Origin of the sequence: Sphingomonas sp. Leaf28, assembly GCF_001421685.1 — a bacterium.
Lineage (GTDB): Bacteria > Pseudomonadota > Alphaproteobacteria > Sphingomonadales > Sphingomonadaceae > Sphingomonas > Sphingomonas aurantiaca.
Map to the genome: position 1 here is coordinate 302,843 of NZ_LMKX01000007.1, position 57,671 is coordinate 360,513.

The following is a 57,671-nucleotide window of genomic DNA, read 5'->3' on the forward strand; positions in this document are numbered from 1 at the left end:
CGGCAGCGCGGACCGAGCAGGAGGCGGCGGAGCGGGTTGCGACCGAAGCGGCGGCGCGTCTCGCGGCGCTCGAACAGGGGTTTGCCGATCTGGAGGCGGCGCGAGCCCGGCTGAAGCTGCTGGACCGCGATCTCGCCGATACGACGGATGCGGAGCGGCGAAAGGCGCTGGTCGGCCAGATCGACGTGGCACGCTCCGCAGCGCAGTTGCGCGATACCAGGCGGGCCGAGCAAGGTCGCCTCGCCGATCAGGTCAAGGGGTTGCAGGATCTCACCGTGCGTCTCGCGGACGCCAGGAAGGCGGTCAGCGACACGGCCGCAGCGCTTGCGACCGCGCGGGACACGCGATCCGGCCTCGAACAGGAATTGGCGGGCACGCGGGAGCGGGCTGGTACGGCACGGGATCGGCTCGCGATGGCCCGTGACACGCGTCGCGCGGCGCATGTCGCGCTCGATGCTGCCACCAAGCTGGTTGCCGCCCGAGCGCGCGAGGCCGAGATCGCCCGCGCCCGCCAGCGGCATGCCGAGTTGCTGCCGCTCGAAGCCGAACTCGCCGCAGCGCGTGCGCTTGGTGCGACCGTGATCGCCGCGAGCGTCATCAAAGCGCTGGAAGACCGCGAACGCGCCGTCGACAACGCGCGCGCGGCGGTCGAGGCCGGGGCGACGCGGGTCGAGTTCGCGGGCGACGTCAGCGGCGTCGAGATCGACGGGATCCTGGCCACGCCGGGCGACCGGACGCTCTCGCGCGAGACGCGGATCCGGCTTGGCGCGGCCGAGGTGATCATCCGTCCGCCAGCCGGGCTCCAAAGCGCCGAGACGACGCTCGCCAACGCCCGCGATGATCTTGCCGCGGCGCTGGCGGACCACGGCGTGGCGAGTGTCGCGGACGCCCGCGCGCGCAACGAGGCGGCTCGCGATGCGGTCGCGCATGGTCGCACAATCGAGGCGCGGATCTTCGCGGTCACGCCAGCCGTGCCGTCGCTCGGGATCGCCGCGGGGGCGTCGGCACTGAAATCCTTCGTCGCAGGGTTGTCGGAACGCGCGGAAGCAGAGGCCGGTCAGGAGATGCCCGACCTCGCCGCCTTGACCGTAACGGCGGCGGACACGGATTCCGCGCTCGCGAGGGCGGAAGGAACCGATGAGACAGCGGCGGCACAGTTGCGCGAACTGGAAGCCCGCAATGCGCCGCTGATGGTTCAGGCAGCGGGTGCCGAGCGCGATGCCGTCAACGCGGTAGCGCAGCTCGCGGCGCTGGAAGCCAAGCCCGAGGTCGCGCGGCTGGACGAGGCGCTGTCGGCGGCACGGCAGCGGGAAGCCGAGGCGTTGGTCAGTTTGCAGGATGCCGAACGGGCCGCGACCGCACATGATGTGGCGGCGATCGAACGGCAGATCGGCGTGTTGGACAAACGTACCGACGTCGCGCGGACGCAGCGCATCGATCTCGAAAAGGCGATTGCCGGGCTCGAGGCGCGGATCGAGGCGGAAGGCGGCAAGGGGCTCGCGGACCGCGCGGCCGTCGCGCGCGAAGAAGCGGACGCCGCCGCCGCCAACCTCGCGCGCGTGACGCAGGAGGCGGACACGCTGAAGCTGCTGCGCTATACGCTGGAAAGCGCGCGTGCGGAGACATCTCGGACCTTCGTCGGGCCGGTTGCGCGCCGCGCGCGCCGCTACATCGAGCGTCTCCTGCCCGGTGCCGATCCCAATTTCGGGGATGACTTGGGGCTGACGTCGATCGCACGGGGCGGTCCCGGCGAGAATTGCGTTGACCTTTCCAAGGGCACCCAGGAGCAGCTCGCGGTCCTGACCCGGCTCGCCTTCGCGGACATGCTGCTCGAACAGGGCCTGCCGGTGTCGCTGATCCTCGACGATCCATTGGTCTATTCGGACGATACCCGGCTCGACCAAATGACCGAGATCCTGACCGATGCGGCGACGCGGATGCAGGTGATCCTGCTGACCTGTCGAGATCGCGCGTTCCGGCATCTCGGCAACCGCATCACGCTGACGGGCGCCCTGTAACGGTACAAGGCGGAGGGCCCTCTGACTGCCGGAAAGCGCTTCGCCCAATAGTCCGCAAAGATGACAAAAGCGTTAGATTGATAGTGACTCGCAAAAGCGATTGGCATACATGACACCCGACAACGGGGGTTCAGTATGAGTTTTTCGAGTATTTTGCTGGCGAGTGCAGCGCTGGCCGGAGCGCCGCTTCCGGCGAACGGCGAAGAACCGGGCGCCGTCGGATCGGACGAGGCGCAGAAGTCCGACGAGATCATGGTGATCGGCAAGAGCTATGGTCGCGAGGTCGGCAAGACCGTGACGCCGCTCAAGGACACGCCGAACACCATCACCGTCATCGATCGCGAGCAGATCGAGGCGCAGAACCTGTTCACGCTAGAGGACGCGCTGACCGCGACCAACGGGATCACCGTCAACGGCGTCGGCAGCGAGGATCCGTCGTTCTTCTCGCGCGGGTTCGCGATAACCAACTATCTGATCGACGGCGTACCGACGTTCGCGTTTAACTTCCCGTCCGCCGTCCCGGACCTGTTCTTCTACGACCGGCTCGAGGTATTGCGCGGCCCGGCGGGGCTGTTCAGCGGATCGGGCAACCCGGCGGGCAGCATCAACATGGTGCGAAAGCGACCGCTCGATGCGTTCAGGATGCAGGCGAGCGCCGGATATGGCAGCTATGACAATGCGCGGTTCGAGCTCGACGTTTCGACACCGATCGGCCCGCGCGCGGGTCTGCGCGTCGGCGCGATGGCGCAGGACCAGAACCAGTTTTTCGACACCGCACATCGCAATCGCATCGGCGGGTTCGCGGTCGCATCGCTCGAGATCGGCGCGCGCACCACGCTGACCATCGGCGGCTATTACGATCGTTTCCGTCCGGCGGTGCAGACTGGTCTGCCGGGTATCATCGGCGGCGCGGACGGCAGCGACGGGCGGTTGCTCGACGTAAAGCGATCGACCTATCTCGGCGCCGACTGGAACCGGTTCAACGCCGAGACCTGGACCGGATTTGCCGAACTGGCGCACAAGATCAGCGACCGGTGGACGTTGCGCGCGACCGGGCTGTTCACCGACGTCGATCGCGTCGACATCTATAGCTATATCGGCAACCAGCCGGTCACCGCGACCAACGGCGCAACGAACCACATCGCCTATCGCGGGGATAGCAAGCAGCAGACGCGCGCGTTCGATTTCAACGGCATCGGCAGCTTCCCGCTGTTCGGGCGCGACCAGACACTGATCCTCGGCACCGATTATCAGGCGAGTTCGGGCACGTCCTACGCCACCAGGCTGTCCAACTATGCGCGGATCGACGTGTACAACCCGGTGTCGCCGTTCGAGCCGCCGCTGAACCCCTACGGCGCGTCTCCTTATTATCCCGTACAGGGCAGCGGCGCGACCTGTCCCGCCACTAGCACCGCGATCACGCCCGCCCCCGCCAATTGCGTCCTGCAAGTCTATGGCGGCACCGCGACCGACGTCGAACAATATGGCATTTACGGACAGATGCGGCTCAGCCCGGTCGCCGGCCTGACGCTGATCGGCGGCGGTCGCGTGACATGGTGGGATACCACGACGACGACGCTTTTGACGCCGAGCCGCATCCTTCCGCCGTCAGCGCGCTATGGCGTCGACAACCGCTTCACCCCCTATGCCGGGATCGTCTGGGACGTGACGTCGCGGCTCAATCTCTATGCGAGCTACGCGGACAGCTTCACCCCACAGGCGGCACCCGTCGGACGGGCCCGTCTCGACAGCCAGCCGATCGAGCCGCTGATAGGCGCGCAATATGAGGCGGGGACCAAGCTCTCGCTGATGAACGATCGGCTGCTGCTGTCGGCGGCGGTGTATCAGATCACGCAGACCAACCGCCTGTTCAACGATCCCGACATCCAGACCGTCGTGCTCCAGACCGGCAAGGTCCGCTCCCGCGGGATCGAGGCGGAGGCGAGCGGCGAGATACTCCCCGGGTGGCGGATCAATGGCGGCTACACCTACACGAAGACCAAGTATCTGGAGGACCAAACCGCTGCGTTCGAAGGGTTGCCGCTGGTGCCGATCGTGCCCAGGCACATGATCAAGGCGTTCACCAACTATGCACCGGTCGACGGACCGCTGGCAGGCGCGAGCCTCGGCGGCAGCGTGACGTGGTTCAGCTCGACCTTCGGCGGCAATGCGGCGGTGTTCAACGCCGACGGGACGCCGCGCACGCGCTCCACGATCGTCCGCCAGCCGAGCTATGCGGTGCTCGACCTGCGCGCGGGGTACAGGTTCAGCGAGCGGGCCAGTGTCTCGTTCAATATCGCCAACGTGCTCGACAAAAGCTATTACGCCCGCATCGCCGCCACCGGTCGCGGCAACTTTTACGGCAGCCCGCGCACCGCGTTCGCGTCGCTCCGGTACAGCTTCGAATGACCGCGGGCGACGGGCATGCCCGCGCACGCTGGGCGCGTCGCGGCGACATAGTGCTGCGCGTCGTCGCTGCGGTGCCGCTCGGCTATACGACGGCGAGCCTGTGGGCGATGGCGATCGCGCGGCTGCTGCCCGGCGACCGCGCCGAGGCAAGCGTCACCGCCTCGCTGGTCGCGCTCGCATTGTGCGCGATCGCCGCGATCTGGGCCTTTGCCGCGCGCAGCGGCTGGCGGGCGATCTGGATGCTCGCCTTGGCCGCCGGACTCGCGGCTGCGATCGCATGGATCTCGATCGCCGCGACGGGGCGGGTATGAGCAAGGGCTTCCGCCAGTCGCAGGCATTTCTGCACACCTGGTCCGGGCTGCTGCTCGGCTGGATCCTGTTCCTCGTCTTCGTCGCGGGCACGATCGCGTTCTGGCGCGAGGGGCTCAATCGCTGGATGCGGCCCGAGATCGCGCGCGTCGAACAGCCGATGCGTGTGCTCGCTGGCGCGCAGGCGTATCTCGCCAGGAAAGCGCCCGACGCCAAGAGCTGGATCATCCCGGTGGCGACCGAACGGTCACCCGGCGTGCAGCTGTTCTGGGTGCCGCAGCCAAAGCCGGGCGAAGAGCGAGGACATGGACGCCGTCGAGGACGTCGCGACACGCAGGCACTGATCGGTGCCGACGGGCAGGTCGCGCAGGCGCGCGAGACGCGGGGCGGGGAATTCTTCTACCGGTTCCATTTCGATCTTCACTACATGCCGGTGATCTGGGCGCGCTGGCTGGTCGGGTTCGCGACGATGATGATGTTGGTCGCGATCATCAGCGGGATCGTCACGCACAAGAAGATCTTCAAGGACTTCTTCACGCTGCGCCGCGCCAGGGGCCAGCGATCATGGCTCGATGGCCATAACGCGACCGCAGTGCTGGCGCTGCCGTTCCACCTGATGATCACCTATACGGGGCTGGTCACGTTGATGACGCTGCTGATGCCTTGGGCGGTCGTCGCGAACTATACCGACCAGAAAGCCGTGTTCGCCGCGCTCTTCCCGACCGCCGCAGCCGTCGAGCGGACCGGACGTCCCGCGCCGCTGATCGACGTGCGACGGATAGCGACTGATGCGCAACGCCGGCTCGGCGCGCCCGCCAGCTTTATCGAGGTCAGCGATCCCGGCGACGCCGCCGCACGCGTGACGGTCAGCCAGAGCGCCAATTCGATGCTGTCGTCGCGGACGCCGCAACTGACCTATGACGGCGTTACGGGCCGCCTCGTCTGGCGTTCACCGCCACCGGGCGCCGCTGCCGAGACCGCGGGTGCGATGGTCGGGCTCCACGCCGGACGGTTCGCGGGGAACGGCGGACGCTGGCTATATTTCCTCTGCGGGATCGCGGGCACGCTGATGGTCGCAAGCGGCCTCGTGCTGTGGACCGTCAAGCGTCGCGAACGCCTGCCTGATCCGACCCGACCGCATGTCGGATTCCGCGTGGTCGAGCGGCTCAATGTCGCGGTGATCGGTGGCTTTCCGCTGGGGATCGCATGCTTCTTCTGCGCGAACCGCCTGCTGCCGGTCACGCTGCATGCACGCGCCGATTGGGAGGTGCATATGCTGTTCATCGCCTGGGCCTTGGCTGCCGCGATAGCGTTTGTCGCCAGGCCGGCGCGAGTCTGGCCTTCGCTGTTCGCGGCGACCGGCGTGCTGCTCATTGCATTGCCGGTGTACGACGTCGTCGCGACCGATCGCGGGCTGTTCGCCATGCTGGCGATCGGAGACCTGATGATCGCGGGCATCGACGCGACGATGGCGCTATTCGGCATCGCCTTCCTGCTGCTCGCCCGCCGCGTCGCGCGCCATCGTCCAGCCGCAAGGCGCGTACGCAGCGCCCGCACCGCCCCGGCCGCCATGCTGGAGCCCGCCGAATGAACATCGTTTCACTTCTTCTGACGACCGCCGCGTTCGGGCTGCTGGGGCTCGCCACCGATGCGCATCATCGACGCCGCTTCGGGCACTGCCCCCAAGCGGCGCAGCGCAGGCTGCTGCGCAACGGCGGTTGGCTAGCGCTGGTCGGGAGCGTCGTCCCCGCGATACTTTCGCGCGGATGGATCTTCGGCCCGATCCTGTGGGCGGGCGTGGTCATGGCAGGCGCGGGGATCGCCTTCCTAGCGCTCAACGTCATTCCAGCGCGCGGCGACACCCGGTCTTGAAGCGAGGCGAGCCTAGTATGGGTCCCGGCTCGCAATCTCCGTCTGTCCCTCGAATACCGGCACGCCACCCCGACCGATCCGCGCGCGCTCGAGCCACCAGAGCAGCCCGGCGACCAGCAGCCAGCCGATGAACCACGGCCAGGATGGTCCGCGATTGTCTTCGACCGTCCCCACGCTTGTACGCCCGCCGGATCCCACCAAACGGAGCGTCCCGTCGCGACGATCCACCGCACGAAGGCCTTGCAGCGCGTCGGCCGGATAGACGTAAAAGGGCCGGGCTGCCGGGCCAGACACATGGTGCCAGCCGGCAACATCGGGCCAATAGCCCGCACATCCGGCAGCCCCGGTCGCGGGATCGACGAGCGCGCGACCTCCGCGTCCTCCGGGATCGGTAACGCTGAGGGACCCAGCGCCGCAGATCGCCATGCGCTGGCCTGCAAATGCCGGAGCCTCGATCTGCACAGCCGGACCCGCCTGGCGACGCGCGACGGCGGACACGAGTTCGCTCCATAGCTGGGCATGGACGTCGCCATGCCCGCTGGTGACGAGTGCGAAGCTGTCCTGCAGGCTGACCAGCGCGACCCTGCCGCGTCCGCTGCCCCGCGATGCCGCAAGGACGGTGCCGCGAATGTCGCGAAGGACTGGCATGCCCCCGGCGATGGTCACCGCCTGCCGCGTGAGCTCCGGCACGGTGTCGCGCGCGCCGGCGATCGAGGCGGGGGCGTCGCGCGTCCCCGGACCGCGCCGTGCGGCCAGCGCATCGTCGCTGGGCGCGTCGGCGCGCAACGTCACGGGCGCGACGTCGGCCGTGCCGCGGGCGCTGAGACCAAGGACCTGCCAGCCGCGTGGCACCGGCGCGGTGATCCGCACGACGAGGCCCATGCCGCCCCGTACCGCCGCCGCGAGCGCCTGCCGCCCGCCCGTGCCGAGCCCGTCCCAGGCGCGATCGTCGAGGATCACCGCGTCGACCTTTGCAAGCGCGGCCATGGTGAGGGCGGGCGGCGTATCCGCGAGCGACGCGCCGCCGCCGACGCCGAGGCGGACCTGCGGCGCCACCCCCGCATCGGTCGCCCAGCGGCGAAGATATTTCACTTCGGGGCCCGGTGCCCCGGCAAGGATCACCACGCGAGCGGATGGCGAGGCCGGGACCCAGACCGGCACCGCTGCCTGCTCGACCCGCGCACGCGATCCGTCGCGCAGACGCAAGGTGAACAGCGTCGTTCCCGCGGCGCGGACGGTGCCGGACAGCGCAATCTCGCCGGTCGACCCGATCGGTTGCGTATCGACGATCCGCGACGCGGGGTCGAGCAACTCCGCCGATCCGTCCGCGAGATCTCCGGCGCGCGCCGTCACCGCGAACCGCGCGCCCGCAGCGATCGGTCCAGGCGGTTGCAGCGCGATCAGGCCGCTCGGCGCGCGTGCCGGTTCGAAGCGCACCGCCAGTCCCGCGTTCGCCTCCTGATCGCGTGGCTCGAGACCCGAACCGACGATCCGCAACGCGCCGGCATCGGGATACCGCCGGACCGCCGTGCCGAGATCGGGCAGGTGCTCGGCGCCGACCACGCCCGACGCTTCGGGTAGAGCGATCAGCCGCTCGCCCGCTCCCGTCGTGACGAAACGGGGTGCCCCGGCCGTCGCGATGACAAGCGTGCCCGTCGCCTTTCCGGCGCTCGCGGGCGGGAACAGCGTAGAGAAGAGCAACAGGCCGGCGATCGGTTGCAACGCCAGCAACGCGGCCAGTCGCCAGCCCCGTGTGCGCGACGAGGCCGGGGCACGCCGCTGCCATAATAAGAGTCGCACCCAGCCGAGCACGACTGAAAACGCCAGGATTGCGGCAACGCTTTGCGCGACGGTCATGGCAGTGCGTCCAGATACCTGCGACCGACCGCGTCCCCCGCCGGGCGTCGGGTCAGCCCCGGTGTCGGCCGTGGCAGCGCGCTCCAGAGCGTACCGCGCAGCTTCGCACGGCAGGCAGCGCATGTCGGATCGCGGCGCACCGTATCGATCGCTGCGGACAGCGCGAGCGGATCGGGCACGCGCGCCTCGTTCGCGCGGAGCCAGCGTGCCAGTGCGTCCAGCCCAGCCGCGTCGCTGCGTGTCTCCAGCGCAGCCCAGATCGCCGACGGCGTCGCATCGACCGGGTTTGCAACCGTCGCGCCGAGCGTGCGCGCGGCCATATCAGAACGGTCACCCGTCAGCCTACGTGCGAGATCGACCGGAGGCAGTTGCGATCCGGTACGCGCCAGGAAGATGCGCGTCGCTTGCTGGACCTGTTTGATGAAGCGCAGCGCCTTGTACGCGAACGGCAGCGCGCGCCTGGGATCGCCCAAGCGGAACGCGGTCTCGGACTGGCGCATATTGTCGAGCGCCTGTCGCAACGTCGCGCGCGTGCCGGGATCGAGCAACGTCGCGGCTTCGGATTCGTCGTGCGTATGGCCGTACGTCTCGACGATCGCGCTCTCCTGCCCGAATTGCGGCGGCGCGGTGGGAGGTTCGCCCGCACGCTCGTCTGCCGGCGGCGCGGTGCCTTCCTCCACGTCGCTGGTCGGCATCGCGTTGGTCGCGCCACCGCCGACTTCCTCCCCCATGAACTGGCCATAGCGCATGCGCAAAAGCCGCTGGTCGTCGGCGATCGAGATCGAGCGCGCGAGAAAGCGGTCGGGCGCGGGGCGGGGCCGCTCGGCAAGCAACGCTTCGGCGTCGATGATGACCTGGCGCTGGCTACTGAAATAGGCCGGCATCGTGCGGCGTGTCATCGCCTCCAGTCCGCTCTCGGCACCGCTTGAGGGCGGACGGCGAAGGATGACGCCCGGGCCGATCACGCGGTGCGGCGCCGGCGTGCGCGCGTCGGCGACGGTGAGCTGCGCGACGAGGTCACCGGGCTCGGTAAAACCGGTTCCCGCGAGCGCGATGGTCGTCGCGAAGATGCGGCGGCGAGAATTACCGGTGCCACGGACCGCCATGGCCCGCTCGCTGAAGCGGACATTCTCGCCTTCGCCCTGCGCGACGACAAGGCGCAGCGATGCCACGGCCTGCACGCCGTAATCGTCGGTCGCCTCGAACGACAGCGACCAGCTGCGCTGGCCGGGGGACATCTGGATCAGCGTCGCGCTGGGCGAGACGAGGCGGATGCGCGGGGGCTGGTCGACGACCACGTCGATACGGTGGAGCGGCGGCGCGGGTTGGCCGCTTGCCGCGACGACGCGGTAGAGGAGCGATCGGTCTGCGGTCCGCGTTGCCGTCCAGGTCGCGCCGGACCTGGCAAGCGCGGTGCGGCTTGCGTCGAGGACGGCGATCGCGGCGGCGGCAGGATCCGGCGTGAAGGCGAGCGTCCATTCGAGCCGCGAGCCCGCTGGAACACGTGCGTCGAGAGTGCCGAGCGCGCGCGAGGGCAGGCCGGTATAAGCGGGCGGGACGACCGTCAGCCGCTGCGCCGTCAGCGTGGGGATACCCGGCCGCGCGACGCCCTCATGCGCCGGTGACAGCAGTCCACCGGACCCGGCTTGGTCGGGCCGGAGCGCGATCGCGGCAAGGGAGGCGGCTGCGACCAGCCACAGCGCGACCGTCGTTCGGTGCGATCGCGCGTGATACAGCTCGGGCACCGGTTCGGCGGCCAGTCGCGCCTCGACCCGGGCACGTTGCAAGCGTTGCAGCGGAGTCAGCGTTGCCGGATCGGCAAAGAGGAGGTCGCTACTGTCCTCCGCGTCGCTTCGCGCGGCATCGATCGCCGCGATCAACCAGCGGCGGTCGTAACGGCGCGCGCGGTTGCGTGCGATCAGCACGGTCGCAATGGCGCCGAGCAATGCCAATACTACGCCAGTTGCCGGGTTCGCCAGGCGCCAGCCCAATGCCGCAACGACGATCACGATCGGCGTCGCCAGCAGCACGTCGTCGCGCATCGATCGCGTTCGCGCGTGCCTCGCCCAATCGGCGATCGGCGTTTCCACGCTCATGGCGCGATCGCCCGTTTGGCGCGCGTCGCGAGCGAGCGCTCGACCAGCCAGGCCACCGCGATGGCAAGCGCGAACCAAGGCCGAAGATCGCGCGACTGGCTTGCCGGGGGCAGGCCGCCGGGGAGCGGTCGGTACACACTCGCCTCTACCCGCATTGGCGGTGGCGCCGGTGCGAGAAGCTCTGCTAGAGCCTTCGGGAACGCAGGCTCCACCAGCGCCGGCATCGCCATCGGGTCGAACGGTTGCAGCAGCCGCGCAACGCGCCCCTTGCCCTGCGCGCGCGTTTCGACGAGCGGCCGGCCGGTCTCGTCATGCCATGTCGGGACGGTGGCGCCAGCCTCGACCACCGTATCGCTGGCCACGAGCGCCGTGCCGCCCTGTTCGATCCAGCGAGTGACGGCGGCGGGCAGGGGACCACCCGCCAACCAGATCAATGCCGTCGTCGTCTTCGGTACAGCGTGTGCGGGATCACCGCTATCGATCGGGAGCTCAAGCGCGGCGGCTGCAGCCCGAATATAGCGTGCGCCGGTCGCATGGGCGGTGTCGGTGCGAAGCGCGAGGCGGAGCGGCGACGGGGTGGTCTTGCTTGTCGCCACGGCGCCGGGAATGATATGCCAGCGCACGCGGTGCGACACGCGCGGGCGTTCGGCATCCGCGCCGTCGAGCGTGGCGGGGACGATGAATGTCAGTGGCGCCGTTGCAGCGGTCTGCGTGTCGAGCTGGCGGATCAGGCTGCCGATCGGCACCGCGCCCGGCGGGGCGGGCGTTTCGATCGGGGGGAAGCCGGGGGSGAGCCATATCGCGCGAGCCTTTGCATCCCGGGCCACGGTTGCGGGGTCGATACCCGGGGCGAAGGCGATCACGGGCGTCGCATCCTGCGTGTTCAGCAGCGCAGGTCCGGCCAGGAAGACCGCCAACAGCGCGAGCAACATGATCCGGGTCGCCAGCAACAGGAGTTCGTCGAATTTGGGCCGATGGCGCGGGCGCGGTTTCTGACGAAGCCAGCGTAGCGCGGCGAAGTCGGTCGGGCGCTGCTCGGTCCGCCGCGCGAGGTGGAGGACGAGGAGGACGAGGATCGCACCGAGCGCAGCCAGGCCGAGCGGCAGCAGCAGCGTCGGCGTCATTCGCCGCCAGCCCGGTTGCCGGCGCGGCCGAACAGTCGCTGCAACGGCGTGTCGAGTGGTTGATCGAGGACGAGTTCGGCGTGGCGGACGCCCGCGGCATCGAGCGCCGCGTGGAGGCTCGCCTGCGCTATGCCGAACCGCCCAAGATATTCGGCGCGCAGCGCGGCACCGTCGCCGAGCAGCTCCTCGCCGGTCTCGGGTTCGCGAAAGCGGTAGCCGCCGTCATAGTCGAAATCGCGTTCGCCGATCGTCAGGATCTGTATCCCGAGCACTTCGCGCCCCGCCGCCGACAGCCGACGCGCGAGCTCGAGGCAGGCGGGGTCGAACCAGTCCGACACGATGACGATCAGGTCGCGCTGGCCGATGCGTTCCCACAGCGGCGCCAAGGCGGTCTCCTCGGGGAAACCGCCCGCCGCCGTCAGGCCGTGGAGGTCGAGGTGGAGGCGGTCGCGGTGCCGCGTGCCACTCGCCGGACGGGTGAGGGCGAGATCCGTGTCGCGCAACGCGGCGAACGCGAACCGGTCGCCTTGCGCCAACGCCAGTTCGGCCAGTGCTGCGACCAGGCCCTTGCCAGCATCCAGCCGCGAAAAACCGGCGCGGCGCGCGTCTACCTGCGCCATCGACGCGCTCGCATCGAGCAGGATCCAGAGCGCGACGGGGCTTTCCCGCTCGGCCTCGCGGACGAAGAAACGATCCGAGCGCGCGTAGAGCTTCCAGTCGATCTGGCGCGGCTCGTCGCCAAACTCGTACGGACGATATTGCGCGAATTCGAGCCCCGTGCCGCGGCTGTGGCTCGCATGCAACCCGATGCCGCGATCCCCCACCGCACGGCGGGCGACTAGGGACAGTCCCTTCAACCTGTGCCGGACGTCAGCCGGTATCAGTGTATCAGGCACCCGGTCCTCTCACCGCGCCGACGAGCCGGGCGACGACCTGGTCCGGGCTGACGCCCTCCGCCTCCGCGGCGAACGACAGGATCAGGCGGTGGCGCAACACCGGCGCGGCCAGCGCGAGGATGTCGTCGCGGGTCGCGGCAAGCCGCCCCTGGAGCAGCGCGCGCGCCTTGGCGGCGAGCACCAGCGATTGCCCGGCGCGGGGCCCCGCACCCCAGCGGACGTAGGTGCGGATCGCGTCGGGCATCCCGTCGCCGGGCCGGCTCGCGCGGACGATCCGCGTGATCCAGTCGAGCAGGTCTTCGCCGAGATGCACGTCGCGCACCCAGCGGCGCAATACCAGCACATCGTCCGCGCCGAGCACGCGCGGCACCGTCGCGGTGCGGCTGCCGGTGGTCTGCGCGATGATCGCGCGCTCCTCCGCCTCGCTCGGATAATCGACGCGGACATGGAGCAGGAAGCGGTCGAGCTGCGCCTCGGGCAGCGGATAGGTGCCCGCCTGCTCGATCGGGTTCTGCGTCGCCAGCACGAAGAACGGGTCGGGCAGCGCATAGGTGGTGCCGCCATAGCTGACAGTGCGCTCCTGCATCGCCTCGAGCAGCGCGGCCTGCGTCTTGGGCGGCGTGCGGTTGAGTTCGTCCGCCAGCAACAAATTGGTGAAGATCGGGCCCTGCTGGAAGCGGAAATGGCGCTTGCCGGTGCCGTGATCCTCTTCGAGCAATTCGGTGCCGAGAATGTCGCTCGGCATCAGATCGGGCGTGAACTGGACACGGCGGAAATCGAGCGCCAGCGCCGCGCCGAGCGACCGCACCAGCAGCGTCTTGCCGAGTCCGGGAACGCCCTCCATCAGGCAATGGCCGCCGGCGATCAGCGCGATCAGCAATTGCTCGACCACCGCCTCCTGCCCGACGATCGCCCGGCCGATCGCGGCGCGAAGTTCGCCGAGCTTGGCCAGTTGCGCGGCGATCTCGGTCTCGGTGACGTCGGTTTTGGTCATGTCGGTCCTAAGCATACTCGGGCGGGTCTGGTCAGACGGTCAGCGCGTACATGACGATGTTGACGCCGAACTTGGTATTGTCCTGCGCGAGAAAGCGCTTGTTGCGCCAGTCATAGTCCCACTCGCACCCGTAATCTTTGTTGCTGTACAACAGCCCCAGCCGACCATCGATCGTGACACCCTTGAGATAGTCATGGACGAGGTCGTCGCCCCAGCCATTCAGCTCGAACGTCGTCGCTGGCGGCCCCGTAAATTTGAAGAAGCTCGTGTAAATCGGATGCTTGGGCGGCAACTTCTGCAGGGCGCGGGGACCGAATATCTTGGTCATCTGGCGTTCGAAGGACTGCGCGAACAGGCCGTCAATGTCGTGGTTGCAATCGTCGACCAGCACGAACCCGCCGCTTCGCACATAGCGTTCGAAGTTGCGCCGTTCGTCGGCTGAAAACTCGACCAGCTTGTGCCCGGCCATGTAGCAGAAGGGCGCGGTCAGCATCTTCGGATCGGCGAGCGCGACGACACGCTCCTTCGGGTCGACGCGCAAATTGGTATAATCGATCAGCGACGTGATGATGTTCGACGGCATCCGCTGGTCGACGTCCCAGTCGCCGGATTGATAGCGCAGCCGCGTGAACCAGAAGTCATACGCCCCCGCGGCGGTGGCCGCACGCGGGAGTAGCGAAGCGGCGAGTCCCGCGCCCATCAGCTTGAGGAAGTCGTGGCGCGTCATCATTCCGCGTGGCGTCCCCGCGTCAAGCTACCACCCCGGCGGAAGCCGGGGTGGTGTCGGTGGGGGACCGGCAAGATCAGACCGCGTCCGACAGCGAGGTGAAGGTGAAGTCGCGCAGTTTCATCGGCGGGATCATCATCACCAGCGAACTCTCGTCGCCCGCCACGCGCACCGGCTTGCCGAGTTCGTCGATGTTGTTGAGCATGATGACCGGGCTCTCGTTGAAGCGGAAATTCTTCACCGGATATTTGATCTCGCCATTCTCGATGTAGAACGTCCCGTCGCGAGTGAGGCCCGTCAGCAGCACGGTCTGCGGATCGACCATACGGATGTACCAGGTGCGCGAGACAAGGATCCCGCGCTCGGTGCCGCGGATCAGGTCGGCGGTCGATTTGGTGCCGCCCGCCATCAGCAGGTTGCCCGGCGATCCGACCGCGCGCTTGCCCTGCTTCTGCGCCCAGTACCGCGAGTAGTTGAGGTTCACGATCTTGCCGTCCTTGATGATCGGCATCGCCTCGCGCGGCAGGCCCTCTTCGTCCCACGGCATCACTGCGGCGCCGGGTGCCCAGGGGTCGGCGGTGAAGTTGACGCGCGGATCATATACTTGCTCGCCGACCTTGTTGCCGCCGCCCTTCTTCGACAGGAAGCTGCGTCCTTCGTCCGCCTGGCGCGCATCGAAGAAGTTCATCATGAAGCTGATGAGCCCCGCCGCCGCCGCGGGTTCGAGGATGACGGTGTATTTGCCGGGTTCCAGCGCGCGCGCGTCGACCGAGGCGGACGCCTTGCGGATGCCGGTGCGGATGTCGGTCGAGGCGCTGAATGCGGACGAATCCTGCAGGCTGCGGCCGACCCAACCCGATCCGCGACCGTCTTCGGACCGGACCGTGCAGGTGTAATCCATCGAAGATGCGCGCTGATACCCGAAATTGCTCTTGGAATTGGCGAACGCGACATAACTCTGGCCGTCCTGCAGGAAGCCCGCGGCGATCAGCTTCTCCGCCTTGCACGCGGTGATCGAATCCCCGGCGACCTTGGCGCGATATTCCGGATCGATCGCCGCGGTCGCGGCGCTGAACGTCGGCGACGGCTTGTAGACCTGCTTGGCGACCGCGGGCACGAATTCGGGGTTTTCGGGTGCCAGCCGGGCAAGGTCTTCGGCGCGGCGCACGGCGCGTTCGAGCGAGGCGTCGTCGAACTGGTTGATCGTCGCGGTGCCGACCCGCTTGCCGAACGCGACCTGCACGGCAAGATCCGAATTGGTGATCACGCCGCTGGTCGAGATGTTGTTCAGCGCGAACCGGATGTTGCCGTCGATCGACCCCGTCAGCTGCGCGGTGCATTCGTCGGCCTTCGACAGCGCGACGACCTTGGTGAGGATGGCGCGCGCCTGCTCTTCGGTGAGGATGCTCATGACCTGTGTCTCCCTATCAGCCGAGCGAGCGGGCGGTGTTGATGACGTTGATGCCGTTGAAGCGCGCGGTCGAGGAGCCGTGGCTGACCGTCGACACCTGGCTCGGCTGGCCCTTGCCGTCGAAGAACGAGCCTCCCATCCGGTAGTCGCTGGCGTCGCATACGCCGACGCACGCGTTCCAGAATTCGGGGGTGCGGATCTGGTAGGCGACGTCCTCGATCTGCTGGGTGATCTTGCCGTTCTTGATCTCGTAGAACAGCTGCCCGCCGAACTGCGCGTTGTAGCGCTGCTGGTCGATCGAGAAGCTGCCGTCGCCGATGATGTAGATGCCGTTCTCGACGCCTGCGATCATGTCGGCGACGCTCTGCTTCTTCTTGCCCGCTTCCAGGCTGACATTGGGCATGCGCTGGAACTGCACATTGGCCCAGTTGTCGGCATAGCAGCACCCGTCGGATGCGGATTTGCCGATGATGTGCGCCTGGTCGCGGATCGCCTCCAGATCGACCAGCTTGCCGTCGCGGATCAGGTCCCATTTCTTGGTCTTGACGCCCTCGTCGTCGTACCCGACCGCGCCGAGACTGCCATATTGCGTCTTATCGGCGACGATCGAGACCTCGGGGCTGCCATACTGGAAACGCTGCTTGACCTTGTCGAGCGTCACGAACGAGGTGCCCGCATAATTGGCTTCATAGCCGAGCACGCGGTCGAGCTCGAGCGGATGGCCGACCGATTCATGGATCGTCAGCCAGGTATGCGACGGATCGAGGACCAGATCATATTTGCCGGGCTTGACGGTCGGTGCCTTGAGCTTCGCCTGCGCCTGTTTGGCGGCAGCGATCGCGTCCTCCTTCATGTCGTAGGACAGGCCGTAGTTCACGACGCCGTTGGGCGAGACGAACTTGCCCGAGGCGGCGCCGTCGAGATATTCGAACCCCATTCCCATCGGCGCGGAAAGGCCTTCGCGGGTGCGGAACTTGCCCGTCGCCTTGTCGATCGCGGTGACTGTCAGCGGCGCCCAGATGCGATGCACGTCCTGGTCGATGTACGATCCGTCGCTTGAGGCGAAGTATTTCTGCTCGTTGACGAGGAACAGGATCGAATTGACGAAGCTCGCGCCGGCATCGGTGGCGGCGGCATTGACACCGAGCAGCAGGTCGACCTTTTCCTTGAGCGGCACCGCCATCGCGTTCTTCTTGACGGGGGTGCGCCACGACACCTCGCCGACGCCGGGCGTCGGCGCGAGCTGGACCGGCGCGGTCTGCGACTTGGCGTTGGCCTTGGCGATCGCGGTGGCGAGCTTGGCGGCGTTGGCGACCGCGTCGACGGTCATCTCGTTCGAGGCGGAGAAGCCCCAGGCGCCATCGGCGATGACGCGGACGCCGACACCAGTCGATTCCGTGCTGACGACGTTCTCGACATTCTTCTCGCGCGTGATCACGAACTGGCGAAGGTACCGGCCGACGCGGACGTCGCAATAGCTGGCGCCGGCACTCTTGGCGGCGTTCAGCGCGGCGTCGGCGAGGCGCTTCTTCACGGCGACGTCGATGGTGGAAACAAGCTCCTCGGCGGCGATCGCGCGCCCGAGAAAGGTCGGCAAAACGCCGCTGCCCAATGCCAGGCCGCTTGCGGCCAGGAAGTCCCGTCTGTGCAACGCCGTTCCCCTAATATCGCCCGCGAGTATCCCCTGCGTGGCACGGTCCCTGATCCCGGCGACTATGACCGATGTTCGATCATACCCAGTCCGATAGCGGGATCATCGCGCGCGTTTCGGCAAACGTCAACACGGTGTTTTACAAGACTGCTACAGCTAGCCGGGTGGCGCGTATGCCGGCGGATATAAGCGCGGCCTCGACACCAGACCGCTTGGTCAAAAGCCTCTTTCTGCAAGCCTTTAGCAGATCAGGCGCGGGAGGTCCGGCCAACCATATGCGACCTCATGCAAGCTTCTATCGCCGTCCGCCGCTGCCTTTTCAGTGATGATTGCGCCGCCCAACCGCTCGTAGAAGCCGCGCGCACCCAGATTCTCCCGCAGGACCCAGAGGCTCGCGCCAGATACCGGCCGCGCCATCAGATCACGTGCCAGCAGATTCATGAGGGCGCGACCCACGCCCCCAGCGTGGTGCGACTGAAGGACGTAGATCGCCCCGATCTCACCGACGAACCCACGTTCGCGCATCGCATCGTCACGCTGACCGCCACACGCCCCGAAGGCGATGATCTCGCCTGCGCTCTCCGCGACATATACCCGTGTCGCGATCGGGCTGGCTGGGACTTCGAGAACCGCAGCCCACATTGCCGACCGGCGGTCGGCCGACAAACCGTCCAGCATGTCTCGGGGGAGTAGCCCGGCATAGGTCTCATGCCATGACATGACGTGCACCGCGCCGATCGCCGACGCATCTCCGGTCGTTGCGAGGCGATAATCGACCACAGGACCTGATACCTCTTTCCGAAGGACGACTAGCATGACGACGGCCGACGCAGCGATCAAGGCGTCTTTCCCTTCGGTCCGATCGTCTTGCAACGCGGCGTCGACCCCGGACCAACGCTCGACGGTCAGCCGCGGACACGCATGCCGCTTATGGGCCGAACCGAAGGCAAGAACGGTCAGGCCTCGGCGGCGATGTCGCGCAGCGCGCTTTCGAACGCTTCGGACGGCTGGCCACCCGAGATCAGATAGCGATCGTTGATGACGACGGCCGGTACTGCGCTGATCCCGCGCGATTGCCAGAGCCGTTCGGCAGTTCGGACGTCGTCCGCAAACTCGTCCGACGCCAGGATCGCGGCGGCTCGCGTGGGGTCGAGCCCGACAGACACGGCGGCGGCGGTCAGCACGCCATGCTCGGACATGGCCTGCTGATCGGTAAAATACGCGGAAAACAGCGCATTCTTCAGCGCCGCCTGCTTGCCCTCGATGTGCGCCCAATGCAGCAGCCGGTGCGCGTCGAACGTTTTGTAGATGCGGCTCGTGTCCGACATCTGCATCGTGAACCCCAAATCGGCAGCGCGCTCGCGGATCATCGCGCGGTTGGCGGCCGATTGTTCGGGCGTCGAGCCATATTTTTCGGCGATGTGTTCGACGATGTTCTGGCCGTCCTTGCCCATGTTCGGGTTCAGTTCGAACGGCTGGAAGGTGATGTCAGCGTCGATCCGGTCGCCGGTGCGGCTCAGTGCCTGCTCGAGACCACGCAGCCCGATAATGCACCATGGGCACGAGATATCGGAGACGAAATCGATTTTCATTTTCTTGGACACGCGACACCGTAAGCGGTTGAAGGGAACCCCGGATATAAGGTCGCGCCAGCCAAGATGCATCTGGTCTGCGGTTCGACCGCGCGAAAGTCGCTGATGTCGGAGCCAATCCGGGGTGCCGGCCGTTTGGTTGCTCTCGCAGCCTGCCGTCGCCGTCCGAGCGCGACGCCCGCTCCGGGCCCTTGGCACGCCGATGAGCCGCAATACGCCTTCAGATCCGGGATAGCCGCATGCAGATCAAAGCCATACTCTTCGATATCGACGGTACGCTGGTCGATACCAACGACATGCACGTGCTCGCGTGGGAGGAAGCCTTCGCAGGCATGGGGGCATCGTTCGATCGTCAGCGCATCCACGACCAGATCGGCAAGGGGACCGACATGCTCGTACCGACGCTGTTGCCCGATGCCGACGAGGCCCAGCAGGATGCGCTCGGCGACGCGCATGGCGCGATCTTCAAGGCGAAATATCTTGAGACGGCAAAACCGTTCGCGGAGGCGAACGCCCTGCTGGCTTACGCGCATGGCCTGGGCCAGCGGGTCGTACTGGCGTCGTCCGCGTCGGGATCCGAACTCGATCACTATATCGACCTGCTCGACGCGCGCGACCTGCTCGCGGCGGCGACGAGCAGCGACGACGTCGAGAAGACAAAGCCGGCGCCGGACATCTTCGTGACCGCGCTCGAAAAGCTTCCAGGGCTCGCCCCAGCCAACGTCATCGTCGTCGGCGACACACCCTATGATATCGAGGCGGCGGCAAGGTGCGGGATCGCCGCGGTTGCGGTGCGATCGGGCAAGTTCACCGACGCGCAACTGCAATCCGCGGGCCCGGTCGCCATCTATGACGATGTGGCGGCGTTGCTCGCGGATTACGCGCAATCGCCGCTGGGAGCGTGATCGCCATGGCCATCACGCTCAAACGCCTCCGCGATCAGGTCATCGTCGTTACGGGCGCGACCAGCGGCAACGGCCTCGCCATCGTCGAGGCTGCCGTGCGCCGCGGTGCGGCCGTCGTCGCGACCGCGCGTAACGCGGCGGCGCTCGAGGCTCTGCGCGATCGCCTGACCGCCGACGGCGGACGCATTGCGATCTGCGTCGCCGACGTCAGCGACATGGCCGCGGTCGAGCGTGTCGCCGCAGTGGCGGTCGAAGCGTTTGGCGGGTTCGATACATGGGTCAACAATGCCGGAATCGGGACGTACGGCACGCTTGAGCAGGTGCCGATCGCCGATCACCGCCGCGTGTTCGATGTCAATTATTTCGGCGTGCTGCACGGTTCGCTCGTCGCGGTACGCCATCTGCGCGGGCGGGGCGGGGCGATCGTCACGATCGGCTCGATCCTCAGCGATCGCGCGATCGTCGAGCAGGGGCCCTATTGCGCCACCAAGCATGCGGTGCAGGCGCTGACGGATACGCTGCGGATGGAACTGGAGAAGGAGGGGGCCGGCATCTCGGTCACGCTGATCAAGCCGGGCGCGATCGATACGCCGTTCCCCGAGCATGCGCGCAATTTCATGGACCAGCCACCGCGCCTGCCGCCGCCGCTCTACGCGCCGTCGGTGGTCGCCGACGCGGTATTGTTCGCGTGCGAGACACCGCGGCGGACGATCTATGCCGGCGGCGGGGGGCTGGTGGCGTCACTCCTCTCGCGCGCCGCACCGGGTCTGAGTGACAAGATCCTCGAACTGGTCGGCACGGCGGCGCAACAGGCGCCGGCAGATCCCGGCGACCCGGCGCGGCGCGACAACCTTTAGGCGCCGCGGGTCGATGCGTTGCGCGGAAGCCAGGCGGTCGGCGCCCGCCAGTCGAGCACCGCGTTGCAGGCGCAGAAACTCAACCCCGTCATACTGCTCCTCGGTGTCGTGGGCGCGGGTATTGCGGTGGCGCTCAGTCGGTCGAAGGATGTCTCCCGGTGATGGTCGAGTGGCCTAAACCGCGGTCTTGACGCCTCTCGCGGTGCCGCGACCCTCGACAGGTTGGGAAACTATGGCAGTGGCGCGCGCGTACCGTTTCGGCTTTCGCGCGTTGTCCCGTCGAAGCAGCTTTTGCCCGTTCAGGCTGCATCGAAACCCATGATGCTCTCGGGACAGGTACCGGCATGAACCCTTTGCGCACCGCAATCCGACGACAGATACACGCGGTGATGCGGCCGGATCCCGCGGTGGACCCGGGCCTCGAACGGCCCCCCGGCGATACCGGATTGTTCGGGCCGGGCTCGGCGGTGTGGGCGGTGCACGGCGATTTTCCCTCGATGATGATCGGCGGCGTATCGTCTCTGCTGTTGCAGATGCTCCACCCGGCGGCGCTTGCCGGCGTGTGGGATCATTCGAATTTCCGCGAGGACATGCACGGTAGGTTGCGACGGACCGCGAAGTTCATCGGCGTCACGACGCGCGGATCGACCGAAGCCGCCAACGCCGCGATCGCACGGGTCCGGGCGATCCACGAGCATGTGACGGGATCCATGCCGGACGGCACGCCCTATGCGGCGAACGACCCGGCACTCCTGACATGGGTTCATGTGGCGGAAGCGCGCAGCTTTCTCGCCGCGTATCTGCGATATCGGTCGCCGACGTTTCCGGGCTCGCGACAAGACGCCTATTATGGCGAGATGGCGACGCTGGCGCGCCGGCTTGGCGCCACCGGCGTGCCGGAGACCCGCAGGGACGTCGCGACCTATCTGGGCAGCATGCGGCCGCAACTCCGCTGCGATGCGCGGACTCGCGCGGTGGCATCGGCGCTGATGAACCAGCCGGCGACCAGCGTGGCCGCGGTGCCGTTGCAGAAAGTCATGCTGCATGCGGGTGCAGAGTTGCTACCGGCTTGGGCACTCGCCCTGCACGGACGCAGCGTACCGGGTGCCCAGCGCCTGGCGGTCCGCGCTGGTGGCGTAGGCGCCGGGGGGCTTCTGCGGTGGGCGCTCGCCTGAATGCGCCGCCGGCGGGCGGGATCCAGCGCGGCGCATCGCGGGCGGCGCGCGCGTCCATAGCAAGGCCGTAGTTGGTAGACGCAGCCTTAGATCTCACGGCTCGCCCCGCCGAAAGCGGTGCGATTGGAACGCAGTGCGCTTCGGAACACCGTCCTGTGCGAATAGCATGGTAAACTGCTAGTCACTAACATAAGTAAGACTATAGGCCCAGCGTATCTGCTAAGATCTGGCGGGGGGATATTCTATGCTTGACGAAATCGCAGCCACCACCGCGCTTCATAGCGAGAATGTCGGCATACGCGGCATTCTTGAAGAGGTGGCGGCCGTCACCGGCATGGGATTTGTCGCCGTCGCCCGCGTTACCGACACGCGGTGGATCGCGTGCCAAGTCCTCGATCAGATCGAATTCGGCATGTCGCCCGGCGATGAACTTCGCGTCTCGACAACGATCTGCAACGACATCCGCGAATCCGGCAACGCGGTCGTGATCGATAATGTCTCGAGCGATCCGAAGTGGCACAGCCATCCCGCCCCCGCGCTCTGTGGGTTCAAGAGCTACATATCGCTGCCGATCATTTTAGACGACGGTTCGTTCTACGGGACGTTGTGCGCGATCGATCCCGAACCGCGCAAGCTTGTCGGGCCAGACACCGTGCCAACGCTTATGCGCTATGCCGCGCGAGTCGCTGCAATCCTCTCGCGAGAGACAGTGTCCGGCTGAAGGCGAAGGCGATGCCCCACTGACAAGGGCACCCGGTAATGGCCGTCCGCGGCGCGGCTGTTCTCGCATGGTTCGGCGAGATCGCCCTGTGCGATGGAACTATCGCCTAGCGCGGACGCTGGAGGACACCGCTGCTTTTTCGGCGGTGATGGAAAGTTCTGGCCACGTGATCCCTGGACGGCGACATATTGCGATCATCGCACCGCCAACCGCGGGGCACATCAATCCGCTGGTCGCGCTGGGGGCTGCACTCGCGGCGACGGGATCCGAGATCACCGTGGTCAATCTGGCGGAGGCAGCGCCGCTGGTCGCGGACCCGGCGGTGCGCTTCGCGGCGCTCGATCACCCTGCGGACCGCGACGGGGGGCTCGCGACCTATATGTCGGCGTTGGCTAGGCCGTCAGGGCCGATCGGGCTTCCCAGGATGATCCGCACCAGCGCAGCGATGACCCGCCTTCTCCTCGACACCTTGCCGGCAGCGTTGACGCGGCTCGGCGTCGATGCGGTGATCGCGGACTCGGTCGAGCCCGCAGGCGCGCTCGTAGCGCGGCATCTGCGCTTGCCGTTCGTGACCGCGGTGACCGGGTTGCCGCTGCTCAGGGAGCCGATGGTCCCGCCGCCGTTTCTCGGATGGCCCTATCGTCCGGGTGTGATCGGGCTAAACCGGAACAGGGGTGGGTATGCGGTGAGCGACCTGCTGATGAAGCCGATCACCGGGACGGTCGCGGGCTATGCGCGTCTGTGGGGGCTCGATCCCGATCCGCGATATCAATGGTCGGACCGGCTGCAGATCGCCCAATGTCCCGCCGGCCTCGATTTTCCGCGGGCCGCGCTGCCGCCAAGCTTCCGATATGGCACCCCGTGGCGGCGGTGCGAGCCTGACGAGCGCCTTCCGAGGGAGGACGAGCGGCCGCTGATATTCTGTTCGCTCGGGTCGTTGCAGGGCGCGCGGCGGTCGCTGTTCGCGGCGATGACCCGCGCCTGTGCCGCGGTCGGCGCACGTGCGGTGGTGGCGCATGGGGGCGGGCTGAGCGACCGCGAGGCGGCCTCGCTTCCCGGTGATCCGCTGGTCCGTGCGTTCCTGTTGCAGACCAGAGTCTTGCAACACTGCTCGGCCGCGATCCTGCACGGCGGGTTCAACACGGTGCTGGACGCGCTGGCGGCGGGGATCCCGATCGTGGCGGTGCCATTGGGGTTCGAACAGCCCGCCACGGCGGCTCGGCTAGCACGGGTCGGCGCGGCCTGCGTCGTGTCGTCCCGGGACGCGGGCAGGGGCGCACTCGAGCCTGCGTTACGACGGGTGTTGACGGACCCGAGCTATCGCCGCGCCGCGCGACTGTTCGCGACGGAAATTGCCGCAGGCGGAGGCGCCAATGAAGCCGCGGCGCTGGTCGATGCTGCATTTGGGGGCTGGGCGGACGCTATGCCGGCAACACTGCGCCGACCGACTGGGGAGACGGCCTGCGCCGCGTGAGGCGGTTGGCCAACATGATTGCGGGCGGCGCCAGGATCAGCCCCATGATGACGTCGACTCCGTAATGCCCACCAAAGACCGGCGTCGCGATGATCGTCAGTATCGCCCATGCGCTACCCGGTACGGACAGGCGCGGTATCGCCCGGAACGCCCAGATGAAGATCGCGGCAAGAGTCGCGTGGAAACTCGGGAAGCTGACGATGCCCATCAGCGTGGTGAGGTCGAGGACATGGTGCGATCCATCGCGAAGCCCGGCGATCAGGCCCTGCTCGACCCACGCCACGGATGGCCAGAGGTGCCGGTAATGGGAAGGGTCGAACAGGTTGCCCAGTGCAGGCGTCAGTCCCGAGATCAGGATCGTGACGAAGCCGGACAGGATCGCGGCGCACACCGCCGTCCGCAGCGTGTCGAATTTCGATAGCGCGCTCAGGCACACGATGACGACGACCATCTGCACTGCCAGGCTGTGATACGCCAATCCGAGCACCCAGATCACCGCGGGCGCCATGTCGAGCAGGCGCAGCACCACCGGCCAGTCGAACCCGATCGCGCGATCCGCCGCCGCCAGGCGCTGATCCCACAAGGCTCCCGACTGCGCCGCCAGCGCATAGGCCAGAACGACACCCAGCACGGTGAACAACGTCATCTGAAGGAAGGCGGTCGCGCCGGCGGCGAGGCGAGGCCGCGCGGTGCGCCTGCCGGCCACCATCGCCGTGCCGAGTGCCGCCATGGCCAGGACCGCAGGCAGCGCTCGGACTGGATCGATTGAAAACATGTGCGAATATCGCGTAGCGAGCAGGCTCAGGAGCATTGCCGCGATCAACACCCAGGAAGGCAAATTGGGGCGGTCGACAGGTGGGACAGGCGCGGTCATTGCGGTCGAACGCAGCGTGTCCGCCTGCGGTGCCACCGGCGCGCGGTTAGTTTGACGCGCATGGGGCCCGCCATCATGCGAATTAGCCGATGCCCCCCCTCGCATCGCCGTCACGTAAGGGATATGTACGGATCATGTTGAAAACGCTGTCTCCGTTCGCCTGCACCTCGGTGAGCCACGCCTGATGGCCTGGTTCGAGAAACTCGCGATCGTTGTCTTCATGGTGCTGTTCATGGAGTGCTTCGCCTGGGCGGCGCATCGGTATGTCATGCATGGCTGGGGCTGGGGCTGGCACAAATCGCATCACGAGGATCATGACGGCTGGTTCGAGAAGAACGACCTGTACGCGATCGTCTTCGCGATCGTGCCGGTCGTCCTGTTCGTCGTCGGCCTGCGGTGGGAACCCTTGTGGTGGGCGGCGCTCGGCATCACCGTCTATGGTGGTATCTACGCGTTTGTTCACGACATGCTCGTGCACCAGCGCGGGGGCTTTTGCTGGGTCCCCAAGCAGGGCTATTTCAAGCGGCTCCTGCAGGCGCACCGCCTCCACCATGCCGTCGAGGGCAAGGACGGTACCGTCAGCCACGGCTTCCTGTTCGCACGCAAGCCGGCCGTGCTGAAAGCCCAGCTGCGCGCCAACGTTCAGCCGGCGCGCCGTCCGGTCGGGGCGGAGAAAACCCGCACAATGCCGACGTTGGCGGTGAAGAAGTGATGGCCGCTGCGCGCCCCGCGGACCGGGCGTTGGCCCGGCAGACCGCGATCGGCGTCTCGCTGGCCGCGGCGATCGTCGTCGCCTGGCTGACGATCCATATCGTCGGAATCTTCTTCTGGCGCTGGAGCTTGGGGACCGTTCCGGTCGCCATCGTGGCGATCCTCGTGCAGACGTGGCTGAGCACAGGCCTGTTCATCGTCGCACATGACTCGATGCACGGGGCGCTGGCGCCGCGCTATCCGCGCTTGAACCGGGCGATCGGGACGACCTGCCTCGCGCTCTATGCCTGCCTGTCCTATGCGGCACTGCTCCCGCGGCATCACCTGCATCACGAGAGCACGGGGAGAGCGGGAGATCCCGATTTCCACGGCGGCGATCCGAGCCTGGTCGGCTGGTTCATGCAATTCTTCCGCACCTATTATTCGCACGGCCAGATCGTGCGGATCACCTTGGTCGCGCTGATCTATACGCTGCTGCTCGGGGCCCCGCTGGGTAACATCGTTGTCTTCTGGGCGTTGCCGGCCGTGGGCGCCGTGGCGCAGCTATTCGTCTTCGGCACCTGGCTGCCGCACCGCGACGGCGCGGTGCCCTTCGCGGACTCGCACCGGGCGCACAGCATCAAGATCGGCCCGATATTGTCGCTGCTGACCTGCTTCCATTTTGGCGGCTATCATCACGAGCACCATCTCTCCCCAGGAACACCATGGTGGGGGCTGCCCGCGCGGCGCCGCGCGACCATTGAAAAGGTTGCGGGTCGCCAGCTGGCTCGAGACCGGACATGATCATCGCCATCCTCCTGTCCGCGCTGGCGATGACCGTCATCGTGGGCGTGCGCTATCTCATCGTCTCAGGCGCGTTCGCGTGGGTGACGGTTCGCAAGCATCCCGGGCTGTACCTCGGGCTGGACCCGCAGGTTCGGCGCGAGATCGTCTGGAGCCTTGCGTCCGCCGCGCTCTACGGAATCCCGGCGGGGGTCGTCGCCTGGGGCTGGGAGCATCATGGCTGGACCCGAGTGTACACCGACATCCATGCCTATCCGCTCTGGTATGCGCCGGTCTCGGTCCTGCTGTATCTGCTGCTGCATGACGCCTGGTTCTACTGGACGCATCGCTGGATGCATCGACCGGCACCGTTCAAGCTCGCGCATGCGCTCCATCATGCCAGCCGTCCGCCGACCGCGTGGGCCGCGATGGCGTTCCACCCGATCGAGGCGCTGACCGGCGCCGTGGTCATCCCGCTGCTGGTCTTCTTCGTGCCGATCCATGTCGGCGGGTTGGCCATCGTCCTGACGATCATGACGGTGATGGGGGTAACCAATCACATGGGGTGGGAGATCTTCCCGCGCGTCATGTGGACGGGGCGGCTGGGAGGCTGGCTGATCACGGCGAGCCATCACCAGCGGCATCACGAACTCTATGGCTGCAATTACGGTCTGTATTTTCGCCATTGGGACCGGCTGTGCGGCACCGACCGCGGCGTCGGCGACTTCGCGCGCGAGCATGCGCGTGCTGCTCGCAGGGTTACGGCCGCCAGCACCGCCCCCGCCGAATAAGAGCATAGAGTCGTCAGCGGCTTCGCAGCAGACTGTCGAGCTGGACCGGCGCGAAGTCGTGGGCGTCGACGCCCACGTCGAACTGGCGCAGCATCGGTTTCAACCGTCCGTGGCTGTGGCCGTGCAGGTTGATCGCGCCGCGGTGCTGCCCGTTCCAGCTTCTGAAGGGATAATGGCACAGGACGAGCTGCCGCCCCTCAAGCGTTATCTCCGCATAGTCTGCCACGCTGTCCCACCCGTCCGAGACAAGCGTTGCATCGGGATCGTTGTTGCCGCGAAGCAGGTGCTTGGTACCGTTCAGCCGTGCTAGCAACCCGGCGACGTCTGCCGGTCGACGCGCCACGTCCCCCAGGTGCCACACCACGTCATCGCTGCCGACGACGGCGTTCCAGCGTTCGACCAGCGCCTCGGTCATGTCCGCAGCGTTCGCGAACGGTCGGCGGGAAATGTTGATCGTGCGATGGTCGCCGAAATGCGTATCGGCGGTGAAAAATACGCTCATGGGCGCGGCGACGGCGGCGGGCAGGTCATCGGCGATCAACGATAGCCCGCCCAAAAGGTTCGGCACCATCGTGCCGGCATCGTCGTGACGGCTCAGGTCGGGCGATGGCCCATCGGCTCGCCCAACCGGACCTGTCGCTCGGGTGCCCATTGATCGTTGAAGACGATACTATCCTGCCCGAACAGCATGACGATCGTCGAGCCGAGCAGAAAGCGACCCATTTCCTCGCCCTTGCGCAGGACGATGTCCTGATCGGCGTAGTTCCATTCGGTCGTCGCGTTGCTGCGCTTCGCATTGACCACGCCGTGCCAGACGGTCGCCATGCTGCCGACGATGGTGGCGCCGACGAGCACCATGACGAACGGGCCATGCTCCGCGGAATCGAACACGCACACCACGCGTTCGTTGCGCGCGAACAGGTTCGGCACGCCGCGCGCGGTGACGGGGTTCACTGAAAACAGCTGTCCCGGCACATGGATCATGCGAGTCAGCCTGCCGTTGCAGGGCATGTGCAGGCGATGATAGTCCTTGGGGGACAGATACAGGTTGGCGAAGCTGCCGTGCCGGAACCGGGCCGCCAGCACATCGTCGCCGCCGACCAGTTCCGTCGTGGTGAACCTGTGCCCTTTTGCCTGCACGATGTGATGGTCGTCGATCGCGCCGAACTGGCTGATCGCGCCATCGACCGGGCAGACGAAATCCGCGGCTGCAATCGGACGTGCGCCCGCCCTGAGGGGGCGGGTGAAGAAGTCGTTGAAGCTCTTGTAGCTGGCAATGTCCGGATCCGCGGCTTCGCGCATATCGACGGCGTATCGGCCGACGAACCAGCGGATCAGCCGCGTTGTCGCTGAGCCGCCCTGTGCGCCGGCGATTCGCCCCGCAAAGACCGTCAGACCCTGCTTTGGCAGCACGTACTGGAGCAAAACCTTCAGGCGATCGGACATCAAGCTCTCACAACTCCCAAGTCGCTCTTGTACGGCAATTAAAGGGGAGGTCGACCCTTCAGAGATATGTCCGATGCCGAGCGATGTGATGCGCGCAAACAGGCGCGCCTGCGGGTAAAGACTTCCAATCGCTCCGACGGCGCCCACGCATCTTCAGGCGAGGCGGGTGGCGAGGCTCATCAGAAGAGCTTGTCGGAGATGTTCGAGCTCGAACGGCTTTTGCAATACGATCGTTCCGGTCTCCTCGCCATCGAGCGCCACCTGGTCGCCATAGCCCGAGGCAAAGATATACGGCACACCTGCCTTCCGGACGCGCTGCGCGAAATCGAAGCTGACCTGACCGGCCACACTGATGTCGAGTACCGCCAGGTCGAAACGGCCGGCGGCGAGAAGGGCATCGGCCTCCGCGATCGTCGAGGCGGTGGTCACCCGGTTTGCGCCGAGCGCGTACAGCATGTCCTCGGTTTCGAGCGCGATGATCATGCTGTCTTCGAGCAGCAAGATCGAGGTGCTGGCGAGACGGTTGATTTCGGTCGAGGCCGCCCCGACGGATGCCTCCTCGGGCGTAATGGCGTCGCAGCCGATAGCCATGTCTCTATCGGCCGCGACGACGTGTTTTGCGGGGAGATAGAAGTCCGCTTCGAGACCGGAGAGCGCGTACCGGATCTCGGCGGTGCCCTGGAGATCGAAGGGTACCGTCCGCTCGATCACCACCGAGCCGAAACCGCGGCGCGTGGGCGCCTGCACAGGCGGCCCGCCCCGCTCGCGCCAGCGAATGTCGAGCCCGCCATCCGCGCGTATGCCAAGCGCGACGTGCACCGTGCCTTCGGTCGACAAAGCCCCGTATTTGGCGCTGTTCGTCGCCAGCTCGTGGATGACGAGCGCCATCGTCGAGATTGCGGTCGGGTGGAGGTGGATCGGCGGTCCGTCGATCAGGAGGACGTCGTGGCCGTTGCGACGATGCGCATTCACCTCGTCATCCAGCAATGCCAGCAGCGACGCCGGCCCCCATGAGCTTCGCGTCACATAATCATGCGCGCGTGCCAGTGCCTGTACGCGACCATTGAGCGATGACGTGTACTGGGCGACACCGGTCGCGCTCTGGCCGGTTCGCGCGATCAGGCCGCGGACGAGCGTCAGGATATTGCGGACCCGGTGATTAAGCTCAGCGATCAGCAACGTGCTGCGCTCGGTCGCCCGGCGGCGCTCGTCGCTGGCCGCTTCGGAGTAGCGCAGGATCACCTCGATGATCGCGATGCGGACGGCCTCGCCAATGCGTCGGTCCGCCTCCGAAAACGGCGACGCCTTGCCCCGGACCGTCTCGACAAAGGCCTCAAAGCTCTTGCGCGGCGATAGTCGCAGGCCGTCCTCGGTCTGGACCACCGGCTTGGTCGGGTCACCGCTCCACCGGACCTCCTCGAGCAGCTCGCGGCGGAACAGCATGATATAGTCGCGCGGTGTCCGCGACACCGGGATCGCCAGCATCCCTGCGGCGCGATCGGCGGACTGCGCGCACCGCGGCGCGATCGCCGCGATCTCATGCGTGGCGTAGACTCGGCTCGGCGACGTCGTATCGAGGTAGCGGGCGATCGCGGTGATTTCGCTCTCCGGCGGCGTTGCGCCGTTGAGTGTCAGTTTGCCCGGCTGGAAGATCGCGACGCCGTCGCACTGGATCATGCCGCCGACGATATCGCGGATCCATTCCGCATTGGTCAGCAGTGTCTCGTCGCCGGCGATCGCCGTCATCATCCGGTCGCTGAGCGCACGGGCATTGCGTTCGTCGGTCGCGGCATCACCGCGCAGGCGGCTTTCGAGCGTCATCGAATACATGTGGCCGAACAGCTCGGCGGCGGTGCGCATCACGAAGCTGGGGCAGCGCGGGTCGACATGGTGGCACGCGATCAGACCCCATAGCCGGCCCTCGACGATGATCGATATCGACAGCGAGGCGCCGACCCCCATGTTCGTCAGATATTCGATATGCACGGGCGATACCGCGCGCGTGACGGCGTGCGTCATGTCGAGCGCCTGCTCGGGCTGGCCGCGATACGGCAGCACGGGGACGGTCGGGGCATGGACGTCCGCGATGATCCGGAACGGGTTGGCGAGGTACAGCGCGCGTGCCTGGACCGGGATATCCGACGCCGGGTAGCGCAGGCCGAGAAAGCTCTCGATGTTCGACCGGGTCGATTCCGCGATGACGTCGCCGTCGCCATTGTCGTCGAAGCGGTAGATCATGACCCGTTCGAACCCGGTGATCGCGCGCACTTGGCGCGCGGCATCGCGGTGAAAGTCGGCGACGGACTTCGCGCGCTTGAGCCGCTCGATCATTGCGCGCACCATCGAGGCCGCCTCCATCCGGTCCTGCGGCAAGGAGGGCTCGCCTTCCAGGATCAGCAGGTCGCCGCTATAGTGCAGGCTGAGATCGAAGCGCTTCTTCGCGGTGATCAGGCCGATGTCGAAGAGCCGTTCGCTCGACGTCGCCTGGAGGATCGACATCCGGTTGCGAATGTCGTGCAGCGCCTGCCGGCTGATAAGCGTGTCGAGGCGGCAACCAATCAATTGCTCTGCCGCGGCGCCGAGCATCTCGGCGGTGTTCTCCGAGGCGCGCGCAATGGTCCAGTCGTTCGAGAGGGCGATCAGGAACCCGAAGGACTGGATCCGATCGAGCCGCGTGATCGGCTCTCGGTCGCAGATCGTGAGATCGGGAATGCTCTGATCGACGGTTCCTGACATGATCTACGCGGCCCTCATTGGCTCGGTTGGCGGTATTCCATGGCCGAACAGCCGACCTTGGCGCGGCATGCCCGCCTGAACCGCGTGCGCGTCGCAAAGCCGACCGGCCCCGCGATGGTCTCGATCCTCAGGTCTGATTGCCTCATCGGGGCGCAGCGGACGCGCCACCTTGGCGACGCGACCAGATGCCAGGCTGAGGGCGAGTGAAATCTGCACTATTCGAGCCGATTGATTCTTGCGAAATGCTGCATTCGTGCTGGGTACGGTATCCGTTCGGTCGATGGAAGCCACGGAGCGGAACCATTTTCCGCGTGCGGCGGTCAATAAAGGGCGGCAGCCGGTGAAAGCTAGTACAGAGCCGTAAGACCAGCATTTTAGGGATCGTGGCTATCGTTCTACGCCATTTGGGGAATACTTCGTGCTGTGGTGTCGAAGACCGGTCAATTCATGGTAGCCTACGTCAGGAGCGCCTGAACCCGCTGGAGGGGGCGGGGAGCCGTATCAGGACCAAGATTCGTCGTCGTACAAGCACGCTACGCGTCTCAGGCCGGCGTCCACCGGTCTCGACCAAAGCAACTCCGCGCTTGCGCCGGGTCCCGCAACGGCTCACTTCGCCGACACCGAACAACCGTAGCGGAGAATCCGAATGACCGAGACCGCCGACTATACGCCGCCCAAGGTCTGGACGTGGAACAAGGAAAGCGGGGGCCGGTTCGCCAGCATCAATCGCCCGATCGCCGGTGCCACGCATGACAAGGACCTGCCCGTCGGCAAGCACCCGCTCCAGCTTTACTCGCTGGCGACGCCCAACGGGGTGAAGGTGACGGTCATGCTCGAGGAACTGCTCGCGGCAGGGCATGTGGGCGCCGAATACGATGCCTGGCTCATCAAGATCATGGACGGCGACCAGTTCGGCAGCGGCTTCGTCGAGGCCAATCCGAACTCGAAGATCCCGGCGCTCGTCGATCGCAGCGGTGCAACGCCGATCCGGGTCTTCGAGTCCGGATCGATCCTCGTCTATCTCGCCGAGAAGTTCGGTGCGTTCCTGCCCACCGATGCCGCCAAGCGCGCCGAGGTGCTGTCGTGGCTCTTCTGGCAGATGGGGGCGGGGCCGATGCTCGGCGGCGGCTTCGGGCATTTCTACGCCTATGCACCGGTGAAGATCGAATATGCGATCGACCGCTTCGCGATGGAGGTGAAGCGGCAGCTCGACGTTCTCGACCGACGCCTGGGCGAGAGCGAGTATGTCGGCGGCAACGACTATTCTATCGCCGACATGGCGGTGTGGCCCTGGTACGGCGCGCTGGTGAAGGGGCTCGTCTATGATGCCGCCGAGTTCCTCCAAGTGAATGAGTATAAGAACGTCCAGCGCTGGACCGACATGATCGCCGCGCGGCCTGCGGTGAAACGCGGGCGGATGGTCAACCGCGTTATGGGCGAGCCTTCCAGCCAGCTCCCCGAGCGCCACGACGCCGCCGACTTCGAGACGCGGACGCAGGACAAGCTCGACGCGCTGCGGACCGACGGCGCGCCGGAGTAATACTCGACCAGGAAGGTTAAGCGGTCTGACACGCACCCGACGCCGCGGCCCGGCTCAGGTGCGTGTCGAGCGTTACCTAGTCATCCCCGATGGCGTTGAGGATGCGATAGGCGGCACCGACGTCGCGCTCGACGACGGCGGCGGTGAAGCGTTCGATGATGGCGCGGAACCGGTTGGTCGGCGCGCTCGCCGCGGTCAGGATCGGGCCGTCGATCAAGCGACTTCCCCATTCGATGCCGAGCCGCTGCGTTTCGTCATCCGCGCCGACCGCGATCGACGGGAAGGGCAGCTTCATCTTCGGCGATGCGAAGCCGTGACCAGTGAGCCCGGCCCGTTCGGGCGCCACGAGCAAGGCGCCGGAAACGTTCGCCGTATAGGATTTCGGCGACAGCCGCGCCCACCATGCGGCCGCCGCGCACGCGCTTCCCTGTGCCAGCAGCATGACGGCCCGGTCGGAGATTGATACGGCTGCGTCGATGCGCGCCGCCGTTGCGGTTCGCTCTGCAACGGTACGGCCCCGAACCGCGATCTGCTGCAAATCGGCAAACCGCGGGAATTCCCGGAACCGGTCGAAGATCGAGACGGAATTTTCGGGGACGAGCGCGATGAGCTTCAGCCGATGGCTTTCCAGGACAGCAACAGACACGATCCGGTCTCCCATTCCATGAGCGCATAGGCTGCCTAATTCGGACCTGGCGCGCAATGCCGTTGATCGGATACGAGCCAGACCGGTCTATCTCGGCTCCAGGTTGATTCCGCGCCTTACGCGTTGCTGGCTTATCCAATCCTTCGAAGGGCGCTGCCTTGCCAAGGCGCGGGCGCGACGCCAACACTGAGCCTGTGAGGGAGAAGCCTGTGATGTCCGAAGAATATGCGCGCGGGCGGCGCGATGGACTGCGCCTGGCGCTATCCATCCTCGAAGCAGAGGAAGCGAAGTGGGAGGCCTTGCTCGGCGAGAGCCCGTCATGGCGGACCAACGCCACGCGCGCGATCCGCCACAAGGCCTATCAGGTCGCGCGCAAACGCGTACAGACCGCGCTCAACCGGTTCCTCCCCAAGTCGGAATCCGCGTTGCCGGTCGAGGTCGCGTCGATGATCGATCAAGCCGGACTCTAGGCAGAGCGGAGCTGCGCGAGTCGGTCTACCAACCCAGGCCTAGGTGACCGTGCCAGCAGGCGCCGCGCAAGCGGCCATCGGCGTCTTAGGCCAGTCCGCCCTGCTGCGGCTCTTCGACATGCTGGAAAGAAACTCGCCCAACGGGATGGCGATCGTCGCGCGCGTTTCTAGCCCGCGTCTGCGGCCACTCTCTTCGCCATCACCGGCCGTCCACCAGTTCGTCGTAAAACGCACCCCTTGAATTGTTATACACATAGTACATAAAGCTTGACACGGGGTCGTCACTTATAGATTGGCGTTCGGGGGTCATAGGACTCGAACACTCTCGACAAGTAGTAAAACTCCGTTCTCTAGATGAATGAAAACAAGACAGAGAGTCGAACAGATACCGATAATGTAATCGAGTAATTATGGATCGCGTAGAGGCGGGGTTGCTTGCGATGTGCCGCGTGCAACGACGGCCGACCGTGCGTGAATAACGGACGATCTATCAAATAATGATAAGTGTCCGCCTCAAAGGCGGCTCAAGCAGGAGCAGGATTATGTCACGCGTACTTTCGCGCGCGCTTTGTCGCGCCGCCACGCTTTCCGCCGGTCTGACGGGCGTTACCGTCCTGGCCGCTTCTGCCGTAGCGCAACAAGCCCCGGCGAGCGACGGCGCGGAGGGGCAGCGCGAGCCGGCGGTTCCGGTTGCGGGCAATGCCGCGGGAGCGTCGGTCGAGCCGTCCGAGGCGCCGCTGGCCGTCGCATCCGATGCCGAGGACGACGCGGCCAAGTACCGACGCTTTGATGCGCTCGCCGAACCGGGCCTGACCACGAGCGTCCCTGGCTCCGCGGACTCGCTGCTGCGCGATGCGGGTGGTGTCCGCAGCATGCTCGCCGAGCATGATATCGGCATCCAGGCGCGTCTGAGCATGGTCGGCCTCTACAACCCGCTCGACACGGGGCAGCCCTATGCGCCGCAACGCTATAACGGCCAGCGTCCGACGCTGCAGTATCAGGCGACCAACATCGTCACCACGATCGGCCTCGACAAGTTCGGGCTCGCCGATGCGAAGCTGATCCTCGGCTATAATTCGCAGATCACGACGTTCCGGCCGAATGGACAGAACACGGTCGGCTTCAGGAACATCGCGCTCTACCAGAGCTTTGCCGACAATAAGATCGAGCTGAAGCTCGGTATCATGCCGAATTATTATGAGTGGGTCGGCTTCTTCGTGGGCGGCAGTCCTGTACTGGCATCGGGGCTTACCGGCCTGATCCCGATCCAGGCCGGCCTCAGCGCAGATCCTGCCGCGACACCCGCCGTGAACCTGACGTTCCACGCCAAGCGGGGCGGCTATCTGAAGCTGGGCGTGCAACGCAGCACGGCGCCGGCGGGGACGCCGTACGAACTCGACCATAACGGCCCCAATGTCGCGTTCAAGATGAAGGACGCAGGGCCGCTGTACATCGGGGAGGTCGGCGTCAAGCGACCCGCCTCGAAGGACGGCAAGCAGATCTGGGTCCGTGCCGGCGCGCTCTACAATGATTCGAACTATACGCGCTTCGACGGGCAGGGCACCGCGGCGAACAAGACGGTCTACGGCGCGGCGGATTTTCAGCTGACCCAGCCGGACCGGGCGCAACCGTCGCATGGCGTCTACGCCGGTGCGAGCGTGTTCTGGGCGCCGAGCAACGTCAACAGCATGACGCAGTTCTACGAAGGACGGGTCTATCACCTCGGACCGTTCGCATCGCGCCCGCTCGACTCGGTCGCGCTGCGGGTCGGCTATACCAAATTCTCCGACGACGCGCAGACTGCGAACGCCGCGCAGGAGATCTACGCCAACGATCATCAGTTTTCGGTGACCGGCAGCTACACCTTCCACGCCACCCACGGTCTCTACCTGACGCCGGGTGTCGCCTATATCAAGAATCCCTCGTTCATCGGCCGGTTCAAGGACGCGCTGAACCTGTCGGGGACCATCTACGTCCTGCTGTGATGACGGCCTCCATTTGTTATATAGATAGTACATTACTGATTGACACGGCGTCGCCGCGGCATAGGATGCCGCCATATCCAGCCGGGCAGCACCACGCATTCCATCGGAAGTAGCGCCGCCTTCGCCAACGATTGCCAGCCTCGGCAGGGAGGCTTGGCGCCGTGTCGCACGCCCACCGACCCCAGGTCCAAATGCAAAAGGCATTGGACACGCAAGGAGAGAGCCGATGCCGATCGCTTATGCAAGACGCCGGTCGCCAGCCGATGCCGGGCTGGTCGCGCAGTGAGCGGGGCAGTCCCTGTCAGTGACGCCGACGAGGCCATCGCGCTCGGCGAACGGTTGCGATCGCAGCGCTGGACCGGGCTCCAGATCCTGGTGGTCGCGATCTGCGCGGCGATCAACGCGCTGGACGGGATGGACCTGCTCATCATGTCCTATGTCGCGCCGTCGATGGCGGCGGACTGGAACATCGGCCTCGCGACGCTGGGCGTCGTGTTCAGCGCCGGACTGTTCGGGATGATGGTCGGCTGCGTCGTGGTCGCGCCATTCGCGGACACCTGGGGCCGCCGGCCGATCGTGTTGCTGGCGTTGACGGTCATGACGATCGGGGCGCTCGGTTGTGGTTTTGCGCCCGATCTCGTCACCTTCTCGATCCTGCGCGCGCTAACCGGAATCGGCATCGGCACATTGCTGGCCAGCGTCGCGGCGCTCGTCAGCGAATATGCGCCTGCGGGCCGTCGCTCGCTCGCCATGGGCATATTTCAGGCTGGCTATCCGATCGGCGCGGTCGGAACCGGGCTTGTCGCGCTCTACACGATCCCGGCCTTTGGTTGGCAGGCGACACTGATCGGGGCAGGGGTCATCAGCGCCGCGCTTCTACCGGCCGTCTGGGCATTGCTGCCGGAATCGGTGACGTTCCTCGAGACGCGGCAGCCCGCCGGCGCGCTCGCGCAAGGCAATGACCTGCGCCGCCGGATGGGTTGGCCGGAACTGGCCGCGCTTCCGCCACTGGCCGAAAAGGGGTCGCTGCCACGGCCACGCGATCTGCTCGCGCCTGACCTCTGGCGCGCGACCGTTACGCTGTGGATGGCGACCTTCCTGAGCTTTGCGGTCCTGTATTTCGTGACCAGCTGGATCCCGAAGCTCGCGGTCGAGAGCGGGCTCAGCCAGTCCAAGGCGCTCTGGGCAGGCAGCATCTTCAACATGGGCGGCGCGATCGGTGGATTGCTGATCGGGTGGCTCGCGATGCGCAACTCGATCGGCCGGTTGATCGCGATCTTCTTCGCGATCTGCGCGGTGTTGATGATGATCTTCGCGCAAAGCCTGCCGCTGACGCTGATCCTTGTCACCGCCTTCGCACTCGGACTGACGTTGCAGGGCGGGTTTACCGGCTTCTACTCGCTGTCGGCGCAGCTCTATCCGGCAAAGATCCGCGGCGCGGGGATTGGCTGGGCGGTCGGGATCGGCCGCGGCGGCGCGATCATCGGCCCGATCGCGGGGGGCGCGCTGCTGGCGGCGAAGCAGCCGCTATGGGTGACGTTCGCCTGTTTCGCGGTGCCGCTGGTGCTCTCCGGCGTGCTCGCCGCAGTCGCCGCCCGGCTCGGCCGCCTCTCCGTATCCGATCGCTGAACCGAAAAGGACTCTGCCATGACGGACACAATGGTGCTGAACCAAACCGGCGTCGCCTTCGAAATGGCGTTTCCCGCGATCGTCATCGGCGCGGGCGCAACCGGGCTGACCGCCGCGCTCGCGCTGCGCGACAAGGGGGTCGAGGTCCTCGTGCTCGAGCGCGATGCCACGCCGCTGGGCTCGACCGCGATGTCGACCGGGCTCATCCCCGCCGCCGGCACGCCCGAACAGCGCGCAGCCGGGATCGACGACAGCGCAGAGATCTTCGCGGCGGATCTGATGCGCAAGACAAAAGGCGGTACCGAAGGGGACATCGCGTTGCGTCTCGCCGAGCAGTCAGCCGACACGATCGCATGGATGCGCGATGTCCACGGCGTGCCGCTCGATCTGGTCGACGGCTTCCTGTACCCCGGGCACAGCGCGCGGCGGATGTACGGCACGCCGCGTCGCTCGGGCAGCGAACTGATGGGTGCGCTCGAGGCGGCCGCTGAACGCGCGGGCGTGACGCTGCTGACCGACGCGACCGTCGAGGCGCTGCACGCCGACGGCGACCGGGTCACCGGCATCCGCATCCGACGGCCCGATGGCACCGCGGAGGACATCGGTTGCGACGCCCTGATCCTCGCCTGCTCCGGCTTCGGCGGCAACAGCGACATGGTCGAGCGGTTCATCCCCGAAATGGCGGGCGCGGTGTTCTACGGGCATTTCGGCAACAAGGGCGATGCGATCGCCTGGGGCGAAGCGCTGGGCGCCGCGACCGGCGACATGCAGGGCTATCAGGGGCATGGCGGGCTCGCGGTCGGGCATGGCGTGCCCATTCTCTGGCCGCTGATCATGGAAGGTGGCTTCCAGGTGAACCTCGACGGCGACCGCTTCTCGAACGAGGCGGCGGGCTATTCGGAACAGGCGGCAAAGGTCAACGCGCAGCCTGGCGGGGTCGCGTGGTCGATCTTCGACGCGCGGCTGCATGCGTTGATGCTCCAGTTCGACGACTATCGCGACGCGCTGTCCGCGGGCGCGGTGATCGAAGCGGCGGATCTCGACGCTCTGGCGGACGCCACCGGGCTCCCTCGCGACGCGCTCGCAAGGACCGCGGGGCAGGTGGCGCAGATGGTCGCCGCGGAGGCTGAAGACCCGTTCGGACGCGACTTTACCGGCAAGCCTGTGCTCGCACCGCCCTATCGTGCCGCGAAGGTCACCGGCGCGCTGTTCCACACGCAAGGCGGCCTGGTCGTCGACCGCGACGCGCGCGTGCTGCGTGCGGACGGGACGCCGCTGCCAAACCTGTATGCGGGCGGCGGTGCGGCGCGCGGCGTCTCGGGGGCGGGCGCGGACGGCTATATGGCGGGCAACGGATTGCTCACCGCAACCACCTTCGGCAAGCTGGCGGGGCGCGCCGCGGCCGAAGCGATCGGCCGGGCTTGAGCGTTCAGCCGGTCGCCCCGGGGTAGATCCAGGGGCGGCGCCTGCGGTCGTCCGCGAGGAACGCGTCGATCTCCGCCCGGCGCAGCAGCGTCAGCGCAATCGCGTCCAGCCCCTCGAGCAGCATGTGCCGGGCTTCCTCGCCGATCTCGAAGCTCCAGGTCGCGCCCGAGGCTGCACGGATCTCGCAGGCGACGAGATCGATCGTCATCGGGCCCGGTGCCTCGTCCGCAAGCTGGGCGACGACATCCGCCGGCTGCACCACCGGCACGATCCCGTTGCGGACGCAATTGCCCTGGAAGATCGGATTGAACGACGGGGCGACGACCGCGCGGAAGCCATATTCCGCGAGCGCCCAGGCGGCGTGCTCGCGGCTCGAACCGCAACCGAAATTGGTCCCCGACAGGAGGAATTGCGCGTCGCGATACGCGGCTTGGTTGAGGATGAAGCCGGGGTCCGGCTCGCGCCCGCCGATCTCGGTATAGCGCCACCCCGCAAACAGCCCGTCCTCGAGCCCGGTCTTGCCGACGCTCTTGATCTCGCGCGACGGGATGATCGCGTCGGTATCGACATTGTCGCGCAGCAACGGGGCGGCGACGGCGGTGCAGGTCGTGAAGGGCGTCATGGGGTATGTTCACCGCGCGCTGGGCTGACGATCCGTCCGGCGATCGCAGAGGCTGCGACGGTTTCGGGCGAGGCGAGGTGGGTTCGCGTTCCGGGGCCCTGGCGGCTCTCGAAATTGCGGTTGGTCGAACTGATCACGCGCTCCTGCGGTCCGAAGCTCTCGCCCCCCGCATAGAAGCACATCGAACATCCCGCCTCGCGCCATTCGAAGCCGGCATCGAGGAAAACCTGGTGAAGCCCCTCGGCTTCCGCCGCGATGCGGACCTGGCTGGAGCCGGGCACGCAGATAGCGCGGACATGCGGGGCGACGTGTTTTCCGCGCAGGATCTCAGCCACCCTTCGCAGGTCCGAGACACGGCTGTTGGTGCAGGAGCCGATGAACGCCGCGTCGATCTTCAACCCGACGATCTCCTGCTCGGGCTTCAACCCCATATAGTCGAGCGCCCGCACAACCGCCTCGGCTGTATCGCGGGGGGAGTCGCCGGTCCTGGGAACCGGTGCGCCGAGCCGCATCGCCTGTTGCGGGCTGGTTCCCCAGGTGATCATCGGCGCGACGTCGGACGCATCCATCGACCACTCGCGATCGAAACAGGCGTCGTCGTCGCTGGAAAGGTCGCGGCCGGCCTCCACCGCTTGCGTCCACAACGCGCCCTGTGGGCTGAACGGGCGTCCTTCCAGATAGGCGAAGGTCGTGTCGTCGGGCGCGATGATCGCGGTAAACGCGCCAAGCTCGGTCGCCATGTTGCACAGGGTCAGCCGCTGATCGACATCGAGCGCGGCAATCGCCGTCCCCGCATATTCGACCACCAGGCCGCGCGACCCCGCGGCGCCGATCTGCTCGAGAATGTAGAGCGCAAGATCCTTTGCGGTGACGCCCCGCGACAACTGTCCCGACACGGTAATCCGCATTGTCCCAGGCTTCTGGATCCGCAGCGTTCCCGTAGCGAGCGCATGCTCCGCCTCGCTCGATCCGATTCCCCACGCTAGCCCCCCGAGCGCGCCCTGCGAGCAGGTGTGGCTGTCGGGGCAGACCAACGTGCTGCCCGGCTGGATGATACCCTGTTCGGGCGAGATGATGTGCACGATACCTTGTCGCGGATCGCCGATGTCGAACATCGTGATGCCGGCCTTCTTCGCCGCCTCGCGGGTTGCGACGATGAAGTTCTTGCCGGTGGGCATCAGCGTCTCGTCGGTGCGACCCGGTCGCGTGTCGACGACATGGTCCATCGTCGCGAAGGCGCGTTCGGGTGCCAGCACGCTGTATCCCGCGCTCTCAAGGCTCTGCAACGCGACGCCGCCGGTCCGCTCGTGGAGAAGCACGCGATCGATCGCGATCAACGCCGCGCCATCGCCCAGGTCGGCGATCCGGTGCGCCTCCCATATCTTGTCGAACAGGGTCTTTGCCATCTGGCTCACGTACCAGACGGGACGGTGATTTGCTATAGCATTAGCACAATTCAACGTCTTGAGTTTTAATGCTGTGCCGACTTTCGGGGCTGCGCTAAGGTCGCGCCATGGCAAGAGGCAAGGACGGTTCGGGCGTGGCAGTTGTACCGGTTCAACGCGCGGATGCCGTCCCGCTTTATCACCAGATATTCTTGGCCTTGCGCGATGATATCCTGCGTGGTCGGCTGGCGTTCGGGGCGTCGGTGCCCACCGAGCATGAACTCGGCGCGCAGCACGGCGTCTCGCGGATCACGGCGCGGCGCGCGTTGCACGAGCTGGCGCTCCACAAGCTGGTCGAACGCCGCCGCCGGACCGGTACGCGCGTGGTCTACCAGGCCTCCACCGTGCCGATCGAGGCGAATGTCGACCAGGCGATCGAGTCCCTCATGGCGTTCGGGCGCAACACGCCGGTCAAGGTCGTCGACCTCGCCAAGGAACCGGCGCCCGCGGACATTGCAGACATTCTGGAACGGCAGGCGGAGACGATCGTGTATCGCGCGCGACGCATCCGCCATACCGATCACGAGCCGCTCGGCCTGGTGACGAGCTGGATGCCCGCCGATCTTGGCGTCAAGCTCACCAAGCGGTCGCTCACCGCCAACCCCATCCTGAAGCATCTCGCCGATGCGGGCGTCGTGATCGCGGGGGGGCGGCAGACCGTTTCCGCGCAGCATGCCGGCGCCGACACGGCCGCGCTGCTCGGGATCGAGCCGCGCGACGCGATGCTGCGGATCGAGCGAGTCATTCTCGACGACGGGGGCAGGCCGGTGCTGTTCACCATCGCGGACTATCGGGCCGATCGCTACCGGATTAGCCTCGATCTCCAAAGCGGCACACGGCCTGCTATAGGCTGACATCAGGCCAGCGCGGCCGCGATCCTGTCCTCGCTGAGCCCTGCCTCGCGCAACAGTTCGGCGCCGTGCTCGCCGGGGGTCGGCAGGCCGAGCCGACGCGGCATGCGGCTGCCGTCCACTTCGATCGGAAGCCCGGGCAGGCGGGTATTTGTTCCGTCTTCGAGCGTGAGGTCGACGAGCCCGCCGCCGGCACCGAGATGCCGATCGTCGAACAGGTCGGACGGCGTGGCGATCGGCGCAAACGGCAAGCCGAGTCGCTCGAGTAGCGCGACGGCCTCCGCGCGGCTCATCGCGCGGAAACAGTCGCGGACGGTCGGCAGGATCCTCTCGCGGGCCTCGACCCGCTGGTTATTCGTGGCCAGCGTCGCGTCCGCGAGAAACGCGTCCAGTCCGAACGCTTCGCAAAAGGCGACCCATTGCCCGTCGCTGACGACGCCGACGAACACCTGCTCGTCAGGCAGGCGCGTCTCGAACACGTCGTAGATCGCCCAGGCGGAGATCCGGTCGGGCATTGGTCGCGGTGCCTTTCCGGTCACTGCTTCCTGCGCCATGTGCTGTCCGACCAGAAAAGCCGTCGTCTCGAACAGCGCGCACTTCACGTCGCCGCCGCGCCCGGTACGATGACGGCGTTCGAGCGCGGCGAGGATCCCGATGACGCCGAACATCCCGCCGGTGATATCGACCACCGATGCACCTGCGCGCAGCGGGCGGCCGGGTGGACCGGTCATATAGGCAAGCCCGCCCATCATCTGCGTGACCTCGTCGAGCGCGGTCCGGTTCTCATACGGGCCGGTCAGGAAGCCCTTGGCCGAGCAGTAGATCAGCCGGGGATGGCGCTCCGCAAAATCGTCGGGTCCGAGCCCGAGCCGGACCAGCGTGCCCGGCCGGAAATTCTCGATCAATATGTCCGCGCCCTCGACCAGCGCGATGGCGGCCGCCTTGCCGACTTCGCTCTTGAGATCGAGGCAGATGCTCCGCTTGTTGCGGTTGAACATCGGGAAATATCCCGCGCCCGAGCCGAGCAAATGCCGTGTCTGGTCACCCCCCTTTGGCTCGACCTTGATCACGTCGGCGCCGAGATCGGCCAGGATCAGGCCAACCGACGGTCCCATCACCATATGCGTGAACTCGATCACCCGGATACCGCTCAGCGGCAACGCCTCGTCGATCATGTCATCTCCCATTCCAAATCCGTGCAACCTTACCCATGCTCGACAGGTTGTCTCAATTGTTATATGTATAAGACATAAAAGCCAAGGTGAGTCGAATGGCATCGCAGATATTGATCAGTGAGGTAGGCCCACGGGATGGCTTGCAAAATCTCGCCCAAGTGCTGCCGCCGGCAGTCAAGAAGGCCTGGATCGCGGCCGAGGCAGCCGCCGGCGTGACCGAAATCGAGGTCGGGAGTTTCGTCCCCGCAAAGCTGCTCCCCCAGCTCGCGGACACCGCGGAGATCGTCGCCTTTGCACGAACGATCCCGGGCCTCACGGTTGCGGTGCTGGTACCCAACGCCAAGGGCGCGGCGGCCGCGATCGCGGCGGGCGCGCACAAGATCACCTTGCCGCTGTCCGTGTCCGAAACGCACAGCCTCGCCAATCTTCGCCGGACGCACGAGCAGGTGCTCGCCGAGGCACGCGCCATTGCTGACTTGATCGCGGCGCTGCCGGTCGAGCAGCGTCCGCATTTCGAGGGGAGCTTGTCGACGGTCTTCGGCTGCACGCTCGAAGGCACGATCCCGGATGCGCAGGTCATGCGGCTGGCCGAGGCGCTGATGCAGGCCGGGTGCGACGAGATCGGGCTCGCGGACACCACCGGCTATGCGGATCCCGCCGGCGTGCGGCACATGGTCCGGATGGTGCGCGATGTCGCGGGTGCCGCCGCGGTGACCGGTATCCACCTCCACAACACGCGCGGGCTCGGGCTCGCCAATGTGCTGGCCGGGCTCGACGCTGGCCTGACGACCTTCGACTCGTCGCTGGGCGGGCTGGGCGGCTGTCCGTTCGCACCCGGCGCGAGCGGGAATATCGTCACCGAGGACCTCGTGTTCATGCTCGAGGCGATGGGGCTGGATACCGGAATCGATATCCCCAAGCTCCTAGCGACGCGAGCGATACTGGCGGAAGCTCTGCCCGACGAGCCGCTCTACGGCTTCGTACCCGATGCAGGGCTCCCGCTCGGGTTCGTGCCGGCGATAGCGCGGCCGCAACACGAATTGGAGATGGCAGTATGACCGACATGCTCGGCACCCGCATGGTTGCAGACGACCGCACCGCCCGGCAGATCTTCGAGGAGGTCATGTCCAACCCCGCCCGCGCGAAATTCGGGTTTGGCGAGCGGCTTGCGATCGTCAACGTCGATATCCAGAACGCCTATACTCGGCTCGACGAGTTCAAGACCGCCTATGAGACGGACCCGCGCCAGATCGATCATGTGAACCACATCAGCCGGCTCGCGCGCAAGCGTGGCATGCCGGTGATCTGGACCCGCGTTGGCTATCACGGCACCGCGGCGGACGCGGGGGTCTGGGGCACGCGCAGCGACACGCCCGACAGCCTGCAGAACATCACCTACGGGTCGCGCCGCCATGCGTTCGACGATCGCTGTGAGATCGATGCGGCGGTCGACCTGGTCTATGACAAGCGCATGCCATCGGCCTTTTTCGAGACGCCGCTGCAGAGCCTGCTGGTCTGGCACAAGGTCGATACGGTCGTGATCACCGGCGGCTCGACCTCGGGTTGCGTCCGCGCCACCGCGGTGGATTCGCTGAGCCGCGGCTATCGCACGATCGTCCCGCTCGAGACCTGTGCGGACAAGCATGAGAGCTACCACTTCGCCAATCTGACCGACCTTCAGCTCAAATATGCCGATGTCGAGCCGGTCCAGACCGTGGTCGACTGGCTGGAGGCACGCTGATGCGCGAAGGCGAAGCCGATCCAGGCCTGTATGATTTCCGCCCCTATCGCGACCGCACGCCGATTCGCTGGCCCGATGGCAAGTCGATCGCGGTATGGGTATCGCCCAATCTCGAATATTACGAGATCGACCCGCCCGCCAACCCGCACCGCAAGAGCTGGACCAAGCCGCATCCCGACGTCGTCGGCTATGCGCACCGCGACTATGCCAATCGCGTCGGCCATTGGCGAATGGCGGAGGTGATGAGCAAGCACGGCTTCCCCGGCTCGGTCTCACTGTCAGTCGCGCTGTGCCAGCATATCCCGGAGATCGTCGCGGATGCGAATGCGCGCGGCTGGGAGTTCTTCAGCCACGGCATCTACAATACGCGTTACTCCTACGGGATGGACGAGGCACAGGAACGCGCGATCATCGAGGATTCGATCCGCACCGTCCGCGAGGCGACCGGGCAGACGATCCGCGGCTGGCTTGCGCCCGCGTTGACGCATACGCCACGCACGCTGGACCTGATCGCCGAATATGGCCTCACCTACACCTGCGACCTGTACCATGACGACCAGCCAGGGCCGGTGCATGTGAAGTCCGGCAAGCTCATTTCGATGCCCTACAGCCTCGAGGTGAACGACCATTATGGCTTCTTCATCTACAATATGAGCCCGCGCGACTATGCCGACGCGCTGATCCGGCAATATGACCGGCTGGCGGCGGAGGGCGAGACGTCCGGCACCGTGATGTGCATTCCGCTCCACGCCTATTTGATCGGTCAGCCGCATCGGATCGGCGCGTTCGAGGAGGTTCTGCGCCATATCGCCGCGGACGGGCGGGCATGGATCACGCGCAGCGGCGATATTGCCGACCATTTCCTGGCCAATGGGTATGACTCGGCCGCCGCCGATGCCGCCCGCTTCGCGGAGAACGGCCGATGACTCTCGACCCGAACTACCTCGTCTACGAGCGCCGCCGTCGCGGCATGGATCATGATCTGTACCCCTGGTCCAACCTGTTCGAACGCCAACCGATCGCCTGGGAGGGCGATACGGTGGTCGCCGTGCCGATCGTCGTCTCGCTCGAATGGTTTTCGATCCAGCCGTCCGCGACGCCGTTCCTTGCGCCTGGGCATATGCAGACCGCCTATCCCGACTATCGCCACTATACCGCGCGGGAATATGGCACGCGGGTGGGCTTCTACAGGCTGCTCGACGCCTTTGCTGCGGTCGGCGCAAAGGTCACCGTCGCTGCCAATGCCGCGATCGCCGAGCGCTATCCGTCGATCATCCGCGACATCGTTGCCGCCGGGCACGAGATCGCCGCACACTCGACCGACATGAACGGCACGATCGCGTCCGGTCTGGATGAGGACGCCGAACGTCGTCTCATTGCGCGCGCGCTCGATGGCCTCGAGAAGGTCGCCGGAACGCGCCCACGCGGCTGGCTTTCGATTGCCCGGTCGCAAAGCTGGAATACACCGCGGCTGCTGGTCGAGGCGGGGCTCGACTATATGCTGGACTGGGTGAATGACGACCTTCCGTACCGCATCGCGACGCCGTCCGGCACGATCCTCAACATCCCGCTGAACCATGAACTGTCCGACCGCCAGATCGTGACCGTCCAGCAGCAATCGGCGGAGAGTTTCCGGACCCAGCTGGAAGATGCCTGCATGTGGTTGGAAAGCGAGGCGGCGCGGTTCGGCGGACGCATGCTACCGATCCACCTGACCCCGTACGTCATGGGGCTTCCCTATCGGATCGGCGCGTTGGAAGCGCTGCTCGGCACGTTGCGCGGCCGAACTGGCGTAGGCTTTCTGCCAGCGTCCGAAGTCTCGCGGCAGATCGCCTCGCAAATTGCGTAGGTTATAGTCCTGGCATCTGACCACTGCCGACCATCATGCGCCCAGGGGACCCCATGCAGGCATGGCGCGGGTTGGTCGAGCCATTCGCTGCGCGTTGGGATTGCGCAGGCGTTGCGTTGGTCGTCGCCATCGACCGCGTCACGGTACGATCGGAAGCGTGCAGCCAGGAGCGATGTCGCCGCGCGCGTGTCGTCGAAGAGCAGAGGCTGATAACCGCCTTACTTGATGGGTCCTATGGCACGGACAGCGGTCCCGGCAGTTGCCGGGGGAACCACGTCAGGAGAGCGTCCGAAAGCGCCGTAGCGACAACAGAGGGGGTGCCCGATCGTGTGCCGCTAGCGCGCACCGTGGTCGCCTGCCCTGTCCATACGACGTGATTATCGCGGCGCAGCGACACGGTCACTTCGAGACGGGTCACGATCAGACCGTGCAGCTGATCCTTCCCCGAAGGCAAGGTCAGCGACAGACCGCCAAGCCCGGCCGCCATGGCCGGCCGATCCGACCGATCGGTGCCCGACCGGACGACGCCGCGCTGAGTCTGCGATACCTCAACCCTTGCGACGTAAAGGCTGTGGTTTGCGTCGGGGAGGGGCAGGAAAGGTGTTCGAAGGAGCGTTCGCTGAACGGCGTCCGTGAACGTTTTCGTGATAGCGGGAGACGTGGTCGGACTATCAGCAGCTACGATCGCTATCGTGCCGGGCCTGACCGCGGTGGTGGCAGCCGGCGATTGCACGACGGCTGCTGCCGCAGCCAGAGGAATTAAGTACATCAAACAGGATCCGATGATTTAAAAGTCTATTTGATGTCGCCCGACACGTCGGAGGTATGCGATCTCTCGTCTCAGCTCCGGCATTCCGCCTTGGTTCGATTACAGAAGATCTTCGATCCTGAATGGCATCTCGCGCAGCCGCTTGCCCGTCGCATGATGAATGGCATTGGCGATGGCGCCTGCACAGCCCGTCATGGCGACTTCGCCTAGCCCCTTTGCGCCAAGGGCATTGATGAGAGGATCGGGTCGATCGATGAAGCCGACGTCGATGGACCCAATGTCGGCATTCACCGGGACGACATAGTCGGCAAGATCGTTGTTCAGCCAGCCGCCATAGCGCGGATCGACTTCGGTCGCTTCGCGAAGCGCAGCACCGATGCCCCAGATCACGCCGCCCCGAACCTGGCTCTCGGCTGTGCGCGGCGAGATCACCCGTCCACAATCGGCAATGCTGACGACCCGTGGCACACGGACGCGCCGCGTACCGGGTTCGACATGAACTTCAACGAAGTGGGCAATGTAGCTGTAGGTCGTAAAGGTCGAGTAATCCGGCCCGACCAACGCCATGCCGCCCTTGCGCAGCGTCGCCAGGTCCTTCGGACCCTGATCGACCGCAACATGCTCGACCTCAACCTGGAGCGAGGGACGCCGAACGGTGGCAAGCTGTCGGTGAAGGTTCCCCGCCACCTGACGCCCGGCCAGTAGCGCGGCCATGGCAACATTCAGCTTTGCGGCCGCCTCTGCCGCTGCGGGCACGACGCTCGCGGTGCCCCAGGATCCCGCCGTCGTATGCTGTGGCGCTACGCTGGTGTCGCCGATCGCGATCTCCAGTTTCAAAGGATCGATCGCCAGTTCGCGTACGAGAACCTGCTCGATGGTCGAGCGGATCCCCTGGCCCATTTCATGTCCGGCAGCCGCAAACCGGGTCGTACCGTCGGCATTCACGCGGAGCGTCACGATGTTGGGATGGGCAGAGCCTGGATAAGCGCCCGATGCTACGCCCCAGCCGACCTGCGTGCCGTCAGGCAGCGTCATCGAGCCTGGCTGGAGACTGCGCCGTTCCCAACCAAACCGACGTGCGCCCTCCGTCAGGCATTCCGACAGATAGCAGGACGAGAGTTTCTGGCCGTGGATCGGGTCGGTCGTCGCGCGGTGGCGTAGTCGGAAGGCGACCGGATCGACGCCTAGCTTGAGAGCGAGTTCGTCCACCGCGCTCTCGAACGCAAAGCATGATGGATGCGGGGTCGGCGACCGCATATATCCTGGCGCCTGCGTATCGATCCGCAGATTGGCGGCGGTCCCGTGGTAATTCTCGATCCCGTACAGCATGGGCACGGACTCATGGTAGTCGGGCGGGAACTGGCCTTCGCGCGATTGCTGTTGATCGGCGTCGTAGCGCACCGCGATCATCTTGCCGCTGGCATCCGCACCGATCTCGATTCTGTGACGGTTTTTTGGCCGAAAGGTCGCGTTATGGAAAATCTGCCCGCGTGGCAGGACGAGTTTGACCGGTCGGCCGAGCAGCATTGCGGCGCGGGCGACGAGGGCGGTCTGGCGCTGTGCCCCACCACGCTGGCCGAAGCCCCCGCCGATCTGTGGGCTCCTTACCGTCACCTGCTCGGGCGTAAGGCGCATGTTGCGCATGACAGCACCCTTTGTGTTGCTGCTGCTCTGCGTGCTTTCGTGGATGGTGAGTTGCCCATTCTCCCATATTGCCGTGGTCGACAGCATCTCGATCGGGTTATGGTGCTGTGGCGGTGAGACATAGTCCGCCTTGTGCCGGGTGACCGCGCGCGCCATCGCCCGCATCGCATCGCCCGCCGTAACCGGCTTGACGGCTTCGCGCACCATCCCCGGCTGGTCGATCAGCGAGGTGAACGCGGGGGCGACGGTGTAGATCGGACGGATGGCCTCGGCGCCCTCGATCGCAGCCTCGAGTGTCTCGGCGACGACGAGCGCAACCGGCTGCCCGCGATAGGCAATGTCCGTCGTCAGCGTCGCAGGCGGGGGCGGTGCGCCAGGGGTCGCAGGCGGGGGCGGTAGAAAGTCGCTCGAAGTCAGCACGCGGACAACGCCCGGCACCTGCATCGCCGCGTCGATCGACAGCGCGGCAACGCGCCCCTTCGCGATGGTTGCCGGAACCTGCATGGCATACAACAGTCCGGCGACCTGATGGTCGGCGCCATAGCGCGCGGCACCCATCACCTTCTCGCGGGCATCGGCACGGGGACGGTTGGGGAAGGGGGCGGTCATGACCGGTTCCTAGCTGCGGCAATTGTCAGGGCATCGGCAACGGTCCGTGCGCCGAGTTCGATCTTGAAGCCGTTATGCTGGCCAGCCTTGGCATCGGCGAAGGCGGCGTGTCCTGCCGCCAGTGCGGTCGCCGGGGTCAGGGGCTTACCCGCCAGCAGCGCTTCTGCCGCGGTCGCCCGCCATGGCTTGGTCGCCACCCCGCCAAGTCCGATCCGGGCGCGCGTCACGGTGTCACCGTCCATGTCCAACGCGACGGCGGCCGAGGCGATAGCGAAGGCATAGCTCTCGCGGTCACGGATCTTGTGATATGTCGAATGCCGGCCTGCCTTCGTCTTTGGTACGACGATAGCCGTGATCATCTCGCCTGGCTGCAAGGTGAACTCCAGGTTCGGCGTGCTGCCCGGTAGGCGATAGAGTTCGGCAATCGGGATGGCGCGGCTACCGCCGGCGCCTAGCACCTCGACATACGCATCGAGCGCGACGAGCGCGACGGGCCAGTCACCTGGCGAGACGGCGGTGCACGACGAACTCTGGCCGAGCACAGCCTGGCCGCGGTCGAGCCCGCCGATCGCCGCGCAGCCCGAACCCGGTTCGCGCTTGTTGCAAGGGTAGGTGTTGCCGACCGACGTTCCGCCCGCACCGTTTCGGAAATAGAGGCAGCGGGTCCGCTGAAGCAGGTTGCCGCTGACTGTCGCCATATTGCGCAACTGCTGAGAGGCAGCCTTCCACAACGCCTCGGCAAGTATGGGATAATCACGCAGCACGACCTTGTCGGTCGCGACGGCGCTCATCGGCGCGAGGGCCTCGAAGCGCAGCCGCTCGCCGTTCGTCTCGATCGCGTCGAGCCCTCGGATCGTCGTGACGTCGATGAGATGCTGGGGCTTCTCAATGTCGAGCTTCATCAGGTCGTAGAGCGAGGTGCCGCCTGCGATATAACGCGCTCCAGCGCCCGCCGCCATAAAGGCTTGGACTGCCGCGGCGGCGCTTTCGGGGCGTGCATAGGTAAAGGGACGCATCAGACCTTCTCCCTTCCCGCAACCTGCTCGATCGCCGCGACGATGCCGACATAGGCGCCGCAGCGGCAGATGTTGCCGCTCATATATTCGCGAATGCGGTCCTTCGATGTGGCGTTGCCTTCGCGCACGCACGCCACCGCCGCCATGATCTGTCCGGGTGTGCAATAGCCGCATTGCAGGGCGTCGTGATCGATGAAGGCCTGCTGCATCGGATGCAGCGTCTCGCCATCGGCAAGCCCTTCGATCGTCGTCACTGCACGTCCGTCCACCTTGGCCGCTAGCGTAAGGCAGGACGCGACACGCCGACCGTCGACGTGAACGGTACACGCGCCACACTGGCCGTGGTCGCAGCCCTTCTTGGCGCCGGTCAGGTGCAGTTGCTCCCGCAACAAATCGAGTAGCGATGTCCGCACATCGATCTCTACCGGTACCGCCTTGCCGTTGACCGTCGTCCGGATCGCCATCCGGACGCCCACAGGCTTGGCGAGCGGTGCTGCGATCGCCGGATCGCTCTCAGAAATAACGCTCGACGCTGTCAGCGCGGCGGTACCACCGAGCGCGGTGCGCCGCGTCAGCGGCATGCCCAGCAAGTGCTCCATATCAGGCATCAGAAGACCTCCGGACGGGTACTTGCCGTCCCAGGCATTCGTAACGGAAACAGACTCTTAGCTAAAGCGCCTAGTTTGATCATCCTGCGCTTTGTTATGATTGCAGCACATGGCGTCAACGTATTCAAGTCAGTCGATAGGCCTGTTCTCTTTGGGCAGGGGGGGGCGGCTCGAGAAGCCGACGAGCTCGCCATTGGTGGCTTCGAACTGCCACGAATGCCTGCACGCGCTCGAACTTTTCACTTTGGCAAAGCATCTTGATGACGTCATCGCCGAGCTTCGTGCCGAGAGAGTCATGGCCACCCGGCACAACGACAACAAACGGTCGACCGCTTGTGGTAGAGCGATACGACATCGGCGTTGCCCGTCCGCCAGCGGGTAGCCGGGCGCGCCACCGCGCAGGTGCCAGCCGGTCACCATGGCTGGCGACACGACCAATCGGTCATGATCTCTCATCTCACGAGCGTGCCGCGGCCCTCCTCGATACGCATGTCGATTACCGGGTGCTGCGCGCGCTGCCGCCACCTGCCCGTTATCCCGTCGTCACACCGCAGGGGCTGGTCCGCACCGCTGTAGTGATCGACGTAGAGACGATCGGGCTCGATCCGGATCATCCGATCATCGATCTGGCGATCCAGCGTATCGCCTTCGATGCCCGTGGTATGATCGTACGGGTCGGTCAGGTCCGACAGTGGTTCGAGGATCCCGGTACAGCGATCCCGGCGGAGATCACCCGGCTGACTGGCATCAGCGATGCCGATGTCATCGGCAAACGGATCGATGCCGACGAGGCGGCAAGCCTGATCGTCAGCACCACCGTCGCCATCGCCCACAATACCGCTTTCGATGCCCCCCGGGTCGAGCGACGTCTGACTGCCATTGCCGCCATGCTTGGGCGTGCTCGTGCAACGAGGTGGCGTGGCCGAAGCTTGGCTTCGACGGCCGCAAGATCGGTAAGCGCACGTGGCGGCGCGAGATTGCGGCGGCGGATGAGCCAGTATCGCGTGAATGGCTACGCGATGTCTGTTCCTGTCGCCAACCGCGGGTAACGCACATAACCTGGAATCAATGGCATCGAGGGTGAATGCGGACGGTCCGCCTTTCGGTAGATTGGGTGGAAACCGGGGCACATACGGCCCATGGCGCACACGGGGAGCCCGGCTCGTTCCAATCACAGATTATCTGTGACCCAAAAGGGTTTGTTAGGTTTGTCAGTGGCATGTGGCCAAGACATGCTCAATCGACGGACCATTCGAGGCGCGGCCTTACGCATCGGTCGGCGGACCTCGCACTTTGCTCGACGCGCAAAGATTCAGGCTCCCCGATTCACTCTTTACGAAGGTCGGACACAGTGCCTCGACGGACTCGTCGAATCCGGCGACGCGTTGGTTGGCGCAAATAGTGCGCCCGAAGTCGCACCGACGTCGCTGCGGCCTCGGTACATCGCTGGTCCCAAGGCTGTCATCGTATTACTCGTGCTGGCCGTGACGCTGTGCCTGGGCACGCTCATCTACGTTCAACACGCCAACAGCCTCATCGTCGACAACGACATGCAGACCGCGGTCAAGTTGAGCGAGATCGCCGCACGCTTCGATCACGAAGATGGGAATCTGTACCGCCTGCTGGTAGATGCGTCGGCTAACGGCCGCGCCGCTGACAGCGACACGCGCCTGGCCGATATCCGCCACAGGATCAATCAGATCAGCGCCGACCTTGCTGGGCAGCGAGACGTGCTCGACCCTGAAGACAGCTATCGTGCTACTCGGGCCGTCGCCGAACTTGGCAAATATGATGACGCGGTTGGCGTGGTATCGTCGATGCTCGAGGTCGACTTTACCGCCAGCGTCACCATGCTGCGCCCGTTTCGCTCCAATGCGGATCGCGTATTGGCCGAGGTCAAGGCGATTGCCGCGTCAGGCATTGCCGATGCTCACCATCACGCCGAGGACGCTGCCTGGCGGACACGGTGGCTTGTCGCCCTGGTCACGGTTGCGGTTCTTGTTGTGGCCGGCCTATCCTATGCTTGGCTGGCATTGGCGGCTGAACGCGGCGTGCAGCTGCGGGAGGAGATCCAGCGCCGAAGCGTTGCGGAGCAGGAGGCGCTGTTGCTTGCGCGCACCGATGCGCTGACCGGGCTCATCAACCGTCGGGAGTTCGGTAACGCGCTCGAACTCGCCATAGACGCTGCAACGACCGCTGGCAGCGGATTATCGATCGTGCTGATCGATCTCGACGGCTTCAAGGACGCCAATGACACGCATGGCCATGCTGCCGGTGACACGGTCCTTATGGCGGTTGCGCACCGGCTGCATAGCATCTGTGGGGATCACGGCATTATTGCGCGCCTGGGCGGGGACGAGTTCGCTATCCTCGTGCCGGACGAAAAGGATATGAACGGTGGCATGGCGTTGGCCCGTCAGGCGAGTAGCGTGCTGCATCAACCGCTCTCGTGGCGCAGCAACATGATCACGGTCGGTGCCAGCATCGGCGTCTCCCGCTTTCCAGAAGACGGTGCCGCTGCCAGCGAACTACTGCATGCCGCCGACATCGCGATGTACGAAGCCAAGCGCGACAGTAAGGGCGGCGTCTGCCTGTTCTCCCCATCGATGGAAGCCGCGCGGTTCGAGCGCCGTCGCATGGAGCAGGAACTGCGCGAGGGTATCGCCCTCGATCAAGTCAAACCGTTCTACCAGCCTATCGTTCGCTTCTCGGATGGCGGCCTTTGCGGCTTTGAGATCCTGGCACGTTGGCAGCATCCTCGTCTTGGGCTCCTCACACCCGACGCCTTCATCCGGCTTGCCGATAGCACCGGTCAGATCACGGCGATGACCCATTCGATCCTGCGACAGGCGTGTATCGATGCCCGGCATATTCCCGCTCACCTGCGGCTGGCATTGAACATCTCACCGACCCAGTTCGAAGAGCCGGGTCTGGCCGAGACGCTGATCGCCATCATCCTCGCCGAAGGGGTGTCGCCAGCGCGGTTCGAGATCGAGATTACCGAGGACGCCGTGATGGACGACATCGTTGCGGCCGAACGCGTTCTGGCGACCTTCCGCAACAGCGGGATGACCGTGGCACTCGACGACTTTGGCACCGGCTATTCCAGTCTATCCAACCTGCGGCGCCTCAGGTTCGACAAGATCAAGATCGATCAGAGCTTCGTCAAATCGCTCACCGCGAGCGTCGAGAGTGAGAAGCTGGTCGACGCGATCATCGCACTGGCGCTCAGCTTCGGCATGAAGGTAACGGCCGAGGGCATCGAAGACGCCTCGGCGGCCGAGATGCTCTTGCGAAAAGGGTGCACGCAGGGGCAGGGCTACTTTTTTGGCAAGCCGGCGTCGTTTGGTGAGGTAGCTTCCCTGCTCAGCCTGCCTCGCGAGGTCGCGGCATAACTCTCTCGGACCCGCTATGAGGCCCAACCGGACGTGAGGATCAGGCCCGGATGAGTTGGTAGCTCGCGACCTCGAACCGTTGTTGACCCTGCCCTAGAATGCGAGGCGCAGGCCACCGCGCACGCGTCGATCCGCGGGGATCGGTGACACCGCCGCGCCGTTGGCCAGGGACAGGTTCTCGCCTGCCACAAACGCTTCGAGCGCGGGAGTAAGGCGGAAGCCAACGCGCGCATCGAGGGCAAGCGCATCATCTACATGGTAAAGGAGAAGCTGCGGGGTCGAGGAGAACGCAAATTGGCGGGTCGCCGACGTGTAGCGCGCTACGCCGGCAATCGACAGCCTCCCGGCGTCATAGCCCAATGTGAGATTGGCCTTGTGAACCGGTGTCGTTGATCGAGGCGACAGAGCATAGGGGATGGGGAGTGTAAGCGCCGTCAACTGCTCGTCGGTATGTATCCAGGTGTAATTGCCACGCCATGTAAGACTCCCGATCGCGCCGGAGGCGGACAGCTCGGTTCCATAGGTGGTGTAATTTCCCGTGGCCCGAAACCGGGCCACGAGCGAGGGTTGCGGCGACAGGAACAGCTCGGTCTGCAGTCCATCGCCGGGTGAGGCAATGGCGTTCTCGGTCCTTGTGACAAAGGCGGTGGCCTCGAGGCGGGTGGCCCCAAGCGCATGGCTATAGCTCATCTCACCGCTCCACATGAGCACGGGCGAGAGGCGTGGGGAGCCTGCAACGAAGACCGGAATCGGCGACGGTGTGGCGATCGGCAGGCGGCTTCCGAATGTTGCGAGCGAAGGCAGCTGGTATCCGCGGCCGCCGTTGATACGCAGCAGCCCCTGCTTGCCGGTATGAACGAGCACCGCGGCATTGAAACTGAACCGGGTGAAGGCGCGGTCGAAATCACGTGGATCGTCATAGGCGGGCTGCGAAATCATACCCGACTGATGGAGCCAGAGCTGGTCGAGCCGCCCGGCAACTGTCAGCGAGACACGATCATCCGGATGCAGGTCGAGCATCGCATTGCCCGATACGACGTCATAGGCGATGCGCTCGGCAAACTGGAACGCGGAGACCAAACGATTGTTGCGGTACTCCACGCCCAGCCGCAGCATGTTCGTGCTGTCCAAGCTCACCAACGAGGATGCCTGCGTGACGATGATCCTGTTCTTGAGCACAAGCGCATCGTTGGCGTTGGCGATCGTGCCGGCACCATATTTGGCATTAAGCCAGTTGATGTAGCCGTTCAACGTGACGCCGCCCCAGCTCGTGTCCCGCGCGACCGAGCCATGAACGTTGCTGCTGAGATAGTGCTGGTTGGACAGCAGCTGGCTTGGCAGATACTCAACCTGCCTGTTGACGGCATGACCGCCCCCGATAACAGCCTCCAGTCCGTCGAATACGGCGGTAACGTCGCCCGAAATCTGGTCGCTGGCGACATCGAAGACCCGGAGGGGCTGCGCAAGCCTCGACGAGACATTGCGCTCGTCCTCGCGTGCATGGGCGCCGGCCATGCGAAGTCCGATCATCGGCGTGATGGGCAACGTCAGCGATCCTGCCAGCTTGCCGATCCCGTGGTTGCCCAGCTCCGCCGTAGCGGCTGCCGACGGAGCGTCCCCGACACGCCGGGTGATAATGTTGACGACGCCGCTGGCAGCGTTGAACCCGAACAGGGCATTGGCAGGGCCACGGACCAGCTCGATCTGCTGAATCTCTTCCAGCTGGACGCCGAGCAGGTTCCAGTCGGTCATTCCGTAATGATCGAGATAGACCTGACGACCGTCCACCAGAACCAGCAGCCGCGCATTGTAAGTCTGCACGCCGCCGCGAACGGCAACATCGCTCTGACCCGCAGTCCAGCGGTTCACATCGACGCCAGCATAGGTCTTGAGCAACCCGGGGACATCACGCGCAGGCGAGCGGGCGATATCAGTCCGCGTGATGACGACAGTCGATGCGGGCAATTCGGAGGCACGTTGCGGCTTGCCAGTGACACTGGTCGTGACCGGCTCACCGACGGTCTCCTGTAACGCCTGATAGTCGACAGCCTGCGCGAGCGCTGCCGCAGGACATAGTGCAACGCCAGTCAGCAGAAGCAGACGCAGGCTCGCGCACGGAACAGATACGCGCATTGTCAGATTTCCTTGACCAGCATGAGGAATGCCGATCCGAAGCGGATATTGGCGGCTCGGGCCGCAGCCCGGTTGACGGTGATCTGGACCTTCGGCGAGGCGGTGACGCCAACCACGCAACGGCCGGTTTGCACGCAGGCGCGGTCCGAGGATATGGTCAGGACCGATGCACGGTTTGCAGCTATGGCAATGCTGCCCTGTTCCGTGCGCAGGCCTGCGGTCACAAATGCTACCCGGTATCCCGACAGCGAGCCCATCGTCGAGACCGGCACCCGATGGGCTCGGACGACGCTGCGTCCGACAGACAACCCTGACCCGACCGCTCGCTCGATCGATGCGGCCTCCGCTTCCGAAGCCGCGTCGCCAGGGTCATAGAGGATGGCGACCGTAATCAGTCCTGTCGGACTTGGCTGAACGAACGAGACGACACGCACCGCGATCGGCACGTTGAGTTCCGCAGCGAGCGGCGCGGCGCAACCCAGCGCAATAGGGCCGACCGCCAACATCCAAGGCTTTAACAAGATAGTCCCCCGCGCGCCCGCTCCAGCGGTTCGCAGGGTGCATGACACCGAGACGTCTACGTCTGGTTAATCTTCAGTGTTTTGCGGTCGTTACACGACGGCATGGCTCACATCGCACTTTCGGCCAGATGGCGGAAGCAAAAAAACTGAGGTTCGAAAGTCGCGACTTTGGCGAATGCGAAGCGTCCAC

The 57,671-nt window shown here is 65.9% G+C and carries 49 protein-coding genes (1 of these 49 cut by a window edge); 26 read left to right on the top strand and 23 right to left on the bottom strand.

Translation table 11 applies throughout. The features are described 5' to 3' along the window. The 5 genes from ASE79_RS07885 to ASE79_RS07905 form a co-directional block, all read left to right on the top strand. Positions 1–2,018 carry the 3' portion of an AAA family ATPase gene (locus tag ASE79_RS07885; protein WP_056414387.1) on the top strand. It extends 616 nt beyond the left edge of the window, so only the last 2,018 of its 2,634 coding nucleotides appear in the window; its start codon lies beyond the left edge, outside the window; it ends in the stop codon at positions 2,016–2,018. Positions 2,019–2,153: 135 nt separating this feature from the next. Then, entirely contained in the window at positions 2,154–4,427 is a 2,274-nt protein-coding gene (locus ASE79_RS07890; protein ID WP_056414391.1) for a TonB-dependent siderophore receptor, read from the top strand. Next, a complete protein-coding gene (locus ASE79_RS07895) occupies positions 4,424–4,738 on the top strand; it encodes a hypothetical protein (protein WP_056414394.1) in 315 nt (104 codons plus the stop codon). The genes ASE79_RS07890 and ASE79_RS07895 overlap by 4 nt, the downstream gene beginning before the upstream one ends. Continuing rightward, positions 4,705–6,327: a PepSY-associated TM helix domain-containing protein gene (locus ASE79_RS07900; RefSeq protein WP_321163328.1), complete on the top strand. Its 1,623-nt coding sequence runs from the start codon at positions 4,705–4,707 to the stop codon at positions 6,325–6,327. The genes ASE79_RS07895 and ASE79_RS07900 overlap by 34 nt, the downstream gene beginning before the upstream one ends. Further along, positions 6,324–6,608, top strand: coding sequence for a DUF3325 domain-containing protein (locus ASE79_RS07905; protein ID WP_056414397.1), 285 nt, complete (start codon positions 6,324–6,326; stop codon positions 6,606–6,608). The genes ASE79_RS07900 and ASE79_RS07905 overlap by 4 nt, the downstream gene beginning before the upstream one ends. A 12-nt stretch (positions 6,609–6,620) precedes the next feature. On the opposite strand, the gene ASE79_RS07910 is transcribed toward ASE79_RS07905, so the two are convergent. The 10 genes from ASE79_RS07910 to ASE79_RS07955 form a co-directional block, all read right to left on the bottom strand. Beyond that, positions 6,621–8,465 carry a hypothetical protein gene (locus ASE79_RS07910; RefSeq protein ID WP_056414400.1) on the bottom strand — a complete coding sequence of 615 codons (1,845 nt, stop codon included), beginning with the start codon at positions 8,463–8,465 and terminating at the stop codon, positions 6,621–6,623. Beyond that, a complete protein-coding gene (locus ASE79_RS07915) occupies positions 8,462–10,507 on the bottom strand; it encodes a DUF4175 domain-containing protein (protein ID WP_162237017.1) in 2,046 nt (681 codons plus the stop codon). The genes ASE79_RS07910 and ASE79_RS07915 overlap by 4 nt, the downstream gene beginning before the upstream one ends. A gap of 50 nt (positions 10,508–10,557) precedes the next feature. After that, the gene (locus tag ASE79_RS07920) at positions 10,558–11,685 is read right to left on the bottom strand and encodes a BatA domain-containing protein (RefSeq protein ID WP_056414407.1); all 1,128 of its coding nucleotides are present in this window, start codon (positions 11,683–11,685) and stop codon (positions 10,558–10,560) included. Further along, a complete protein-coding gene (locus ASE79_RS07925; protein WP_156359600.1) occupies positions 11,682–12,581 on the bottom strand; it encodes a DUF58 domain-containing protein in 900 nt (299 codons plus the stop codon). The genes ASE79_RS07920 and ASE79_RS07925 overlap by 4 nt, the downstream gene beginning before the upstream one ends. After that, the gene (locus ASE79_RS07930) at positions 12,574–13,575 is read right to left on the bottom strand and encodes an AAA family ATPase (protein ID WP_056414410.1); all 1,002 of its coding nucleotides are present in this window, start codon (positions 13,573–13,575) and stop codon (positions 12,574–12,576) included. The genes ASE79_RS07925 and ASE79_RS07930 overlap by 8 nt, the downstream gene beginning before the upstream one ends. 31 nt (positions 13,576–13,606) lie before the next feature. Further along, positions 13,607–14,302 (bottom strand): DUF4159 domain-containing protein, encoded by a 696-nt coding sequence (locus tag ASE79_RS07935; RefSeq protein WP_056415725.1) that lies wholly within the window; start codon positions 14,300–14,302, stop codon positions 13,607–13,609. 76 nt (positions 14,303–14,378) lie between these two features. Next, positions 14,379–15,713, bottom strand: coding sequence for a TldD/PmbA family protein (locus ASE79_RS07940; protein WP_056414413.1), 1,335 nt, complete (start codon positions 15,711–15,713; stop codon positions 14,379–14,381). A 16-nt stretch (positions 15,714–15,729) separates the two neighbouring features. Beyond that, a complete protein-coding gene (locus tag ASE79_RS07945) occupies positions 15,730–17,310 on the bottom strand; it encodes a TldD/PmbA family protein (RefSeq protein WP_235516807.1) in 1,581 nt (526 codons plus the stop codon). A 294-nt stretch (positions 17,311–17,604) separates the two neighbouring features. Next, a complete protein-coding gene (locus ASE79_RS07950) occupies positions 17,605–18,144 on the bottom strand; it encodes a GNAT family N-acetyltransferase (protein ID WP_162237018.1) in 540 nt (179 codons plus the stop codon). A 176-nt stretch (positions 18,145–18,320) separates the two neighbouring features. After that, the gene (locus ASE79_RS07955) at positions 18,321–18,956 is read right to left on the bottom strand and encodes a DsbA family oxidoreductase (RefSeq protein WP_056414418.1); all 636 of its coding nucleotides are present in this window, start codon (positions 18,954–18,956) and stop codon (positions 18,321–18,323) included. 239 nt (positions 18,957–19,195) lie between these two features. Here ASE79_RS07955 and ASE79_RS07960 point away from each other — a divergent pair, with 239 nt between their 5' ends. From ASE79_RS07960 to ASE79_RS07980, 5 genes are all read left to right on the top strand, one after another. Further along, on the top strand, positions 19,196–19,861 hold the full coding sequence (locus ASE79_RS07960) for an HAD family hydrolase (RefSeq protein WP_056414422.1): 666 nt from the start codon (positions 19,196–19,198) through the stop codon (positions 19,859–19,861). Positions 19,862–19,866: 5 nt separating this feature from the next. Continuing rightward, positions 19,867–20,718, top strand: coding sequence for an SDR family oxidoreductase (locus ASE79_RS07965; RefSeq protein ID WP_156359602.1), 852 nt, complete (start codon positions 19,867–19,869; stop codon positions 20,716–20,718). 389 nt (positions 20,719–21,107) lie between these two features. Beyond that, entirely contained in the window at positions 21,108–21,893 is a 786-nt protein-coding gene (locus tag ASE79_RS07970; RefSeq protein WP_235516808.1) for an oxygenase MpaB family protein, read from the top strand. A 244-nt stretch (positions 21,894–22,137) separates the two neighbouring features. Next, the gene (locus tag ASE79_RS07975) at positions 22,138–22,614 is read left to right on the top strand and encodes a GAF domain-containing protein (protein ID WP_056414431.1); all 477 of its coding nucleotides are present in this window, start codon (positions 22,138–22,140) and stop codon (positions 22,612–22,614) included. Between the two features lie 148 nt (positions 22,615–22,762). Then, complete coding sequence (locus ASE79_RS07980; RefSeq protein ID WP_235516809.1) at positions 22,763–24,088, top strand: glycosyltransferase; 1,326 nt, start codon at positions 22,763–22,765, stop codon at positions 24,086–24,088. Here ASE79_RS07980 and ASE79_RS07985 read toward each other — a convergent pair. After that, positions 24,036–24,818, bottom strand: a complete 783-nt coding sequence (locus ASE79_RS07985; RefSeq protein WP_162237019.1) for a phosphatase PAP2 family protein — start codon at positions 24,816–24,818, stop codon at positions 24,036–24,038. The genes ASE79_RS07980 and ASE79_RS07985 overlap by 53 nt on opposite strands. Before the next feature lie 328 nt (positions 24,819–25,146). On the opposite strand from ASE79_RS07985, the gene ASE79_RS07990 reads away from it, so the two are divergent. From ASE79_RS07990 to ASE79_RS08000, 3 genes are read left to right on the top strand one after another with little or no spacing between them, the layout of a single operon-like run. Continuing rightward, entirely contained in the window at positions 25,147–25,674 is a 528-nt protein-coding gene (locus ASE79_RS07990; RefSeq protein ID WP_056414439.1) for a sterol desaturase family protein, read from the top strand. Further along, positions 25,674–26,456, top strand: a complete 783-nt coding sequence (locus ASE79_RS07995; RefSeq protein ID WP_156359603.1) for a fatty acid desaturase — start codon at positions 25,674–25,676, stop codon at positions 26,454–26,456. Before ASE79_RS07990 ends, ASE79_RS07995 begins: the two co-directional genes overlap by 1 nt. Then, positions 26,453–27,226, top strand: a complete 774-nt coding sequence (locus ASE79_RS08000) for a sterol desaturase family protein (RefSeq protein ID WP_056414442.1) — start codon at positions 26,453–26,455, stop codon at positions 27,224–27,226. The genes ASE79_RS07995 and ASE79_RS08000 overlap by 4 nt, the downstream gene beginning before the upstream one ends. A 13-nt stretch (positions 27,227–27,239) precedes the next feature. On the opposite strand, the gene ASE79_RS08005 is transcribed toward ASE79_RS08000, so the two are convergent. From ASE79_RS08005 to ASE79_RS08015, 3 genes are all read right to left on the bottom strand, one after another. Continuing rightward, positions 27,240–27,767, bottom strand: a complete 528-nt coding sequence (locus ASE79_RS08005) for a metallophosphoesterase family protein (RefSeq protein ID WP_235516810.1) — start codon at positions 27,765–27,767, stop codon at positions 27,240–27,242. Positions 27,768–27,820: 53 nt separating this feature from the next. Next, positions 27,821–28,672: an archaetidylserine decarboxylase gene (gene asd / locus ASE79_RS08010; RefSeq protein WP_056414445.1), complete on the bottom strand. Its 852-nt coding sequence runs from the start codon at positions 28,670–28,672 to the stop codon at positions 27,821–27,823. Between the two features lie 153 nt (positions 28,673–28,825). Next, complete coding sequence (locus tag ASE79_RS08015; protein WP_056414448.1) at positions 28,826–31,408, bottom strand: HWE histidine kinase domain-containing protein; 2,583 nt, start codon at positions 31,406–31,408, stop codon at positions 28,826–28,828. Positions 31,409–31,447: 39 nt separating this feature from the next. Here ASE79_RS08015 and ASE79_RS21630 point away from each other — a divergent pair, with 39 nt between their 5' ends. Both ASE79_RS21630 and yghU read left to right on the top strand, forming a co-directional pair. Continuing rightward, positions 31,448–31,615 (top strand): hypothetical protein, encoded by a 168-nt coding sequence (locus ASE79_RS21630; protein ID WP_235516811.1) that lies wholly within the window; start codon positions 31,448–31,450, stop codon positions 31,613–31,615. A 439-nt stretch (positions 31,616–32,054) separates the two neighbouring features. Beyond that, entirely contained in the window at positions 32,055–32,948 is an 894-nt protein-coding gene (gene yghU, locus ASE79_RS08020; RefSeq protein WP_056414451.1) for a glutathione-dependent disulfide-bond oxidoreductase, read from the top strand. A 76-nt stretch (positions 32,949–33,024) separates the two neighbouring features. Here the strand turns inward: yghU and ASE79_RS08025 are convergent, their stop codons facing one another. After that, positions 33,025–33,609 (bottom strand): alpha/beta hydrolase, encoded by a 585-nt coding sequence (locus ASE79_RS08025; protein ID WP_056414453.1) that lies wholly within the window; start codon positions 33,607–33,609, stop codon positions 33,025–33,027. A 197-nt stretch (positions 33,610–33,806) separates the two neighbouring features. Between ASE79_RS08025 and ASE79_RS08030 the strand changes: the two genes are divergently transcribed. From ASE79_RS08030 to ASE79_RS08045, 4 genes are all read left to right on the top strand, one after another. Then, the gene (locus tag ASE79_RS08030; RefSeq protein WP_056414456.1) at positions 33,807–34,064 is read left to right on the top strand and encodes a hypothetical protein; all 258 of its coding nucleotides are present in this window, start codon (positions 33,807–33,809) and stop codon (positions 34,062–34,064) included. 542 nt (positions 34,065–34,606) lie between these two features. After that, positions 34,607–36,049: a carbohydrate porin gene (locus tag ASE79_RS08035; RefSeq protein WP_056414461.1), complete on the top strand. Its 1,443-nt coding sequence runs from the start codon at positions 34,607–34,609 to the stop codon at positions 36,047–36,049. Between the two features lie 282 nt (positions 36,050–36,331). Then, positions 36,332–37,678 carry an MFS transporter gene (locus ASE79_RS08040; protein ID WP_056414463.1) on the top strand — a complete coding sequence of 449 codons (1,347 nt, stop codon included), beginning with the start codon at positions 36,332–36,334 and terminating at the stop codon, positions 37,676–37,678. 18 nt (positions 37,679–37,696) lie between these two features. Further along, complete coding sequence (locus ASE79_RS08045) at positions 37,697–39,103, top strand: FAD-dependent oxidoreductase (RefSeq protein ID WP_056414466.1); 1,407 nt, start codon at positions 37,697–37,699, stop codon at positions 39,101–39,103. A gap of 4 nt (positions 39,104–39,107) precedes the next feature. Here the strand turns inward: ASE79_RS08045 and leuD are convergent, their stop codons facing one another. Then, on the bottom strand, positions 39,108–39,725 hold the full coding sequence (gene leuD, locus ASE79_RS08050) for a 3-isopropylmalate dehydratase small subunit (RefSeq protein WP_056414470.1): 618 nt from the start codon (positions 39,723–39,725) through the stop codon (positions 39,108–39,110). Continuing rightward, on the bottom strand, positions 39,722–41,131 hold the full coding sequence (locus tag ASE79_RS08055) for a 3-isopropylmalate dehydratase large subunit (protein WP_056414473.1): 1,410 nt from the start codon (positions 41,129–41,131) through the stop codon (positions 39,722–39,724). The genes leuD and ASE79_RS08055 overlap by 4 nt, the downstream gene beginning before the upstream one ends. A 107-nt stretch (positions 41,132–41,238) precedes the next feature. Here ASE79_RS08055 and ASE79_RS08060 point away from each other — a divergent pair, with 107 nt between their 5' ends. After that, complete coding sequence (locus ASE79_RS08060) at positions 41,239–42,024, top strand: GntR family transcriptional regulator (RefSeq protein WP_082445178.1); 786 nt, start codon at positions 41,239–41,241, stop codon at positions 42,022–42,024. Positions 42,025–42,026: 2 nt separating this feature from the next. Here the strand turns inward: ASE79_RS08060 and ASE79_RS08065 are convergent, their stop codons facing one another. Further along, positions 42,027–43,196 (bottom strand): CaiB/BaiF CoA transferase family protein, encoded by a 1,170-nt coding sequence (locus tag ASE79_RS08065; protein ID WP_235516812.1) that lies wholly within the window; start codon positions 43,194–43,196, stop codon positions 42,027–42,029. Between the two features lie 95 nt (positions 43,197–43,291). On the opposite strand from ASE79_RS08065, the gene ASE79_RS08070 reads away from it, so the two are divergent. From ASE79_RS08070 to ASE79_RS08085, 4 genes are read left to right on the top strand one after another with little or no spacing between them, the layout of a single operon-like run. Further along, positions 43,292–44,254 carry a hydroxymethylglutaryl-CoA lyase gene (locus tag ASE79_RS08070; protein ID WP_056414482.1) on the top strand — a complete coding sequence of 321 codons (963 nt, stop codon included), beginning with the start codon at positions 43,292–43,294 and terminating at the stop codon, positions 44,252–44,254. Beyond that, entirely contained in the window at positions 44,251–44,937 is a 687-nt protein-coding gene (locus ASE79_RS08075; RefSeq protein ID WP_200910342.1) for an isochorismatase family protein, read from the top strand. Before ASE79_RS08070 ends, ASE79_RS08075 begins: the two co-directional genes overlap by 4 nt. Continuing rightward, positions 44,937–45,863: a polysaccharide deacetylase family protein gene (locus tag ASE79_RS08080; protein ID WP_056414484.1), complete on the top strand. Its 927-nt coding sequence runs from the start codon at positions 44,937–44,939 to the stop codon at positions 45,861–45,863. Before ASE79_RS08075 ends, ASE79_RS08080 begins: the two co-directional genes overlap by 1 nt. Next, a complete protein-coding gene (locus tag ASE79_RS08085) occupies positions 45,860–46,786 on the top strand; it encodes a polysaccharide deacetylase family protein (RefSeq protein ID WP_056414487.1) in 927 nt (308 codons plus the stop codon). Before ASE79_RS08080 ends, ASE79_RS08085 begins: the two co-directional genes overlap by 4 nt. An 868-nt stretch (positions 46,787–47,654) precedes the next feature. Here the strand turns inward: ASE79_RS08085 and ASE79_RS08095 are convergent. Genes ASE79_RS08095 through ASE79_RS08105 form a run of 3 tightly spaced genes read right to left on the bottom strand, consistent with a single transcriptional unit; the run spans position 47,655 to position 51,432 of the window. Then, entirely contained in the window at positions 47,655–49,808 is a 2,154-nt protein-coding gene (locus tag ASE79_RS08095) for a xanthine dehydrogenase family protein molybdopterin-binding subunit (RefSeq protein ID WP_056414493.1), read from the bottom strand. Beyond that, on the bottom strand, positions 49,805–50,824 hold the full coding sequence (locus ASE79_RS08100) for an FAD binding domain-containing protein (protein WP_056414494.1): 1,020 nt from the start codon (positions 50,822–50,824) through the stop codon (positions 49,805–49,807). Before ASE79_RS08100 ends, ASE79_RS08095 begins: the two co-directional genes overlap by 4 nt. Next, positions 50,824–51,432, bottom strand: a complete 609-nt coding sequence (locus ASE79_RS08105; RefSeq protein WP_056414497.1) for a (2Fe-2S)-binding protein — start codon at positions 51,430–51,432, stop codon at positions 50,824–50,826. Before ASE79_RS08105 ends, ASE79_RS08100 begins: the two co-directional genes overlap by 1 nt. A gap of 503 nt (positions 51,433–51,935) precedes the next feature. On the opposite strand from ASE79_RS08105, the gene ASE79_RS20320 reads away from it, so the two are divergent. Together ASE79_RS20320 and ASE79_RS08115 are read left to right on the top strand one after the other, a co-directional pair. Continuing rightward, positions 51,936–52,481: an exonuclease domain-containing protein gene (locus ASE79_RS20320; RefSeq protein ID WP_162237021.1), complete on the top strand. Its 546-nt coding sequence runs from the start codon at positions 51,936–51,938 to the stop codon at positions 52,479–52,481. A gap of 426 nt (positions 52,482–52,907) precedes the next feature. Then, positions 52,908–54,827 carry a putative bifunctional diguanylate cyclase/phosphodiesterase gene (locus ASE79_RS08115; protein ID WP_056414503.1) on the top strand — a complete coding sequence of 640 codons (1,920 nt, stop codon included), beginning with the start codon at positions 52,908–52,910 and terminating at the stop codon, positions 54,825–54,827. Between the two features lie 93 nt (positions 54,828–54,920). Here ASE79_RS08115 and ASE79_RS08120 read toward each other — a convergent pair whose 3' ends face one another. Further along, the gene (locus ASE79_RS08120; RefSeq protein ID WP_056414506.1) at positions 54,921–56,960 is read right to left on the bottom strand and encodes a TonB-dependent receptor plug domain-containing protein; all 2,040 of its coding nucleotides are present in this window, start codon (positions 56,958–56,960) and stop codon (positions 54,921–54,923) included. 2 nt (positions 56,961–56,962) lie between these two features. After that, positions 56,963–57,463 carry a YfiR/HmsC family protein gene (locus ASE79_RS08125; protein WP_235516813.1) on the bottom strand — a complete coding sequence of 167 codons (501 nt, stop codon included), beginning with the start codon at positions 57,461–57,463 and terminating at the stop codon, positions 56,963–56,965. Positions 57,464–57,671 lie beyond the last annotated feature (208 nt).

What these genes read in the sequence shown, in the direction of transcription:
- ASE79_RS07895 (WP_056414394.1), top strand. Translation starts at nt 4,424, where the DNA reads ATGACCGCGGGCGACGGGCATGCCCGCGCACGCTGGGCGCGTCGCGGC.
- ASE79_RS08060 (WP_082445178.1), top strand. Translation starts at nt 41,239, where the DNA reads ATGGCAAGAGGCAAGGACGGTTCGGGCGTGGCAGTTGTACCGGTTCAA.
- ASE79_RS08080 (WP_056414484.1), top strand. Translation starts at nt 44,937, where the DNA reads ATGCGCGAAGGCGAAGCCGATCCAGGCCTGTATGATTTCCGCCCCTAT.
- ASE79_RS08095 (WP_056414493.1), bottom strand. Translation starts at nt 49,808, where the DNA reads ATGACCGCCCCCTTCCCCAACCGTCCCCGTGCCGATGCCCGCGAGAAG.
- ASE79_RS08075 (WP_200910342.1), top strand. Translation starts at nt 44,251, where the DNA reads ATGACCGACATGCTCGGCACCCGCATGGTTGCAGACGACCGCACCGCC.
- ASE79_RS08035 (WP_056414461.1), top strand. Translation starts at nt 34,607, where the DNA reads ATGTCACGCGTACTTTCGCGCGCGCTTTGTCGCGCCGCCACGCTTTCC.
- asd (WP_056414445.1), bottom strand. Translation starts at nt 28,672, where the DNA reads ATGTCCGATCGCCTGAAGGTTTTGCTCCAGTACGTGCTGCCAAAGCAG.
- ASE79_RS07955 (WP_056414418.1), bottom strand. Translation starts at nt 18,956, where the DNA reads ATGAAAATCGATTTCGTCTCCGATATCTCGTGCCCATGGTGCATTATC.
- ASE79_RS07990 (WP_056414439.1), top strand. Translation starts at nt 25,147, where the DNA reads ATGGCCTGGTTCGAGAAACTCGCGATCGTTGTCTTCATGGTGCTGTTC.
- ASE79_RS07900 (WP_321163328.1), top strand. Translation starts at nt 4,705, where the DNA reads ATGGATCTCGATCGCCGCGACGGGGCGGGTATGAGCAAGGGCTTCCGC.
- ASE79_RS07965 (WP_156359602.1), top strand. Translation starts at nt 19,867, where the DNA reads ATGGCCATCACGCTCAAACGCCTCCGCGATCAGGTCATCGTCGTTACG.
- ASE79_RS08015 (WP_056414448.1), bottom strand. Translation starts at nt 31,408, where the DNA reads ATGTCAGGAACCGTCGATCAGAGCATTCCCGATCTCACGATCTGCGAC.
- ASE79_RS08055 (WP_056414473.1), bottom strand. Translation starts at nt 41,131, where the DNA reads ATGGCAAAGACCCTGTTCGACAAGATATGGGAGGCGCACCGGATCGCC.
- ASE79_RS07975 (WP_056414431.1), top strand. Translation starts at nt 22,138, where the DNA reads ATGCTTGACGAAATCGCAGCCACCACCGCGCTTCATAGCGAGAATGTC.
- ASE79_RS07935 (WP_056415725.1), bottom strand. Translation starts at nt 14,302, where the DNA reads ATGACGCGCCACGACTTCCTCAAGCTGATGGGCGCGGGACTCGCCGCT.
- ASE79_RS07910 (WP_056414400.1), bottom strand. Translation starts at nt 8,465, where the DNA reads ATGACCGTCGCGCAAAGCGTTGCCGCAATCCTGGCGTTTTCAGTCGTG.
- ASE79_RS08105 (WP_056414497.1), bottom strand. Translation starts at nt 51,432, where the DNA reads ATGCCTGATATGGAGCACTTGCTGGGCATGCCGCTGACGCGGCGCACC.
- ASE79_RS08025 (WP_056414453.1), bottom strand. Translation starts at nt 33,609, where the DNA reads ATGGGAGACCGGATCGTGTCTGTTGCTGTCCTGGAAAGCCATCGGCTG.
- ASE79_RS07995 (WP_156359603.1), top strand. Translation starts at nt 25,674, where the DNA reads ATGGCCGCTGCGCGCCCCGCGGACCGGGCGTTGGCCCGGCAGACCGCG.
- ASE79_RS07940 (WP_056414413.1), bottom strand. Translation starts at nt 15,713, where the DNA reads ATGAGCATCCTCACCGAAGAGCAGGCGCGCGCCATCCTCACCAAGGTC.
- ASE79_RS07930 (WP_056414410.1), bottom strand. Translation starts at nt 13,575, where the DNA reads ATGACCAAAACCGACGTCACCGAGACCGAGATCGCCGCGCAACTGGCC.
- ASE79_RS07960 (WP_056414422.1), top strand. Translation starts at nt 19,196, where the DNA reads ATGCAGATCAAAGCCATACTCTTCGATATCGACGGTACGCTGGTCGAT.
- ASE79_RS08085 (WP_056414487.1), top strand. Translation starts at nt 45,860, where the DNA reads ATGACTCTCGACCCGAACTACCTCGTCTACGAGCGCCGCCGTCGCGGC.
- ASE79_RS07970 (WP_235516808.1), top strand. Translation starts at nt 21,108, where the DNA reads ATGCGGCCGGATCCCGCGGTGGACCCGGGCCTCGAACGGCCCCCCGGC.
- ASE79_RS08045 (WP_056414466.1), top strand. Translation starts at nt 37,697, where the DNA reads ATGACGGACACAATGGTGCTGAACCAAACCGGCGTCGCCTTCGAAATG.
- yghU (WP_056414451.1), top strand. Translation starts at nt 32,055, where the DNA reads ATGACCGAGACCGCCGACTATACGCCGCCCAAGGTCTGGACGTGGAAC.
- ASE79_RS07915 (WP_162237017.1), bottom strand. Translation starts at nt 10,507, where the DNA reads ATGCGCGACGACGTGCTGCTGGCGACGCCGATCGTGATCGTCGTTGCG.
- ASE79_RS08065 (WP_235516812.1), bottom strand. Translation starts at nt 43,196, where the DNA reads ATGATCGACGAGGCGTTGCCGCTGAGCGGTATCCGGGTGATCGAGTTC.
- ASE79_RS08120 (WP_056414506.1), bottom strand. Translation starts at nt 56,960, where the DNA reads ATGCGCGTATCTGTTCCGTGCGCGAGCCTGCGTCTGCTTCTGCTGACT.
- ASE79_RS08000 (WP_056414442.1), top strand. Translation starts at nt 26,453, where the DNA reads ATGATCATCGCCATCCTCCTGTCCGCGCTGGCGATGACCGTCATCGTG.
- ASE79_RS21630 (WP_235516811.1), top strand. Translation starts at nt 31,448, where the DNA reads ATGGCCGAACAGCCGACCTTGGCGCGGCATGCCCGCCTGAACCGCGTG.
- ASE79_RS08030 (WP_056414456.1), top strand. Translation starts at nt 33,807, where the DNA reads ATGTCCGAAGAATATGCGCGCGGGCGGCGCGATGGACTGCGCCTGGCG.
- ASE79_RS08100 (WP_056414494.1), bottom strand. Translation starts at nt 50,824, where the DNA reads ATGCGTCCCTTTACCTATGCACGCCCCGAAAGCGCCGCCGCGGCAGTC.
- ASE79_RS07890 (WP_056414391.1), top strand. Translation starts at nt 2,154, where the DNA reads ATGAGTTTTTCGAGTATTTTGCTGGCGAGTGCAGCGCTGGCCGGAGCG.
- ASE79_RS07980 (WP_235516809.1), top strand. Translation starts at nt 22,763, where the DNA reads ATGGAAAGTTCTGGCCACGTGATCCCTGGACGGCGACATATTGCGATC.
- ASE79_RS07985 (WP_162237019.1), bottom strand. Translation starts at nt 24,818, where the DNA reads ATGGCGGCACTCGGCACGGCGATGGTGGCCGGCAGGCGCACCGCGCGG.
- ASE79_RS07905 (WP_056414397.1), top strand. Translation starts at nt 6,324, where the DNA reads ATGAACATCGTTTCACTTCTTCTGACGACCGCCGCGTTCGGGCTGCTG.
- ASE79_RS08070 (WP_056414482.1), top strand. Translation starts at nt 43,292, where the DNA reads ATGGCATCGCAGATATTGATCAGTGAGGTAGGCCCACGGGATGGCTTG.
- leuD (WP_056414470.1), bottom strand. Translation starts at nt 39,725, where the DNA reads ATGACGCCCTTCACGACCTGCACCGCCGTCGCCGCCCCGTTGCTGCGC.